Annotated in this window: 46 protein-coding genes and 1 tRNA gene; 17 read left to right on the forward strand and 30 right to left on the reverse strand. The window is 61.2% G+C overall.

The window, feature by feature from the left end:
• Window positions 1–40 precede the first annotated feature (40 nt).
• The 8 genes from ACLEJR_RS18945 to ACLEJR_RS18980 form a co-directional block, all read right to left on the reverse strand.
• Window positions 41–670, reverse strand: coding sequence for a glutathione S-transferase (locus ACLEJR_RS18945; RefSeq protein WP_440815736.1), 630 nt, complete (start codon window positions 668–670; stop codon window positions 41–43).
• Between the two features lie 82 nt (window positions 671–752).
• Complete coding sequence (locus ACLEJR_RS18950; protein WP_440796322.1) at window positions 753–932, reverse strand: hypothetical protein; 180 nt, start codon at window positions 930–932, stop codon at window positions 753–755.
• The gene (locus ACLEJR_RS18955) at window positions 929–2,059 is read right to left on the reverse strand and encodes a PepSY-associated TM helix domain-containing protein (RefSeq protein ID WP_440815739.1); all 1,131 of its coding nucleotides are present in this window, start codon (window positions 2,057–2,059) and stop codon (window positions 929–931) included. The genes ACLEJR_RS18950 and ACLEJR_RS18955 overlap by 4 nt, the downstream gene beginning before the upstream one ends.
• A 208-nt stretch (window positions 2,060–2,267) precedes the next feature.
• Window positions 2,268–4,706, reverse strand: coding sequence for a TonB-dependent siderophore receptor (locus tag ACLEJR_RS18960; protein WP_440815741.1), 2,439 nt, complete (start codon window positions 4,704–4,706; stop codon window positions 2,268–2,270).
• Between the two features lie 258 nt (window positions 4,707–4,964).
• On the reverse strand, window positions 4,965–5,939 hold the full coding sequence (locus ACLEJR_RS18965; protein ID WP_440815744.1) for a FecR domain-containing protein: 975 nt from the start codon (window positions 5,937–5,939) through the stop codon (window positions 4,965–4,967).
• Window positions 5,936–6,454 (reverse strand): RNA polymerase sigma factor, encoded by a 519-nt coding sequence (locus ACLEJR_RS18970; protein ID WP_440815746.1) that lies wholly within the window; start codon window positions 6,452–6,454, stop codon window positions 5,936–5,938. Before ACLEJR_RS18970 ends, ACLEJR_RS18965 begins: the two co-directional genes overlap by 4 nt.
• Before the next feature lie 285 nt (window positions 6,455–6,739).
• Entirely contained in the window at window positions 6,740–7,447 is a 708-nt protein-coding gene (locus ACLEJR_RS18975; protein WP_440796332.1) for a 3'-5' exonuclease, read from the reverse strand.
• On the reverse strand, window positions 7,444–9,378 hold the full coding sequence (locus tag ACLEJR_RS18980; protein ID WP_440815748.1) for a putative nucleotidyltransferase substrate binding domain-containing protein: 1,935 nt from the start codon (window positions 9,376–9,378) through the stop codon (window positions 7,444–7,446). The genes ACLEJR_RS18975 and ACLEJR_RS18980 overlap by 4 nt, the downstream gene beginning before the upstream one ends.
• A gap of 258 nt (window positions 9,379–9,636) precedes the next feature.
• Between ACLEJR_RS18980 and ACLEJR_RS18985 the strand changes: the two genes are divergently transcribed.
• Entirely contained in the window at window positions 9,637–10,083 is a 447-nt protein-coding gene (locus ACLEJR_RS18985; protein WP_440796336.1) for a response regulator, read from the forward strand.
• Window positions 10,084–10,303: 220 nt separating this feature from the next.
• On the opposite strand, the gene ACLEJR_RS18990 is transcribed toward ACLEJR_RS18985, so the two are convergent.
• Entirely contained in the window at window positions 10,304–12,481 is a 2,178-nt protein-coding gene (locus ACLEJR_RS18990) for a malate synthase G (protein ID WP_440815750.1), read from the reverse strand.
• A 544-nt stretch (window positions 12,482–13,025) separates the two neighbouring features.
• Here ACLEJR_RS18990 and ACLEJR_RS18995 point away from each other — a divergent pair.
• Window positions 13,026–13,544 (forward strand): glycine cleavage system protein R, encoded by a 519-nt coding sequence (locus ACLEJR_RS18995; protein WP_440796340.1) that lies wholly within the window; start codon window positions 13,026–13,028, stop codon window positions 13,542–13,544.
• A gap of 219 nt (window positions 13,545–13,763) precedes the next feature.
• Here the strand turns inward: ACLEJR_RS18995 and rarD are convergent, their stop codons facing one another.
• The 5 genes from rarD to ACLEJR_RS19020 all read right to left on the reverse strand — a co-directional run bounded on the left by rarD (window position 13,764) and on the right by ACLEJR_RS19020 (window position 19,522).
• Complete coding sequence (gene rarD / locus ACLEJR_RS19000; RefSeq protein WP_440815753.1) at window positions 13,764–14,651, reverse strand: EamA family transporter RarD; 888 nt, start codon at window positions 14,649–14,651, stop codon at window positions 13,764–13,766.
• A 165-nt stretch (window positions 14,652–14,816) separates the two neighbouring features.
• Window positions 14,817–15,791: a serine/threonine protein kinase gene (locus ACLEJR_RS19005; RefSeq protein WP_440815755.1), complete on the reverse strand. Its 975-nt coding sequence runs from the start codon at window positions 15,789–15,791 to the stop codon at window positions 14,817–14,819.
• Window positions 15,792–15,989: 198 nt separating this feature from the next.
• Window positions 15,990–17,894 (reverse strand): PhoX family protein, encoded by a 1,905-nt coding sequence (locus ACLEJR_RS19010; protein WP_440796346.1) that lies wholly within the window; start codon window positions 17,892–17,894, stop codon window positions 15,990–15,992.
• Window positions 17,895–17,960: 66 nt separating this feature from the next.
• Entirely contained in the window at window positions 17,961–18,725 is a 765-nt protein-coding gene (locus tag ACLEJR_RS19015; RefSeq protein WP_440815758.1) for a TOBE domain-containing protein, read from the reverse strand.
• A gap of 56 nt (window positions 18,726–18,781) precedes the next feature.
• Window positions 18,782–19,522 carry a double zinc ribbon domain-containing protein gene (locus tag ACLEJR_RS19020; protein ID WP_440796350.1) on the reverse strand — a complete coding sequence of 247 codons (741 nt, stop codon included), beginning with the start codon at window positions 19,520–19,522 and terminating at the stop codon, window positions 18,782–18,784.
• A gap of 90 nt (window positions 19,523–19,612) precedes the next feature.
• Between ACLEJR_RS19020 and bioB the strand changes: the two genes are divergently transcribed.
• The 11 genes from bioB (at window position 19,613) to ACLEJR_RS19075 (ending at window position 32,765) form a co-directional block, all read left to right on the forward strand.
• The gene (bioB, locus tag ACLEJR_RS19025; RefSeq protein WP_440796352.1) at window positions 19,613–20,668 is read left to right on the forward strand and encodes a biotin synthase BioB; all 1,056 of its coding nucleotides are present in this window, start codon (window positions 19,613–19,615) and stop codon (window positions 20,666–20,668) included.
• A gap of 166 nt (window positions 20,669–20,834) precedes the next feature.
• Window positions 20,835–22,013: an 8-amino-7-oxononanoate synthase gene (gene bioF, locus ACLEJR_RS19030; protein ID WP_440815761.1), complete on the forward strand. Its 1,179-nt coding sequence runs from the start codon at window positions 20,835–20,837 to the stop codon at window positions 22,011–22,013.
• Entirely contained in the window at window positions 22,006–22,737 is a 732-nt protein-coding gene (locus ACLEJR_RS19035) for an alpha/beta fold hydrolase (RefSeq protein ID WP_440815764.1), read from the forward strand. The genes bioF and ACLEJR_RS19035 overlap by 8 nt, the downstream gene beginning before the upstream one ends.
• Window positions 22,730–23,542, forward strand: a complete 813-nt coding sequence (gene bioC, locus ACLEJR_RS19040; RefSeq protein ID WP_440815766.1) for a malonyl-ACP O-methyltransferase BioC — start codon at window positions 22,730–22,732, stop codon at window positions 23,540–23,542. Before ACLEJR_RS19035 ends, bioC begins: the two co-directional genes overlap by 8 nt.
• Window positions 23,539–24,219, forward strand: a complete 681-nt coding sequence (gene bioD, locus ACLEJR_RS19045; RefSeq protein ID WP_440815769.1) for a dethiobiotin synthase — start codon at window positions 23,539–23,541, stop codon at window positions 24,217–24,219. The genes bioC and bioD overlap by 4 nt, the downstream gene beginning before the upstream one ends.
• 108 nt (window positions 24,220–24,327) lie before the next feature.
• On the forward strand, window positions 24,328–24,624 hold the full coding sequence (locus ACLEJR_RS19050) for a pyrroloquinoline quinone biosynthesis protein PqqE (protein ID WP_440815772.1): 297 nt from the start codon (window positions 24,328–24,330) through the stop codon (window positions 24,622–24,624).
• Between the two features lie 276 nt (window positions 24,625–24,900).
• Window positions 24,901–26,706, forward strand: a complete 1,806-nt coding sequence (locus tag ACLEJR_RS19055; protein WP_440796362.1) for a phenylacyl-CoA dehydrogenase — start codon at window positions 24,901–24,903, stop codon at window positions 26,704–26,706.
• A 338-nt stretch (window positions 26,707–27,044) separates the two neighbouring features.
• Window positions 27,045–28,334: a GGDEF domain-containing protein gene (locus ACLEJR_RS19060; RefSeq protein ID WP_440796364.1), complete on the forward strand. Its 1,290-nt coding sequence runs from the start codon at window positions 27,045–27,047 to the stop codon at window positions 28,332–28,334.
• 91 nt (window positions 28,335–28,425) lie between these two features.
• Complete coding sequence (locus ACLEJR_RS19065; RefSeq protein ID WP_440815774.1) at window positions 28,426–30,222, forward strand: acyl-CoA dehydrogenase C-terminal domain-containing protein; 1,797 nt, start codon at window positions 28,426–28,428, stop codon at window positions 30,220–30,222.
• Window positions 30,223–30,498: 276 nt separating this feature from the next.
• Window positions 30,499–32,277 (forward strand): acyl-CoA dehydrogenase C-terminal domain-containing protein, encoded by a 1,779-nt coding sequence (locus ACLEJR_RS19070; protein ID WP_440796367.1) that lies wholly within the window; start codon window positions 30,499–30,501, stop codon window positions 32,275–32,277.
• Window positions 32,278–32,606: 329 nt separating this feature from the next.
• The gene (locus ACLEJR_RS19075; RefSeq protein WP_003177654.1) at window positions 32,607–32,765 is read left to right on the forward strand and encodes a YqaE/Pmp3 family membrane protein; all 159 of its coding nucleotides are present in this window, start codon (window positions 32,607–32,609) and stop codon (window positions 32,763–32,765) included.
• 130 nt (window positions 32,766–32,895) lie between these two features.
• On the opposite strand, the gene ACLEJR_RS19080 is transcribed toward ACLEJR_RS19075, so the two are convergent.
• The 9 genes from ACLEJR_RS19080 to ACLEJR_RS19120 form a co-directional block, all read right to left on the reverse strand.
• Window positions 32,896–34,725 (reverse strand): alpha/beta hydrolase family protein, encoded by a 1,830-nt coding sequence (locus ACLEJR_RS19080; RefSeq protein WP_440815777.1) that lies wholly within the window; start codon window positions 34,723–34,725, stop codon window positions 32,896–32,898.
• Window positions 34,691–35,833, reverse strand: a complete 1,143-nt coding sequence (pqqE, locus tag ACLEJR_RS19085) for a pyrroloquinoline quinone biosynthesis protein PqqE (RefSeq protein ID WP_440815863.1) — start codon at window positions 35,831–35,833, stop codon at window positions 34,691–34,693. The genes ACLEJR_RS19080 and pqqE overlap by 35 nt, the downstream gene beginning before the upstream one ends.
• Window positions 35,814–36,089, reverse strand: a complete 276-nt coding sequence (gene pqqD / locus ACLEJR_RS19090) for a pyrroloquinoline quinone biosynthesis peptide chaperone PqqD (RefSeq protein ID WP_053125968.1) — start codon at window positions 36,087–36,089, stop codon at window positions 35,814–35,816. The genes pqqE and pqqD overlap by 20 nt, the downstream gene beginning before the upstream one ends.
• Window positions 36,086–36,838 carry a pyrroloquinoline-quinone synthase PqqC gene (gene pqqC, locus ACLEJR_RS19095; protein WP_440815779.1) on the reverse strand — a complete coding sequence of 251 codons (753 nt, stop codon included), beginning with the start codon at window positions 36,836–36,838 and terminating at the stop codon, window positions 36,086–36,088. Before pqqC ends, pqqD begins: the two co-directional genes overlap by 4 nt.
• A 233-nt stretch (window positions 36,839–37,071) precedes the next feature.
• A complete protein-coding gene (gene pqqB / locus ACLEJR_RS19100; RefSeq protein ID WP_440796373.1) occupies window positions 37,072–37,983 on the reverse strand; it encodes a pyrroloquinoline quinone biosynthesis protein PqqB in 912 nt (303 codons plus the stop codon).
• An 80-nt stretch (window positions 37,984–38,063) separates the two neighbouring features.
• Window positions 38,064–38,138: a pyrroloquinoline quinone precursor peptide PqqA gene (gene pqqA / locus ACLEJR_RS19105; protein ID WP_003177660.1), complete on the reverse strand. Its 75-nt coding sequence runs from the start codon at window positions 38,136–38,138 to the stop codon at window positions 38,064–38,066.
• A 156-nt stretch (window positions 38,139–38,294) separates the two neighbouring features.
• Window positions 38,295–40,733 (reverse strand): pyrroloquinoline quinone biosynthesis protein PqqF, encoded by a 2,439-nt coding sequence (pqqF, locus tag ACLEJR_RS19110; protein WP_440815782.1) that lies wholly within the window; start codon window positions 40,731–40,733, stop codon window positions 38,295–38,297.
• 43 nt (window positions 40,734–40,776) lie between these two features.
• Entirely contained in the window at window positions 40,777–41,571 is a 795-nt protein-coding gene (locus ACLEJR_RS19115; protein ID WP_440815785.1) for a carbon-nitrogen hydrolase family protein, read from the reverse strand.
• Between the two features lie 12 nt (window positions 41,572–41,583).
• Window positions 41,584–43,266, reverse strand: a complete 1,683-nt coding sequence (locus ACLEJR_RS19120) for a flavin monoamine oxidase family protein (protein ID WP_440815788.1) — start codon at window positions 43,264–43,266, stop codon at window positions 41,584–41,586.
• Between the two features lie 356 nt (window positions 43,267–43,622).
• Between ACLEJR_RS19120 and ACLEJR_RS19125 the strand changes: the two genes are divergently transcribed.
• Both ACLEJR_RS19125 and ACLEJR_RS19130 read left to right on the forward strand, forming a co-directional pair.
• Entirely contained in the window at window positions 43,623–43,988 is a 366-nt protein-coding gene (locus ACLEJR_RS19125; RefSeq protein WP_440815791.1) for a type II toxin-antitoxin system RelE/ParE family toxin, read from the forward strand.
• The gene (locus tag ACLEJR_RS19130) at window positions 43,981–44,292 is read left to right on the forward strand and encodes an XRE family transcriptional regulator (protein WP_440815794.1); all 312 of its coding nucleotides are present in this window, start codon (window positions 43,981–43,983) and stop codon (window positions 44,290–44,292) included. The genes ACLEJR_RS19125 and ACLEJR_RS19130 overlap by 8 nt, the downstream gene beginning before the upstream one ends.
• A 49-nt stretch (window positions 44,293–44,341) precedes the next feature.
• On the opposite strand, the gene ACLEJR_RS19135 is transcribed toward ACLEJR_RS19130, so the two are convergent.
• Together ACLEJR_RS19135 and ACLEJR_RS19140 are read right to left on the reverse strand one after the other, a co-directional pair.
• Window positions 44,342–44,803, reverse strand: a complete 462-nt coding sequence (locus ACLEJR_RS19135; protein ID WP_440796385.1) for an Lrp/AsnC family transcriptional regulator — start codon at window positions 44,801–44,803, stop codon at window positions 44,342–44,344.
• A 35-nt stretch (window positions 44,804–44,838) separates the two neighbouring features.
• Entirely contained in the window at window positions 44,839–47,199 is a 2,361-nt protein-coding gene (locus ACLEJR_RS19140; protein ID WP_440815797.1) for a hypothetical protein, read from the reverse strand.
• Between the two features lie 288 nt (window positions 47,200–47,487).
• On the opposite strand from ACLEJR_RS19140, the gene ACLEJR_RS19145 reads away from it, so the two are divergent.
• Together ACLEJR_RS19145 and ACLEJR_RS19150 are read left to right on the forward strand one after the other, a co-directional pair.
• Window positions 47,488–47,739 (forward strand): helix-turn-helix transcriptional regulator, encoded by a 252-nt coding sequence (locus ACLEJR_RS19145; protein WP_440796389.1) that lies wholly within the window; start codon window positions 47,488–47,490, stop codon window positions 47,737–47,739.
• Window positions 47,739–48,935 (forward strand): type II toxin-antitoxin system HipA family toxin, encoded by a 1,197-nt coding sequence (locus ACLEJR_RS19150; protein ID WP_440815799.1) that lies wholly within the window; start codon window positions 47,739–47,741, stop codon window positions 48,933–48,935. The genes ACLEJR_RS19145 and ACLEJR_RS19150 overlap by 1 nt, the downstream gene beginning before the upstream one ends.
• Window positions 48,936–48,992: 57 nt before the next feature.
• Here ACLEJR_RS19150 and ACLEJR_RS19155 read toward each other — a convergent pair.
• From ACLEJR_RS19155 to rpsU, 5 genes are all read right to left on the reverse strand, one after another.
• Window positions 48,993–49,069 (reverse strand) — tRNA-Ile (locus ACLEJR_RS19155).
• A gap of 15 nt (window positions 49,070–49,084) precedes the next feature.
• The gene (locus tag ACLEJR_RS19160) at window positions 49,085–52,828 is read right to left on the reverse strand and encodes a bifunctional diguanylate cyclase/phosphodiesterase (RefSeq protein ID WP_440796391.1); all 3,744 of its coding nucleotides are present in this window, start codon (window positions 52,826–52,828) and stop codon (window positions 49,085–49,087) included.
• A 125-nt stretch (window positions 52,829–52,953) separates the two neighbouring features.
• Window positions 52,954–54,801: an RNA polymerase sigma factor RpoD gene (gene rpoD, locus ACLEJR_RS19165; protein ID WP_440796392.1), complete on the reverse strand. Its 1,848-nt coding sequence runs from the start codon at window positions 54,799–54,801 to the stop codon at window positions 52,954–52,956.
• A 67-nt stretch (window positions 54,802–54,868) separates the two neighbouring features.
• Window positions 54,869–56,827, reverse strand: coding sequence for a DNA primase (gene dnaG / locus ACLEJR_RS19170; RefSeq protein ID WP_440815802.1), 1,959 nt, complete (start codon window positions 56,825–56,827; stop codon window positions 54,869–54,871).
• Between the two features lie 477 nt (window positions 56,828–57,304).
• The gene (gene rpsU, locus ACLEJR_RS19175) at window positions 57,305–57,520 is read right to left on the reverse strand and encodes a 30S ribosomal protein S21 (protein ID WP_002551877.1); all 216 of its coding nucleotides are present in this window, start codon (window positions 57,518–57,520) and stop codon (window positions 57,305–57,307) included.
• Window positions 57,521–57,671 lie beyond the last annotated feature (151 nt).

Below are 57,671 nucleotides of genomic sequence, written 5' to 3' on the forward strand. Positions count from 1 at the left end.
CGAGCCTGCTCGCGATGAGGTCATCGCATTCAGCGAAAAACTAAACCCTGGGCACCGTCTCCACCATCGAAGGCCGCTCACTCACCTCGGCAAACCACGTTGCCAGTTGCAGACTGTTCTTGCGCCATTCCAGGTCCGGGTGGCGCAAGTCCAGATAGCCGAGGGCGCAGGCGACACTGATGGACGCCACGTCGAAATGACTGGCCAGCTCGGCGACGGCCTCGGTTTCAAGCACGCCCAGGGCGCGACGGATCTTGTCCCGTTGCGCATCGAGCCATTCGTCCCAGTGTTTTTCGGCCGGACGCAGGGCAGTTTCGTAGCGGATCATCACGGCTGCATCCATCATCCCGTCAGCCAGGGAGGCCAGCGTCAGGCGCCGCCAGCGGGCTGCTCCGTCCCGGGGAATCAGCGGATTGCCGACGTGCTGGTGGTCCAGATAGTCGAGGATGACCCGGCTGTCATGCAGCACATTGCCGTTGGCCAGGCGCAGGGCCGGGATCTTGCTCAGCGGATTGTCATCGATCAGCACCTGGTCCGGTTTGACCGGCGTAAGTTGGCTGAGCTGCAACGCCACGCGATCCTGCTGGCCGGTTTCATGCAGCAGCACCAGGACCTTGCGAACGAAGGGGGAGGCGGGGTTGTAGAACAGCGTCATGCTGGGTGTGGACATGCGGGTATCCTCGAAAAACGACCAGGGCTTAGCCTAGACAGTTCCGGGGCGGGTGGCGAGCTCCGGTGTGGGGACCGGATGCTTATCCGCGTTTGATCAATCCCCAAGTCCCCAGCAACGTTGGCACTCCTAAGCCCACCCAGCTCACGGCATCCCAGGCCCCGTCCCCCAGGAGTGCCGAAAACAGCCCGGCAGCACTGAGGGTGCCAATCAGTACGGGAATACCAAACACTTTCCAGAAACTCGATTGCCGAGGCCTCATGAGGTGGCCTGCGCGCCAATGGCTGCACGCTTGGCTGCTTTGCGCCGCACCACCCACAGGTAGACACCGCTGCCGAGGACGATGATGGTCAACACGTCGAGCGCCGCCCAGAAGATCTGCATCGGCCGGCCGCCGTAGTCGCCGAAATGCAGGGGCAGCGACAGGCTCATGACGTCCATGTACCACGGGCGTTCGGCCACGGCGGTGACGTCCAGGGTGCTGGCGTCGATCAGCACCGGGGTTAGCAGGTGCGAGGTCAGGTGCGTGCTGCCCTTCATGAACACGCCGTAGTGGTGTGCGCTGGAGAACAGCGTGCCGGGGAAGGCAATGAAGCTCGGCTCCATCCCAGGTGCGACCTCTCTGGCGATGTCCAGCAGGCGAGTGGCCGGCGCCAGGTGTGTCAGCGGCGGAGCATCGCGGTAGGGTTCGATCATGGTGCTGAGGCTGTCGTTGCGCCAGGCGGCGATGATCAACTCGGCGCACGCGGCGATCACCCCGGTAACGCCTACGGTCAGCGCCCAGACAAGGGTCACCACGCCGATCAGGTTGTGCAGGTCGAGCCAGCGCAGGCGGGTGGATTTGTCCTGGCGCACGGTGGCGAACTTCAAGCGCCGCATGAACGGCAGGTACAGCACCACGCCCGAGACGATGGCAATCACGAACAGCAGGCCCATGAACGCCAGGAACAACTTGCCCGGCAAGCCCGCGAACATGTCCACGTGCAGGCGCAGCATGACCATCATGAAGCCGCCATTGGCCGAGGGCATTTCCAGGGCTTCACCCGTGCGTCCATCGAGCATGAAGGTGTGGGACGAATTGGGCTCGGTGTCCGGCGTCGGCGCCATGATGGTGATGACGCCGTTGGGGTCGTCTTCGTCCCAGCCAAAATACTGCACCACCTCATCCGGGCGATGGGCCTTGGCTTTTTCCACCAACTGTTGCAGATCCAACTGTGGGGTGTCGGCAGGCATTTGCCGGAGCTCGGGGGCGTCGCCCAGCAAGTGCTCGATTTCATGGTGGAAGATCAGCGGCAGCCCGGTGATCGCCAGCATCAGCAGGAACACTGTGCAGATCAGGCTGGTCCAGGTGTGGACGAAGGACCAGCGGCGGATGGTTTTGCTTTTCATGGTCTATCCGGTTGCAAGAGGCCGTGTCATCCGAGATGGGTCGGACGAGCCGCAGAAACTGTGGGAGCGGGCTTGCTCGCGAAAGCGCCGTGTCAGGCAACCATAATATCGCCTGTTACGCCGTCTTCGCGAGCAAGCCCGCTCCCACAAGGGTTTCATTCAGCCGACAGGCCTCAGATGGCTCTCAAAAAATTCACTCTGCTAATCCTTACCACTTGTAATTCACGCTGGCGACGACGCTGCGCTGGTCGCCGTAGTAGCAATAGAATCCGTCGCAGGTGGACAGGTAGTCCTTGTTGAAGATGTTTTTCGCATCCACCGCCACCGATACACCCTTGAGCGAATTGCTCAGGCGTCCCAGCTCGTAATGAGCCGAGGCATCGTAGACGGTATAGGAACTGACATGCCCCCAATCGGTGTTGGTGGTATTGCCGTAGGTGTCGCCGACATAACGCACGCCTGCACCCACGCCGAAGCCGTCGAGCGGGCCGTTGTGCCAGGTGTAGTCAGCCCAGGCGGTGGCCTGGTTGCGCGGTACCTGGGCCATGCGCTTGCCTTTCTCCGCCGCGGTGCCCTTGGTGATTTCGCTGTCGTTGTAGGTGTAGGAGCCGATGAGTTTCAGGTTGTCAGTGACTTCGCCCGAGGCTTCCAGCTCGAGGCCACGCACCTGCACTTCGCCCACCTGGCGGGTGATGTTGTTTTCACTGACCGCGTTGTTTTTCTGCGTCAGGTCGAACACCGCAGCCGTGAGCAAAGTCTTGGTGCCGGGCGGCTGGTACTTGATGCCGGCTTCGTACTGTTCGCCTTCGGTTGGCTTGAACGCGTCGGTGCTGTTAACGGTTGAGCCCGCCGCCGCCTGGAACGACTGGGCGAAGGAAATGTAGGGCGTCACGCCGTTATCGAACACATAGCTCAGCGCCGCGTTGCCGCTGAATTTCTTGTCGCGTTGGGTGTTGGTCGCATCGTTCTGGTTGTGGAACACGGTGCCGGTGTGAATCCAGTCTTCACGTCCACCAAGGGTCAGGCGCCAGTTGTCCAGGGCGATCTGGTCCTGGACGTACAGGCCGGTCTGGTTGGTCTTCTGGTTGTAGTCGTACATGGTGAAGTACTGGACGTTGGAGAAATCCTGCCCATAGGTCGGGTTGTTGACGTTGCTGGTCGGCACACCGCCAGAGCCCCACTTCCAGCGGGCATTGCTGTTGGAGCGCTGGTGATCCAGGCCCAGCAACAACGTGTGGCTCAAGACCCCGGTCTGGAAGTCGGCCTGGAAGTTGTTGTCCACGGCGAATTGGCTGATGTCTTCGTCTACGATACTGGCGCTGCGTTTGACGGTGCCGTCGGCGCTCACTGCCTCCTCAGGCCCCGCCGGCCAGAATTGCCCGCCGGCGGAGATGCCCTGGAATTCCAGATCGCTCTTGGTGTAGCGCAGGTTCTGGCGGAACTGCCAGGTGTCGTTGAAGCGGTGCTCGAACGCATAGCCCAGCGCGTAGTAGGTGCGGTCGTAGAATTCCCAGTCCGGGTCACCGAGGTTCTTGTGATGGGAGATCTTGCCCGCCGCCGACGCCAGCTTGGTGCCTTGCAACGGTAGGAATTGCCCGGTAATCCCAGTGTCGTCGCGGGTGTACTGGGACAGGAATGTCAGCCGGGTGTCGTCGTTGATGTTCCAGGTCAGGCTCGGCGCGAGGTTGTAGCGCTTGTCCGGAATGTGATCGACCTGGGCGTTGCTGTCGCGCACGGTGCCGCTGAGTCTATAGAGGAACTGGCCTTCGTCGTCGACCTTGCCGGTGCTGTCGAAGTTGATCTGCTTGTGTTCATAGCTGCCGGCCTGCAACTCGACTTCATTGCTGCTTTCGGCCTGGGGACGACGGCTGACCATGTCCAGCATGCCGCCCGGTGGCGTCTGGCCGTAGACCGAAGAGGCCGGGCCACGCAGCACGGCGATGCGCTCAAGGTTCCAGGTCTCGATCTTGGGCGTGACGTAGTTGCCCTTGGGCAGTGGCAAGCCATCGAGGAACTGGGTCGGCACGAAGCCGCGCACCAGCAGCCAGTCGTTGCGCGAGTCCGAGCCGTAGCCGCTGCTCTGCACGCCGGCGGTGTAGCGCAGGGCATCGTTGAGGTTGAGGACGGAGCGTTCTTCCATCTGCTGGCGCGTCACCACCGAGACCGAGCGTGGCAGCTCGACCACCGGCGTGTCGGTCTTGGTGCCGGCGGCGGTGCGGGTGGCGACATAACTGTCGGTCGGGCCCCAGGCGCTTTCGCTGACACCTGCGCCAATCACGCTGGTTTCCGGCAGGGCCATGACGCCCTCGGGCACGGCCACCAGGCTGTAGGTGCCGGCGCTGCTTTGCTGCAGTTGTAGACCGGTGCCGCGCAAGGCTTCACGCAACGCGCCGGTGGCATCGAACTGACCCTGGACCGGGGCCGAGGTCTTGCCTGAAGCCAGGGACGGTTCCAGGCTCAGGGCGAGGCCGGCCTGGCTGGCGATCTGGTTCAGGGTGCTGGCCAGTGGCGCGGCGGGCAGGTTGTAGGCGCGCACGTTCGAGGCCTGTTCGGCCGCCAGCAGCGGACCGCTGCTCAACGGCATGGCAAAGGCAATGGCGAGGGCCAACAGGCTGGGGCGCAACAGGGTGTCTAGCGGGCGGGACATACGGCGGCTCCTGAATGGAAATATTTCTCAATTGCCTGGGTGCCGGACGAAAATTGAAAAGTGATAGGGGTGGATGAAAATAATTTCGATTCAAATCGGTGGCGGGTGATTGATCCGGGTTTTAGGGTGAGGCAGATGGTTTCATCGCGAGCAGGCTCGCTCCCACAATGACCGCGTTGTGCACCATATTGTGCTCAACGCAAAACGCCTGTGGGAGCGAGCCCGCTCGCGATAGCTACCTGTCAGGCACCTGATATCTCAGGGCTTGGCCTCAGTCCTTGGCCCCACCACCACCCACCATCTTGTGTGATGCTCGACCTGCACTGGCAAGGTCGGCAGCAGCGCCGTCAAGGCCAGGTCGGTGTCGTGCAGCGGGAAACTCCCGGTGATGCGCAGGTCCGCGACCTTGGGCTCGACGCCCAGGTAACCACGACGGTAGCGCCCGAGCTCATGCACCAGGTCTTCGAGGCGGGCGTTGTCCACCACCAGCATGCCGCGGGTCCAGGCATCGGCGCCGGGATTCAGGGCCAGCGTCGGGCCCAGGCCATCGCGGCGCATCAGTACCTGTTGGCCTTCGCGCAGGATCTGTTCGGTGTCCGTCGCCTGGGGATGGGCCGCCACGGCAGATTGCAGCACGCTCAGCCGGGTGCCTTCGTCCTCGCGTTTGACCAGGAACCGCGTGCCCAGGGCACGCATGCGGCCTTCGCGGGTTTCGACGATGAACGGACGTGGATCGTTGTGGCCGGTCTGCACCAGGATCTCGCCTTCCTGCAGGACGATTCGCCGCTGCTTGTCATCGAAACGCACGTCCAGGGCGCTGTGGGTGTTGAGATTGATCAACGTGCCGTCGGCCAGGCGTAGCGTGCGCTGTTCGCCCGTGGCGGTGCGCTGGTCGGCGAGCCAATAATCCAGCGGCAGGTAACGCTCCCCGGCGAACAGCGCCAGGCCGATGACCGCAACCACGCTCGCCAGGCCGCTGCCGACCTTGCGCAGCCGGCGGCGAATGCCGGCCCGCGTTTGCAGCAACGCGGCGCGCGCCGGGCCATTGGCCACGCTGAAGCGTTGGTCAAGCATGCGCAATTGCCGCCAGGCGCGAGCGTGTTCTTCATCGGCGGCGTGCCATTGGGCGAAGGCCTCACGCTCCTGAGGGCTGCCCGTGTCCAGCGACAACTGCCAGGCAATCGCTGCCTCCAGCACGCGAGCCGAGACCGGTTTGGAAGGGGACGGACTCATGTCGGCTCACCGTACAGTGCGATGTAGCACTGGCGAATACCCTGGGCCAGATACTGCCGTACCCGCGGCACCGACACCCCCAGGCGCTGGGCGATTTCGGCGTGGCCGAGGCCATCGAGGCGGTTATAGAGGAAGGCTGCACGGGCCTTGCTCGACAATTTGCCCAATAGCCGATCAATGTTCTTGAGATCTTCAAGGATCATTTGCTGGTCTTCCACCGAAGGCTGCTCGGCTTCGGGAATCAGCATCAATTCGGTGAGGTAAGCCTGTTCCAGCGCGGCCCGGCGGAAGTGGTCGAACAGCAAACCCTTGGCGATCGCCACCAGGAAGGCCCGCGGCTCGCGAGGCGCCTGGAGTTCGTCGCGGCCCAGCAGGCGCACGAAAGTGTCCTGGCTCAAGTCCTCGGCCTTCTGCGCACAGGCCACGTTACGTCGCAGCCATGCCAACAGCCACGCACGATGGTCGCGGTACAACGCACCAACCAGGTCACTGTGGGGGCTTGGGATTGACGACACGGAGCATCACCGACGTTTTAAGTAACGAGAATTGTTCGCGATTGTGTCAGAGAGCAGGGAAGGAAAGCAATTGGCGCTGGTCGGGCGATTAAAAGGGGCGTATGTAACGCCGGTTATTTCAGGCGGGCCGGGTCACTGTGGCGAGGGAGCTTGCTCCCGCTCGACCGGCTGGCGATCCAGTGCGCAGCGCTCGCAAAAATGGGTCTGCTTCGCAGCCCAGCGGGAGCAAGCTCCCTCGCCACAGGTTCAGTGGTTTCCTTCAAGGCGTTGCGCAAGAGGGTCGCACTAGATAGAAGGCGCCTGCTGCCGGCGCTTCCACTGGCCCAGGCGCTGTTGCAGCTCAAGCGGGCTGTGGATCTGTTGCTGGCGGGCGCGGCTGAACAGGATGAGTGCCAGTTCTGCGGTAGCCAGGGCATCGGCGCTGGCGTTGTGGCGTTCCTGCACTTCAAGCTTGAACCATCCGATCCACTCGTCCAGCCCTGCTTTGCGCAGGTGCGCCTGGGGGCAGAGCATCGGCGCAAGGTCCGCCACGTCCATAAACGGATGTTGCAAGCGATAGCCCAGGTAATCCTTGAGCGCGCGTCCAAGCATGTGGGCGTCGAAAGGGGCGTGGAATGCCAGCAGCGGGCTGTCGCCGACGAACTCCATGAACGCCACCAGCGCCTCGGCCGGATGACTGCCGGCGGCGATGGCACTGGGTGCCAGGCCGTGGATCAACACGCTCGGTCCGAGCTTCTGCTTGTCGCATTGCAACGTCCGTTCGAATTGCTGGCTGAAGTCGATGGCGCCGTCCTCGATGACCACCGCGCCGATGGACAACACTTCATCCTTGTTCAGGTTCAGCCCGGTGGTTTCCAGGTCCAGCACCACCCAGCGCTGTTCCCGCAGGCTGCATTCACACAGCGGCGAAGGCACCGGCAGCCGTTCCAGACGTTTTTGCAACGCATCGGGCAATGTCGGTTGGGCTGGGCGCAACCAGGAGAACAGCTTCATAACTGATACCTCAGCGTCAGGCTGCTCTGCAGGCGCTGAGCCTGGCGCAGGGATTCGCGCAGGATGCGCCGGTCAAGATGATTCAGGCTGTCGGGGTCGACCCGGTTGGAATAGGGCAGGTTTTCACGGGTCTGCAATTGATGCTGCTGCATGCGGGTCTGCTGGATGAAGTGATAGGCCTCTTCATAGGCAGCCCCGTCCAACGGCTCGATCACGTCCTTGACCACCAGTTGCCGCAAGCGCTCCAGGGTATTGTTGGCTTCGATGCCGTTGGCCAGTGCCAGCAAGCGGGCGCCGTCGACGAAAGGCGTCAGGCCTTGGACTTTCAGGTCGAGGGTGGCTTTCTCGCCGTTTTTGCGGCTCAGCACGAATTCCCTGAAGCGCCCCACCGGTGGTCGGTGGCGCAGTGCATTGTCGGCCATCATCCGTTGGAACAGCCGGTTATCGCCCACCTGCTGGAGAATCTGCTGGCGCAATTGCTCGCACCCTTGTTCGTCACCCCAGACCACCCGCAAGTCGAAATAGATACTCGAACCGAGCAGGTTCTCCGGCGTCGCCTCGCGGATAAATGCTGCAAAGCGTCGAGCCCATTCCGCGCGGGACAGGCAAAGTTCGGGGTTGCCGGCCATGATGTTGCCCTTGCACAACGCGAAGCCGCACAGCGCCAGGCTCTGGTTGATCTGCTGAGCAATGGGTAACAGCAAGCCGCGAATCTGCGCCGCATGGGCAGCGTCCCGGGCTTCGAAGAGGATGCCGTTGTCCTGGTCGGTGTGCAGGGTCTGCTCGCGCCGGCCTTCACTGCCGAAACACAGCCAACTGAATGGCACGCCCGGGTCGCCCTTGTCGGCCAGGGTCAACTCGATGACCCGGCACACGGTGTGGTCGTTGAGCAGGGTGATGATGTGGGTGATCTGCGTCGATGACGCGCCGTGGGCCAGCATGCGCTCCACCAGTTGGCCGATCTCACCGCGCAGGGCCACCAGGTTTTCCACCCGCGGCGCGCTGCGAATGGTTCGGGCCAGGTGCACCAGGTCGACCCGCTGCAGGGAAAACAGGTCGCGCTCGGACACTACGCCACACAAGCGCTGATCCTTGACCAGGCAGACATGGGCGATGTGGCGCTCGGTCATGGCAATGGCGGCGTCAAAGGCGCTGTGGTCCGGTGTCAGATGGAACGGCGCCTGGGTCATGTGCTCGGCGATGGCTTGGGAAAAATCCCCGGTGCCGTCGGCCACGACCTGTCGCAAGTCGCGCAGAGTGAAAATGCCGACTGGCGATTTTCTATCGTTCACCACCACGATGCTCCCGACCTGTTGCTCGTGCATCAGCTTCACGGCTTCGCGCAGCGGCGTGGCCGGATGGCAACTCACCGGATGACGCATCGCCAGCTCACCCAGCCGGGTATTGAGGGAATATTGCGTGCCCAGCGCCTGGGCCGACTTCTGCTGGACCTGCTGGTTGACCTGGTCGAGCAGGCTGCTGACCCCGCGCAGGGCGAAATCACGAAACGGCCCGGACAGGGCGAACAGCTTGATGAAGGCCTGTTTGTTCAATTGCAGGCAGAACGTGTCTTCGCCGGCCAGATGCTCCGTGCGGGTGGCGCGCTCGCCGAGCAGGGCAGCGAGGGGAAAGCATTCGCCGGAGGTGATTTCGAAGGTGGTTTCGGTGCCGCCCTTGGCTGTGTGCGGACGCTCACCCACCACCCGGCCCTGCTTGACGATGTAGAAGTGCTCCACCGGACCGTCGGCCGGCTTGATGATGCTTTCGCCCGAGGCATAGAAGCGCAGCAGGCATTGCTCCACCAGATAGGCCAGGTGGGCATTTTCCATTTGGTTGAACGGGGGGAAGCGTTGGAGGAATTGCAGCGTCCCCTGGATGTTTTGCAACACCGCGGTTTTCCCTGCCTGAATGAAGGCGTCCGCTTTTTTCATGACTTTACGCAATCTTTTTCGAATTGTTGTGGTCGGATCAGTTCCCCCATGGTCGACCCCTGAGCACGGAGTGCCCATTGGACGTAAGTCTAGGTCGCAGCAATCGCACCGCGATGAGGAAAAAGACTTACGCCCGGTGTCTGCAAAATCGTCATTGAATGCTCTTGGAAAAAAATCCGACGAAGTGCACATTGAAGCGCCGCGAGACGATGTCTGACCACTGTGCCAGGGGATCGATTTAAGAACGTAGAGAGCATCATGTCCGACCACGATATTTTGAGTGACGCCGAGCGCGAGGCGCTGAGTGCCGTCATGCTGGAGCCTGACCTGCCGCCGCAACGGGTGTTGATCGTCGATGACGACAAAGACGCCCGCGAGCTGCTGTCGGAAATTCTGGCGCTGGACGGTATTCATTGCATGACCGCCGCCAGCGGTGAAACGGCGCTCAAGATGCTGGAGACCAAGCCCTCCATCGGTCTGGTGATTACCGACTTGCGCATGGGTAACGTCGATGGCCTGGAACTGGTGCGCCTGGTGCGCGAGTCGGAACGGGCCGCGCTACCGATCATCATCGTGTCCGGCGATGCCGACGTGAAGGATGCGATCGAAGCCATGCACCTGAGTGTGGTGGATTTTTTGCTCAAGCCCATCGATACCGAAAAATTGCTGGGGCTGGTCAAGCATGAGCTGGGGATGGATCTCTAGCTTTTTTGCCGAAGCTGTTTTGCCAAAGTGCTCTTGTGGTGAGGGAGCTTGCTCCCCCTGGGCTGCGCAGCAGCCCCCTATTTCTGACATCGAAATCGCATTGGCTGATTTGCGACTGCCGCGCAGTGGAGCGGGAGCAAGCTCCCTCGCCACAGACGCTGTGCAAACAAAAAGGGCCCTGATCGCAAGATCAGGGCCCTTTTTCAACGCTACCGCTCAATCACAACCCATTGGCCGCCTTGAACTCACGACGACGACGGTGCAGCACCGGCTCGGTATAACCGTTGGGCTGTTTGGTCCCCTCGATCACCAGTTCGACCGCCGCCTGGAAGGCGATGTTGCTGTCGAAGTCCGGCGCCAGCGGGCGGTACAGCGGGTCGTTGGCGTTCTGACGGTCCACCACCGGCGCCATGCGCTTGAGGCTTTCCATTACCTGGTCCTGAGTGACGACGCCATGGCGCAGCCAGTTGGCGATGTGCTGGCTGGAGATACGCAGCGTCGCACGGTCTTCCATCAGGCCGATGTCATTGATGTCCGGCACCTTGGAGCAACCCACGCCCTGGTCGATCCAGCGCACGACATAACCCAGGATGCCCTGGGCGTTGTTGTCCAGTTCGTGCTTGATCTGTTCCGGCGTCCAGTTCGGGTTGACGGCCAGCGGGATGGTCAGGATGTCGTCAACCGAAGCACGGGCGCGCTTGGCCAGCTCGGCCTGCCGGGCGAACACGTCGACCTTGTGGTAATGCAGCGCGTGCAGGGCAGCGGCGGTCGGCGACGGTACCCAGGCGGTGTTGGCACCAGCCATTGGGTGGGCGATCTTCTGTTCGAGCATGGCGGCCATCAGGTCCGGCATGGCCCACATGCCTTTGCCGATCTGTGCGCGACCTTGCAAGCCAGTGCTCAGGCCGATGTCGACGTTCCAGTTTTCGTACGCGGCGATCCACTTCTCGGCTTTCATGTCGGCCTTTCGCACCATCGGGCCGGCTTCCATGGAGGTGTGGATTTCGTCGCCGGTGCGGTCCAGGAAACCGGTGTTGATGAACACCACGCGTTCACTGGCCGCCTTGATGCAGGCCTTGAGGTTGACCGTGGTACGGCGCTCCTCGTCCATGATCCCGACCTTGAGGGTATTGCGCGGCAGCTCCAGCACGTCTTCAATGCGGCCGAAAAGCTCGTTGGTGAACGCCGCTTCTTCCGGGCCATGCATCTTCGGCTTGACGATGTACACCGAGCCGGTACGACTGTTGCGTCGCGTGGTGTTGCCGTTGAGGCTGTGGATCGCCGCCAGGCTGGTCACCAGTCCGTCGAGGATGCCTTCCGGCACTTCGTTGCCGTCCTTGTCCAGGATCGCGTCGATCGTCATCAAGTGGCCGACGTTGCGTACGAACAGCAGCGAGCGGCCGTGCAGCGTCAGGCTCGAACCGTCGACGGCCGTGTAGGCCCGGTCGGGGTTCATGGTGCGGGTGAATGTCTGGCCGCCCTTGGCGACTTCTTCCGCCAGGTCGCCCTTCATCAGGCCGAGCCAGTTGCGGTAGATGACCACTTTGTCGTCGGCATCCACGGCGGCGACCGAGTCTTCGCAGTCCATGATGGTGGTCAGCGCGGCTTCCATCAGGATGTCTTTGACGCCGGCGGCGTCGGTCTGGCCGACCGGGGTGCCGGCATCGATCTGGATTTCGAAGTGCAGGCCGTTGTGCTTCAGCAAGACGGCGGCCGGTGCCGAAGCGTCGCCCTGGAAGCCCACCAGTTGTGCATCGTCACGCAAGCCGCTGTTACTGCCACCCTTGAGCGCGACCACCAGTTTGCCGTCAACGATCTTGTAAGCGGTGGAGTCGACATGGGAGCCGGCCGCCAGCGGGGCGGCTTCGTCGAGGAAGGCGCGGGCAAAGGCGATGACCTTGTCGCCGCGAATCTTGTTGTAGCCTTTGCCTTTTTCCGCGCCATCGGCTTCGCTGATGGCGTCGGTGCCGTACAGCGCGTCGTATAGCGAACCCCAGCGGGCGTTCGAGGCGTTGAGGGCGAAACGGGCATTCATCACCGGCACCACCAACTGCGGGCCGGCCATGCGGGCGATTTCGTCATCCACGTTTTGGGTCGTGGCCTGGAAATCCGCCGCTTCTGGCAGCAGGTATCCAATGTCTTGCAGGAAGGCTTTGTAAGCCACGGCGTCATGGGGCTGGCCGGCACGGGTCTGGTGCCAGGCATCGATCCGCGCCTGGAAATCGTCGCGTTTGGCGAGTAGGGCTTTGTTTTTCGGCGCCAGGTCGTGGATGACCTTGTCGGCGCCGGCCCAGAACGCATCGGCCGTGAGACCGGTTCCGGGAATGGCTTCGTTATTCACGAAGTCGAACAGGACTTTGGCGACCTGCAGGCCACCGACTTGAACGTGTTCAGTCATTGCTTGCCTCACTCTGCTCAGCTATTTCGCTTTTCAGCTCTTCGATTTTGACAATGAAGCCTCGGGACATTTAAACCACAAACCCGGTTACCAGTACATGCCATCGCTGGCGGCTGGGTGGGACCTGCCACGGGCGTTTAAGCCTTGCTGACGGGGCTTTCTCAGGGATGCGACTGCGCCTTGGCAGACATCGGTCCAGCGTTATGTAGTGCGCGCTGCGGCATACTACATGATCAGTTGCGGTTGTGAAAATCAGACTAAATGCGTCGTTCTGCGACCGACTAAAGCAGTACGGTCACGACGAAGCATTGGATGTTCTCAAAAAATTGATGGATTGTTCCAGATAAATCTACGTTGTGTACACATTCTGTGGCGAGGGAGCTTGCTCCCGCTGGGCAACGCAGTAGCCCAAGAAGTCGAGTCGCGCGTTTCCCATAGCGCCGGTCCGGTTCAGCGGGAGCAAGCTCCCTCGCCACAAAAGCCCGGCCGTCGTGATGCGGTGGCTTGCCTATACTCTGGCTTCTCACAACAAGAGGGCTGCGCCATGGACCACTTGGTCATTACTGTTTTCGCCCCGGACAAGCCCGGGCAGGTCGAGCGCATTGCCGATTGCATCGCCGAGCACGGCGGCAACTGGCTGGAAAGCCGCATGTCGCACCTGGCCGGTCAATTTGCCGGAATCCTGCGCCTCAGCGCCCCCGCCGAAGCCCATGAAGAACTGATCGAAGCCTTGCAGGGGCTGACGACTCATGGCATTCGCGTGTTGATCGCTGAAAGTGCAATGGAACAATCCTGTACCTGGAAACCCATCGCCATGGAACTGGTGGGTAATGACCGTCCCGGCATCGTGCGCGACATCACCCGTTTGCTCAGCGAGCAGGGCGTCAATGTCGAGCGATTGGTCACCGATGTGCGACCGGCGCCGATGAGCGGCGAGTTGCTGTTTCACGCCGAAGCGATCCTGGGAGTGCCGCTGGGTCTTTCCCTGGATACCTTGCAAGAGCGGCTGGAAACCCTGGCCGATGAATTGATGGTGGAGCTCAAGCTTAGCGACGAAGCATGACCGCGGTTTTATCCAAGGAAACCCTGCGCCTGCCTGTGGATAACCTGTAGAGACCCGGCGCTGGCCCAAGCCTGCCGGGCCTTAGCGAGCAGTGATCAAAAAATCACCAATTTTCAAGGGCTTGTGCACAAACGGCGGGGATCACGCTGTGGATAACCTTGGGAAGGATCAGTGCAGGCCACGCCCGGCGTGACCTGTGGAGGTCTGTGCGTTTTTTGATCAGCTGCGCCGGCGCATGCTGACTACGGCATCGACGCTGTACACCGCGAGCCCGGCCCAGATGAACAGGAACGCCACCAGGGTGCTGGACGACAAGTGTTCACCGAACAACAGCACCGCGAGCATCAGCACCAGGGTCGGTGCGATGTACTGCAAGAAACCCAGGGTGGTGTAGGGCAGATGCCGTGCGGCGGCGTTGAAACACACCAGCGGGACCAGTGTCACCGGGCCGGCGGCGACCAGCCACCAGGCATCGGAGGTGCTCCAGAAGGCCGCTTGGGCGCTGGTGGCGGTCGGGTTGAACAGCAACCAGGCGAGGGCGATCGGCACCAGCATCCAGGTTTCCACTACGAGCCCCGGCAAGGCCTTGACCGGCGCCTGCTTGCGGATCAGCCCGTAGAAGCCGAAGGTCAACGCCAATGCCAGCGAAACCCAGGGCAAGCTGCCCACTTGCCAGACCTGCTGCGCCACGCCGACCGCCGCCAACCCCACCGCCAGCCACTGCATGCGCCGTAGCCGCTCGCCCAGGATCAGCATCCCCAGCAGTACGTTCACCAACGGATTGATGTAATACCCCAGGCTCGCTTCGAGCATACGTCCGTTGTTCACCGCCCAGACATAGATCAGCCAGTTGGCCGCGATCAACGTGCCGCTTAGGGCCAGGATCGCGAAGCGACGCGGATTGTCCCGCAGCTCACGCCACCAGCCGGGGTGTTTCCAGACCATCAGCAATGCGGCGCCAAACAGCGCTGACCACAGCGCCCGGTGGATGATGATTTCCACCGCCGGTACGCTGGCGATGGCTTTGAAATAGATTGGGAACAGACCCCAGATAATGTAGGCACTCAGGCCCAGGATGTACCCGCGACGCGGGTTGGCGGCTTGCATGCAGAATCCTTGCTTAGGCAGCTAACAAAGGAGTGATTGTAAGGAGATTTGTCAGGTTGTGGGGTGAGGGATTTTGATGCGCTTGCTGAAAAAAACTGTGGCGGCCTGACAGCCGACCTGTCTCTGGCGGTCGTACCCAATCCCATTGTGGGAGCGCATTGGTCATCAGAACAGTTTCAACGGCTCTTCATCCAGCGCCGCCAGTTGTTCGCGCAATGCCAGTATGTGGTCGCCCCAGTACCGTTCGTTGCCGAACCACGGGAAGCTGCGAGGGAACGCGGGATCATCCCAGCGCCGGGCCAGCCAGGCGCTGTAATGCATCAGGCGCAAGGCGCGCAGGGGTTCGATCAGTGCCAGTTCGCGGGGGTTGAAGTCGTGGAACTCGCTGTAGCCATCCATCAGTTCCGACAACTGCCCGAGACATTCCTGGCGGTCGCCGGCGAGCATCATCCACAGATCCTGCACCGCCGGGCCCATGCGGCAGTCGTCCAGGTCGACGATGTGGAACACCTCGTCGCGGCACATCATGTTGCCGGGATGGCAGTCGCCGTGCATGCGGATGGTCTGGTGGGGCGTGGCGGCGTAGACCTCTTCGACGCGTGTGAGCAGATCCCGGGCGACCGACTCGTAGGCCGGTAACAGGCCGCTGGGCACGAAGCCGCTTTGCAACACGGTCGCCAGCGAATCGTGGCCGAAGTTCTTCACGCCCAGGGCTTCGCGATGCTCGAACGGACGGCTGGCGCCCACCGCGTGCAGACGCCCGAGCAATTGCCCGAGGCGATAGAGCTGGTCCAGGTTACCCGGCTCCGGCGCCCGCCCGCCGCGCCGGGGAAACAGCGTGAAGCGGAACCCCGCGTGCTCATGCAGGCTTGTGTCGTGATGCATCAGTGGCGCCACCACCGGAACTTCGCAATCGGCCAGCTCGAAGGTGAAGCGGTGCTCTTCCAGGATCGCTTCGTCCGTCCAGCGCTGCGGGCGATAAAACTTGGCGATCAGCGGCTCGCCATCTTCGATGCCGACCTGGTAGACACGGTTTTCATAACTGTTGAGGGCCAGCACACGGGCGTCGCTGAGCAAGCCAAGGCTCTCAACGGCATCGAGCACCAGGTCGGGGGTGAGGGTATCGAACGGATGGGACATGCTGACTCCTGCGCAGCGGCAGGGCTGCCGCGTCCGGCCCAGCATGGTAGCGCAAAGCAGTCTGGATTGATTGATCAGACTTGTACCGGGCCCTGTGGCGAGGGAGCTTGCTCCCGCTCGACCGCGCAGCGGTCGCATGCTTGATGATGACCGCTGCGCGCTCAAGCGGGAGCAAGCTCCCTCGCCACAAAGAATGACTCAGGCGCCGATCACCCCGCCATCTTCACGGGTAATCACCATCACCGACGAGCGCGGCTTGCCGTTGGGCAGGTGCTCGGGGAAGGTCGAGCCGCCGTTTTCTCCCGGATGCTGGATCCCGACGAACAGAGCCTTCTGGTCCGGCGCGAAGCTGATCCCGGTCACCTCGCAGCCCACCGGTCCGACCATGAACCGGCGGATTTCACCGCTGTCGGGGTCGGCACAGAGCATCTGGTTATTGCCCATGCCGGCGAAATCCCCGGCATTGCTGGAGTCGCCGTCGGTGAGGATCCACAGCCGGCCGGCCTTGTCGAAGCCCAGCCCATCGGGGCTGTTGAACATGTTTTGCGCATTGATGTTGGACGAACCGGCTTTCGGCGTGCCGGCGTGCACCGTCGGGTTGCCGGCGACCACGAACAGGTCCCAGGAGAAGGTCTTGGACGCGTGGTCGTCGCGGTCGGTGCGCCAGCGCAGGATCTGGCCGTAGACGTTCTTGGCCCGTGGGTTCGGTCCGTCCACCGGTTGGCCGTCTTCGCCGCGCTTGGAGTTGTTGGTCAGGGTGCAATAGACCTGGCCGTCCTTCGGACTGACCACGATCCACTCCGGACGGTCCATGCGCGTGGCCCCGACGGCGCTGGCAGCCAGGCGTGCGTGGATCAGGATTTGCGCCTGGTCGGCGAAACCGCTGCTGGCATCGAGACCGTTTTTGCCGTGGGTCAGCTCGATCCACTGACCCTTGCCTTTGGGATGGTCCGGGTTGCCGTCGCCGGCATCGAAGCGCGCCACGTACAAGGTGCCATGGTCCAGCAGGTTGCGGTTGGCCTTGGCATTACGAGGGTTGATGCGCTCGCGGCTGACGAACTTGTAGATGAACTCGCCACGCTCGTCGTCGCCCATGTACACCACGGCGCGACCGTCACGGGTCTGCGCCAGGGCGGCGTTCTCATGTTTGAAGCGGCCCAGGGCGGTGCGTTTCACGGGCGTGGAATCAGGATCGAACGGATCGATCTCCACCACCCATCCGTGGCGATTGAGTTCGTTGGGGTTCTTCGCCAGATCGAAGCGTGGATCGTACAGATGCCAGTTGATTTCGCGGCTGGCGACAGTGGCGCCGTAGCGTTTTTGCGCTTCGTCGAACTGCAAGTCGGACTTGCTGCTGCCGAAGCAGTCGGTGAAGTTTTCTTCGCAGGTCAGGTAAGTGCCCCAAGGCGTCATGCCGTTGGCGCAGTTCTGGAATGTCCCCAGCACCTTCTTGCCGCTCTTGTCGGCGCTGGTTTTCAGCAGGTCGTGACCGGCAGCCGGGCCGCGCAGGCGGATCGGCGTATTGCCGTGGATCCGGCGGTTGTAGCGCGAATCCTGGACGAACTGCCACTGGCCGCCGCGACGACGTTGGACCTCGATCACCGACACGCCCTCACTGGCCTGGGCCTTGTGTACGTCTTCAGCCGACTGCGGTTGGCCGCCGTGGGGGAAGAGGTAGCGGTAGTTGGTGTATTCGTTGTTGATCGCCATCAACGCCCGATTGTTGTCACCGGGGAAGGGGAACAGGCTCATGCCGTCGTTGTTGTCGCCGAATTGCACTTCCTGGGCGCGGGCGGTGCCATTGCCGCTGGGGTCGAAGGCCGGCGCGTTTTTCTTCAGCGGCTGGCCCCAGCTGATCAGTACCGAGGATTTGTAGCCCGGCGGCAGGGTGATGGTGTCGGTCGTGGCGGCAGCGATGCTCTTGAAGCCCAACAGCCGGCTGTTGCCTTCGCTCACGGCGGCGGCCAGGACGCTGCGGCTCAGCAGGTTGCCGCCCAAAAACATCGCCGCGCCGCACAGGGCGCCGGCGCTGATGAAGCTACGACGGCTCAGGCCGACGATTTTTTCCAGGTCGGTGGATTGGTTTTCTTCTAATAGGCTCATCTCAGGCTCCCTGCTGGTTTTGGCAGTCACCTTAAAGGGGGTCGATGAAACTATTGTTGCAACTCGCTACAACGGTGTACCGAGCAACACATTTGTCGGGGAAAACCGCACTTGTACCGCCGAACCGGGCGCCAGGTTCCGGTTGCGCAATTGGAGCGGGTCGGCCAGGGCGCACAATGTCTGGCCATTGGGCAGGCCGATGCGTACTTCGCTGGGGCCATCCTCGGCCGCGGCAACGTGCTCGATCACGCCGTGCAGGACGTTGTTCGCGGAGGTGTCCGGCTCATCGGGCGCGCGTAATTCCAGCCAGCCGGCCTTGATCAGTGCGACCACCTGGGTGCCGGCCGCAAGTTCCAGGCGCACGGTGCTGTCGTGGGTGATCCGCGCTTCGATGACCAGGCCACGGGCCAATTCCAGCCGTACCCGGTCGTTGTGGCCCTGGGATTCGATGTCCAGGACCGTGCCGTGCAGTTGATTGCGCGCACTGGTGCGCAGCATCAGACGACCCAGTAGGCCCAGGTCGTCGGCGTCTTCGCTGGCTTCGAGCAACTGCGCCTGCAAGGTCTGCAAGCGCTGGTAGAGGCGCAGCACCCGTTGTCCCTCGTCCGACAGCCTGGCGCCGCCACCGCCCTTGCCGCCGATGCTGCGTTCCACCAAAGGCTGGTCCGCCAGATTGTTCAACTCATCGATGGCGTCCCAGGCGGCTTTGTAGCTCAGGCCCGCGCTCTTGGCTGCGCGGGTGATCGAACCCTGTTCGGCGATATGCTGCAGCAGCGCGATACGTTGGGGCCGCCGGACGATGTGTTGGGTCAGGAGCGTGGGCAAGGACATGACGAAACTACACGCGAAGATTGATCAGCGGACGTTGGCGCCTTGGGCGCGGCGCGTCAAGCCGGTTCGCCGGGTTTTGGCGTGCGGGCCAGGCAGTAGACATCGACGCGTGCCGCACCGGCGTCGAGTAGCAATCCCGCGAGCGCCTCGGCGGTGGCGCCGGTGGTGAGTACGTCGTCCACCAACGCCAGGTGACGTTTGCGCAAGTCGACACCGGGCGCCAAGGCAAAGGCCTGGCGCAGGTTTCGACGGCGCGCCCGGGCATCGAGTGCCTGTTGCGCCGGGGTGTCCTGGACCCGCCGCAGGAGGTTTTCTTCGCAGGGAATTTCCAGCGTTTCGCAGAGCCAGCGGGCAATCAGTGCCGCTTGATTGAAGCCCCGTTGGCGCAAGCGTCGGGCAGCCAGTGGCACCGGTAACAGCGCATCAGGCCGTTCCAGCCCTTCATCGAATTGGTGTTGCAATGCCTGCGCCAGCAGTTCGCCCATCAGCCGACCCAGCGGCCATTTCGCTTGATGCTTGAAGCGGGTGATCAGACTGTCCACCGGAAAATCATAAGCCCAGGGCGCCAGGACCCGCTCGAAGGACGGTGGTCGCGTGGCGCATTGCCCGCAACGCAGTCCGGCTGTAGGCAGCGGCAGGGCGCAGACGCTGCATTGATTGCCGAGCCAAGGCAGCTCGCTTTCACAGGGGGTGCAGATCGGCTGTAGCGTATCGGTAGACTCACCGCACAACAGACAGAATTGTTTATTTTTTAACCAGATGTAAACCTGTCCTTCGTATCGTGGTTGACAGCGCATGGCTCTTCCTTAAATATGCCGAACATCCGTGTCGCGCCTGTGGGTATTGGATATCCCGGACGCCAGCCAAGCATAATCAAGGAAATACCGATGAGCGCCAGCACCACTGCCAACCTGCGTCATGACTGGTCTTTGGCCGAAGTCAAAGCACTCTTCGTGCAGCCGTTCAATGACCTGCTGTTCCAGGCGCAGACCGTGCACCGCGCGCATTTCGACGCCAACCGCGTCCAGGTTTCGACGCTGTTGTCGATCAAGACCGGCGCCTGCCCGGAAGATTGCAAATATTGTCCGCAGTCCGGTCACTACAACACCGGGCTGGATAAAGAGAAGCTGCTGGAAGTGCAGAAGGTCCTGGAAGAGGCCGCACGGGCCAAGGCCATCGGTTCCACCCGCTTCTGCATGGGCGCGGCCTGGAAACACCCATCGGCCAAGGACATGCCCTACGTGCTGGAAATGGTCAAGGGCGTGAAGGCCATGGGCCTGGAAACCTGCATGACCCTGGGCCGTCTCGACCAGGAACAGACCGAAGCCCTCGCCCAGGCCGGGTTGGACTATTACAACCACAACCTCGACACCTCGCCGGAGTTCTACGGCAGCATCATCACCACCCGCACCTACAGCGAGCGTCTGCAAACCCTGGCCTACGTGCGTGATTCGGGGATGAAAATCTGCTCCGGCGGCATCCTCGGCATGGGCGAATCCCTGGACGATCGCGCCAACCTGCTGATCCAACTGGCAAACCTGCCGGAGCATCCGGAATCGGTGCCGATCAACATGCTGGTAAAAGTTGCCGGCACGCCGCTGGAGAATGCCGAGGACGTCGATCCGTTCGATTTCATCCGCATGCTCGCGGTAGCGCGGATCCTCATGCCCAAGTCCCATGTACGCCTGTCGGCCGGTCGTGAAGCGATGAACGAGCAGATGCAAGCCCTGGCATTCCTGGCCGGCGCGAACTCGATTTTCTACGGGGACAAACTGCTGACCACCGCCAACCCGCAGGCCGACAAGGACATGCAGTTGTTCGCCCGTCTCGGAATTCAGCCTGAAGCTCGCGAAGAACATGCCGACGAAGTGCACCAGGCGGCGATCGAGCAGGCGCTGGTGGAGCACAAGAGTAGCGAGCAGTTCTATAACGCGGCTGTTTGATCAACCCGACTTCTTATTTGGAATGCGGGCCCCTGTGGGAGCGAGCCTGCTCGCGATAGCGATGAAACATTCGACATCTACTTGAATGACACACCGCCATCGCGAGCAGGCTCGCTCCCACAGGGGGCCCATTCGGTCTTTAAATGGCGTTTCCCCCGAGGCCTGCATGCCCTTCGATCTCGCCGCACGCCTGGCTGCCCGTCGTGCCGAAAACCTCTACCGCCAACGCCCACTACTCGAAAGCCCGCAGGGGCCGCAAGTCGTGGTGGACGGTCAGCCATTGCTGGCGTTCTGCAACAACGATTACCTGGGCCTGGCCAATAACCCGCAGGTGATCGAGGCCTGGCGCGCCGGGGCGGCCCGCTGGGGTGTCGGTGGTGGCGCTTCGCATCTGGTGATCGGCCATAGCGGTCCTCATCACGCCCTGGAGGAGGCCCTGGCCGAGCTGACCGGTCGTCCGCGCGCCCTGCTGTTCTCCACCGGCTACATGGCCAACCTCGGCGCCGTCACTGCGTTGGTCGGGCAGGGCGATACGGTGCTGGAAGATCGGCTCAATCACGCCTCATTGCTCGACGCCGGGCTGCTGTCCGGAGCGCGTTTCAACCGCTACCTGCACAACGACGCCCAGAGCCTGGCCAGCCGCCTGGAAAAAGCCACCGGCAATACCCTGGTGGTCACCGATGGTGTATTCAGCATGGACGGCGACATCGCCGACCTGCCGGCACTGGCCCGTGAAGCCAAGGCTAAGGGCGCCTGGCTAATGGTCGACGATGCCCACGGTTTCGGCCCGTTGGGGGCAAACGGTGGTGGGATCGTCGAGCATTTCGGCTTGAGCCAGGATGACGTGCCGGTCCTGGTGGGTACCCTGGGCAAGGCGTTCGGCACTGCCGGGGCTTTCGTTGCGGGCAGCGAGGAACTGATCGAGAGCCTGGTCCAGTTCGCCCGCCCCTACATCTACACCACCAGCCAGCCACCCGCCCTGGCCTGCGCAACCCTCAAGAGCCTCGAACTGCTGCGCAGCGAGCATTGGCGGCGCGAGCACTTGCAGGTACTGATCCGCCAGTTCCGCCAGGGCGCCGAGCAGATCGGCCTGCAATTGATGGACAGCTTTACGCCGATCCAACCGATCCTGATCGGCGATGCGGGGCGGGCGATGCGCTTGTCGCAGATGCTCCGCGAGCGCGGACTGATGGTCACCGCGATTCGTCCACCCACGGTGCCGGCCGGCAGTGCGCGTTTGCGCGTGACCCTGACCGCCGCCCATAGCGAAGCTCAAGTGCAACTATTGTTGAATGCACTGGCCGAATGTTTCGCACAGTTGGGACTGGAGCCAAGCCATGCGTGATCGACTGATACTTCTGCCCGGTTGGGGCTTGGGCGTTTCACCGCTGGAGCCGCTGGCCGCCGCGCTGCATGGGCTGGACGAGCACTTGCGGGTGGAAATCGAGCCGTTGCCGGCGCTGGCGTCCATTGACCCCGAAGAATGGCTCGACGAACTGGACGCTTGCGTGCCGCAGGACGCCTGGCTGGGCGGCTGGTCCCTGGGCGGCATGCTGGCCGCGGAGCTGGCGGCGCGCCGGGGCGAGCGCTGCTGCGGATTGCTGACGCTGGCGAGCAATGCGTCGTTCGTCGCGCATGAACAGTGGCCGAGCGCGATGGCCAGCGAGACCTACGACGGGTTCCTCGCCGGGTGCGCCGCTGATCCACGGCAAACCCTAAAGCGTTTCAGCCTGTTGTGCGCCCAGGGCTGCAGCGATCCGCGGGGCTTGTCGCGGTTGCTGCTGGCCGGTGCGCCGGGCAGTTCGCCTGAAGTATTGATGGCCGGCCTGCAAGTGCTGGCGCAACTGGATACTCGCGCGGCATTACAGGGTTATCGCGGTCCGCAACTGCATTTGTTCGCCGGGCTGGATGCTCTGGTGCCGGCGGAGGCAGCAAGTGATTTGCTGGCGTTGCTGCCGGATGTCGAAATCGGCCTGATCGAACAGGCCGGCCACGGATTCCTTCTGGACGACCCCCACGGTGTGGCGGCGGCGATCCAGGCTTTTCTGCATGAGTCCGGTGATGACTGATTTATCGATTCCCCCATTACCTGGCGCCTTACCCGACAAACGCCAGGTTGCCGCTTCGTTTTCCCGGGCGGCGACCAGCTATGACAACGTCGCTGAATTGCAGCGCGACGTTGGCCAGCAATTGCTGGCGCGGTTACCTGCCGGGTTTGTGCCGGGGCGTTGGATGGACCTGGGCTGCGGCACCGGTTATTTCACCCGAGCCCTGGGCGCGCGCTTCGGCGCAGCGAATGGTCTGGCGCTGGATATCGCCGAAGGCATGCTCAATCATGCCCGCCCTCAGGGTGGGGCCGCGCATTTTGTCGCCGGCGACGCCGAGCGCCTGCCGGTGCAGGCGTCGAGCTGCGACCTGGTGTTCTCCAGCCTGGCGGTGCAGTGGTGCGCGGAGTTTGCTTCGGTACTGAGCGAGGCCTATCGCGTATTGAAACCTGGTGGAGTGCTGGCCTTCACCAGCCTTTGCGTGGGCACGCTGTACGAATTGCGCGACAGTTGGCGTCAGGTGGATGGCCTGGTGCACGTCAACCGTTTCCGAGCGTTCGAGACCTATCAACAGCTGTGCGCGGCCAGCGGACTGAATCTCATCAGCTTGGAAAATCGTCCTCATGTGCTGCACTACCCCGACGTGCGCAGCCTGACCCACGAGTTGAAAGCGCTGGGCGCGCACAATCTGAATCCCGGTCGCCCCGGCGGATTGACGGGCAGGGCGCGGATCAAGGCGCTGGTCGAGGCCTATGAACAGTTTCGTCAGGCACAAGGACTGCCGGCGACCTACCAGGTGGTCTACGCCATTTTGGAGAAACCGCTATGAGTCAGGCCTATTTCATTACCGGCACCGACACCGATGTCGGCAAGACCACCGTCGCGGCCGGCCTGCTGCACGCCGCGCGCCTGGCCAGCCTGAGCACCGCCGCCGGCAAGCCGGTGGCTTCCGGTTGCGAGGTCACCCCCAAGGGCCTGCGTAACGCCGATGCGTTGGCGCTGTTGGCCGAGTGCTCGGTGCCGCTCGATTATGCCCAGGTCAACCCGGTGGCGTTCGAGCCGGCGATTGCGCCGCACCTGGCAGCCCGGGAAGCCGGTGTTGCGCTGACCGTGCAATCATTGCTCGGGCCGATGCGCGAGATACTGGCCTTGCAAGCTGATTTCACATTGATCGAAGGCGCCGGCGGCTGGCGCGTGCCTCTGGCCGATCAGGACAATCTTTCGGATCTGGCCAAGGCATTGAGCCTGCCGGTGATCCTGGTGGTGGGCGTGCGCCTGGGGTGCATCAGCCATGCGCTGCTGACCGCCGAAGCCATCGCCCGAGACGGCTTGCAGCTGGCCGGTTGGGTGGCGAATATCATCGACCCCAAGACCTCGCGCCTGGAAGAAAACCTCGCCACCCTGGCCGAACGTCTTCCCGCGCCATGCCTGGGCAGAGTGCCGAAAATCAAAGGTGTCACTGCTGAAGCCGTGGCCGGTCATCTGCATCTGGAGCTGCTGGATTAAGGTTTTCGCTATGGTAAGGCAGTGTGCCATTAGTGTTTTTGTCGGGCCTTTCCGAAGGCCTTCTGCTTCAATAGCCACTGTCGACCCTTCAAGAAGACGAGCTCTGCCATGCAAATCTCAGGAAACACCGCGTTCTATGCCGGTCTGAGCACTGTCCAGACGGGGCAGAACCGTGTCGATCAGGCGGCCAGCCAGATCGCCAGCACTACCATCGAGCGTTCGGTCACCAGCCAGTCCTCTGAGGTCCAGGTCGATCGCCTGCGTTCGGTGGATCGTAGTCAGCAGTCAGACGTAGCCAGCAACATGGTGGAAATGTCCCAGGGCAAGTTCCAGGTTGACTTGGGCGTGAAGGTCGCCAAGGCATCCGACGAAATGCTCGGTACGTTGATCGATACCTTCGCCTGATCGCTCTACTTCAAGTTTGCAAAAGCGCCGCGATCGTTCGCGGCGTTTTTGTCTCTAACCTCTTCTTGCTCAACTAATCTTTTCTCCACGTGTATCGCGGGCCTTGGCTGTGAGGGATCGCGCCTGCCTGGGATTTTCCCGATTCGATGACGAATGGCAAAAGATCGACGCTTGACAAGATTTGGGCGTAAACGTATGTTTCAAACAACTGTTTGACCGCCATAACAAATCCATGCGGTCGTTCATTCCCGGTTACATCAGCAGAGGTTTATCGCTATGCCTGACTACAAGGCCCCCTTGCGTGATATTCGCTTCGTTCGTGACGAACTGCTCGGCTACGAAGCGCATTATCAGAGCCTTCCGGCTTGCCAGGACGCAACTCCGGACATGGTTGACGCCATTCTCGAAGAAGGCGCCAAGTTTTGTGAGCAGGTGCTGGCTCCGCTGAACCGCGTGGGTGACATCGAAGGTTGCACCTGGAGCGAGTCCGGCGTGAAAACCCCGACCGGTTTCAAGGAGGCCTACAAGCAATTCGTCGAAGGCGGCTGGCCAAGCCTGGCCCATGACGTGGCGCATGGTGGTCAAGGTCTGCCGGAGTCCCTGGGCCTGGCGGTCAGTGAGATGGTCGGCGAAGCCAACTGGTCGTGGGGCATGTACCCAGGCCTGTCCCATGGCGCGATGAACACGATTTCCGAGCACGGTACGCCCGAGCAGCAAGAGGCTTACCTGACCAAGCTGGTTTCCGGTGAATGGACCGGCACCATGTGCCTGACCGAACCTCATTGCGGTACCGACCTGGGCATGTTGCGCACCAAGGCCGAACCGCAGGCCGATGGTTCCTACAAGGTCACCGGCACCAAGATCTTCATTTCCGCTGGCGAACACGACATGGCCGACAACATCGTCCATATCGTCCTGGCACGTCTGCCGGATGCACCGGCCGGCACCAAGGGCATCTCGCTGTTCATCGTTCCCAAGTTCCTGCCAAATGCTGACGGCACCGTCGGCCAGCGCAACGCGGTGAGCTGTGGTTCCCTGGAACACAAGATGGGCATCCACGGCAATGCCACCTGCGTGATGAACTTCGACGCGGCCACCGGCTTCCTGATCGGCCCGGCGAACAAAGGCCTGAACTGCATGTTCACCTTCATGAACACTGCACGCCTGGGGACCGCGCTGCAAGGCCTGGCCCATGCCGAGATCGGCTTCCAGGGTGGCCTGAAATATGCCCGCGACCGCCTGCAAATGCGCTCCCTGACGGGCCCGAAAGCGCCGGACAAAGCCGCTGACCCGATCATCGTTCACCCTGACGTACGTCGCATGCTGTTGACCATGAAGGCCTTCGCCGAAGGTAACCGGGCGATGGTGTACTTCACCGCCAAGCAGGTCGATATCGTCAAGTACGGTGTGGATGAAGAAGAGAAGAAAAAGGCCGATGCGCTGTTGGCGTTCATGACGCCGATTGCCAAGGCGTTCATGACTGAAGTCGGTTTCGAATCGGCCAACCACGGCGTGCAGATTTATGGCGGCCATGGCTTCATCGCCGAGTGGGGCATGGAGCAGAATGTTCGCGACAGCCGCATCTCGATGCTGTACGAAGGCACCACCGGCATCCAGGCGCTCGACCTGCTGGGCCGCAAAGTGCTGATGACCCAAGGCGAAGCACTCAAGGGCTTCACCAAGATCGTCCACAAGTTCTGCCAGGGCAACGAAGGCAACGAAGCGGTAAAAGAGTTCGTAGGACCTTTGGCTGCGCTGAACAAGGAATGGGGCGAGCTGACGATGAAAGTTGGCATGGCGGCCATGAAGGATCGCGAAGAAGTAGGCGCAGCCTCCGTGGACTACCTGATGTACTCCGGTTATGCCTGCCTGGCCTACTTCTGGGCCGACATGGCGCGTCTGGCAGCGGAAAAACTCGCAGCCGGCACCACTGAAGAGGCCTTCTACACTGCCAAGCTGCAGACCGCGCGCTTCTACTTCCAGCGTATCCTGCCGCGTACCCGCACTCACGTGGCGGCCATGCTGTCGGGTGCCAACAACCTGATGGACATGAAAGAAGAAGACTTCGCGCTGGGCTACTAAGCCTTACGCGGGACTTCCCCCAAAGCCGCTGCTTCCCTCGGGATGCAGCGGCTTTTTCATGTCCGCCACAAATATCCCTGTGGGAGCGAACTTGCTCGCGATAGCGGCGTGTCAGCCCATGGAGGTGCTGGCTGAACAAACGCCATCGCGAGCAAGCTCGCTCCCACAGAGGATCAGAGGCGATCCTGAAACAATATTCATCCAGCCAGCCCCTAAGCAAACCTTCTTCCCTGCCGTTACAACGATGGCAGTGTGACATCTGTCACATCTTCCGTGCCTTATTGCACTGTTAGCAGGCACAATGCCATCTTTGATCAGCCGGGTTGGAGCTTTTACCCTTGCCGCGTTCTTCCGCTGTACGTTTCAGCCATTTCCTACCGTCGATGTTGCTATTGCTGTCGGGGCTTGCGGCTGCCTACGTCAAGGATCTCAACGTTTTCTTCACCTCGTTGTTCAATGTCCTGCCCACCCTGGTATTGCTATTGGGCGGGGCGTATTGCGCGGTCTACCGACGCCAGCGTGAGCTGTTTCTGATGGTCACGGTGTACATCGCCTACTTCTTGCTGGACACCCAGACTGACTTTTACCGCGATAACGGCAAGGTGCGCGAAGACGCCGCCGTGGTGTTCCACCTCGTCTGCCTGCTGCTGCCATTGCTGTTCGGATTGTTTGCCGCGTGGCAAGAGCGCACGCATCTGTTCCAGGACATGGTGGCTCGGTTCGCGGTGTTGCTGGTGTTCGGCAGTGTCGCACTGGCCCTGGAGCAGAGTTTTCCCCAAGCGTTGCTGTTATGGCTTTCGGAGATCCGTTGGCCTGCGTTGCACGGCGCCTGGATGAGCCTGATCCAGTTGTCCTACCCGATGTTCGCCGCCGCCTTCCTGCTGCTGGCCTGGCAATACTGGCGCAACCCGCGGCCCCTGCACGCGGCGCAGCTAGTGGGGCTGCTTGGATTGTTCTGGATGCTGCCGAAAACCTTCATCCTTCCGTTCACCCTGAACATCATGTGCAGTCAGGTGATGCTGATGATCGCCGCGGCGGTTGCCCACGAGGCCTATCAGATGGCATTTCGTGATGAACTCACTGGCCTGCCGGGACGTCGGGCGCTGAATGAACGCATGCAGCGCCTGGGGCGCAATTACGTGTTGGCGATGAGCGACGTGGACCATTTCAAGAAATTCAACGACACCCACGGCCACGACGTGGGCGACCAGGTGCTGCGCCTGGTGGCGAGCAAATTGTCCAAAATCGGCGGTGGCGGTAGGGCGTATCGCTATGGCGGTGAAGAATTTGCCTTGGTATTTGCCGGCAAGACCATTGATGAATGCATGCCTCATCTGGAGGTCATCCGACAGTCCATCGAAACCTACGCCATTCAGTTGCGCAATCCCGACAGTCGTCCCCAGGATGATCAACAAGGCCGCCAGCGTCGTTCCGGGGCCGGTGCCTCCAGCGTATCGGTGACAGTCAGCATCGGCGTGGCCGAACGCCTGGAGCAACGCACCCCCGAAGAAGTGCTCAAGTCCGCCGACCAGGCCCTCTATAACGCCAAGGGCGCAGGGCGCAACTGTGTGGTTGCCTTTGGACAGACCCGACGCGGCGCGGTGCGCATGGAGGCCGCAGCGGGTTGAGTGATGATGGCGCATTCAGCGACTCGACAGTGATTGTGAGCGTCGAGGGCCGGCAGTAGGTTGCAACGATCTGCTACCGGAGAAAACCACCATGCCCGAGTACAAAGCCCCGCTGCGCGACATGCGCTTTCTGATCGATCATGTCTTCGATTTCCATGGCCGTTATGCCGAGCTGGGCGCCGGCGATGCCAGCCCGGACATGGTCAGCGCGATTCTCGAGGAAGGCGCACGATTCTGCGAGAACGTGCTGGCGCCGCTCAATCGTTCCGGTGACGAGCAGGGCTGTCATTTCGACAACGGCGTGGTGACCACACCTACAGGTTTCAAGCAGGCTTTCGCACAATACGTGGAAGGCGGCTGGCACGGGCTGGCGGCGGATCCCAGGTATGGCGGCCAGGGCCTGCCCAGCTCGCTGGGACTGGTCATCAGCGAAATGATCGGCTCCAGCAACACCTCATGGGGCATGTACCCTGGCCTGACCCACGGCGCAATGTCGGCCATTCATGCCCACGGCACCGAAGAACAGAAACAGACCTATCTGAGCAAGCTCACCGCCGGCCAATGGACGGGCACCATGTGCCTGACCGAAGCCCATTGCGGCACTGACCTGGGGATCATCAAGACCCGCGCGGTGCCTCAGGCCGACGGCACTTACGCGATCAGCGGCAGCAAGATTTTCATCTCCGCCGGTGAGCACGACCTGAGCGAGAACATCATCCATCTGGTACTTGCCAAACTGCCGGACGCGCCCGCCGGGACCAAGGGTATTTCGTTGTTCATCGTGCCCAAGTTCCTGCCCGACACCCGCGGTGAAGCTGGAGCGCGCAATGGGGTGAGCTGCGGCTCGATCGAACACAAGATGGGCATCAAGGCGTCGGCTACCTGCGTGCTGAACTTCGACGGTGCCAAGGGCTTCCTGATCGGCGAGCCGAACAAAGGCCTCAACTGCATGTTCACCATGATGAACCACGCCCGGCTCGGCACCGGCATGCAGGGACTGTGTCTTGGAGAAGCGAGCTTCCAGGGAGCCATTCGATACGCCAACGATCGCTTGCAGATGCGCTCGCTGACCGGGCCCAAGGCGCCGGAAAAAGTCGCCGACCCGATCATCGTCCATCCCGACGTGCGCAGGATGTTGCTGACCATGAAGGCCTTCAACGAAGGCAACCGGGCGCTGACCTATTTCACCGCGCAGTTGCTGGATACCGCGCACCTGAGCACGGATGAGAGTGCCCGCCAGGAAGCCGAGGACCTGTTGGCCTTCCTGACGCCAATTTGCAAAGCCTTCATGACCGACACCGGGCTTGAGGTGACCAACCACGGCATGCAGGTGTTTGGCGGGCACGGTTTCATTCGCGAATGGGGCATGGAGCAGTTGGTACGAGACTGTCGCATCGCGCCGATCTATGAAGGGACTAATGGCATCCAGGCCCTGGATCTGCTGGGGCGCAAAGTCCTGGGCAGCCAGGGCAAGTTGCTGCGTGGCTTCACCAGGATTGTCCACAAGTTCTGCGCCGCCAACGCCGGGCATCCGCAGCTCAAGGAATACCTCGCGCAGTTGGATGAGCTCAACCAGCAATGGGGCGAACTGACCACCCGGGTGGGCATGGCCGCCATGAAGAACCCGGACGAAGTGGGCGCCGCCTCGGTGGATTACCTGATGTACAGCGGTTACATCATCCTCGCGTACCTGTGGCTGCGCATGGCATTGGTGGCACAGGCGCAACTCGACGGCGGCAACGGTGACGAGGATTTCTGTCGTGGCAAGCTGGCGACCTGCGAGTTTTACTTCAAGCGTCTGCTGCCGCGTACTGCCGCCCATCGTGCCGCTGTCGAGGCGGGGAGTGATTGCCTGATGAAGCTGCCGGCGGAGTTGTTCGCCCTATAATTAGCGGTTGAAACACAAAATCTGTGGCGAGGAAGCTTGCTCCCGCTGGGACGGTCCGACGCTTCGGGCGAAGCGGCCCCATGTTTTGCGATTCTGCGCAATCGAACGGGAACAAAGCTCCCTCGCCACAGTGTTCGTGTGGGCTTCCTGTGTGACTAAAAATAACAAAAAGGTCACGGGTTGACCCTATGTGTCGTAAAAGTTGTTGAGGTACACTTCAGGCATTGCTAGAACCATTTCCTACGAACCAATTGTTTAGATCCTGCGAGGTTTGCCATGGCTGACTACAAAGCGCCCCTGCGCGATATGCGCTTCGTCCTCAATGAAGTATTCGAGGTCGCGAAACTATGGGCCGAACTGCCGGCGCTGGCTGAATCCGTAGACGCTGAAACCGTTGAAGCGATCCTTGAAGAAGCCGGCAAGGTCACCAGCAAGAGTATCGCGCCCCTCAGCCGTGCCGCTGATGAAGAAGGTTGCCACTGGGCCGACGGCGCCGTCACCACGCCGGCAGGTTTCCCACAGGCCTACAAGACTTACGCTGAAGGCGGTTGGGTCGGTGTCGGCGGCGACCCAGCCTATGGCGGCATGGGCATGCCCAAGGCTGTTTCCGCCCAGGTCGAGGAAATGGTCAACTCCGCCAGCCTGTCCTTCGGCCTGTATCCGATGCTGACCGCCGGGGCTTGCCTGTCGATCAATGCCCACGCCAGCGAAGAGCTGAAGGCTGCGTACTTGCCGAACATGTACGCCGGTGTCTGGGCAGGCTCCATGTGCCTGACCGAACCGCATGCCGGGACCGACCTGGGGATCATTCGCACCAAGGCCGAACCCCAGGCCGACGGTTCCTACAAGGTCAGCGGTACCAAGATTTTCATCACCGGCGGCGAACACGACCTCACCGAGAACATCATTCACCTGGTGCTGGCGAAGCTGCCGGATGCGCCGGCCGGTCCGAAAGGTATCTCACTGTTCCTGGTGCCCAAGTTCCTGGTCAATGCCGACGGTAGCCTGGGCGCACGTAACGCGGCCAACTGCGGCTCGATCGAACACAAGATGGGCATCCAGGCGTCCGCCACCTGCGTAATGAATTTTGACGAAGCCGTAGGTTATCTGGTCGGTGAGCCGAACAAGGGTCTGGCGGCCATGTTCACCATGATGAACTATGAGCGTCTGGGTGTCGGCATCCAGGGCCTGGCCACCGGCGAGCGTTCCTACCAGAACGCCATCGAATACGCTCGTGATCGCCTGCAGAGCCGTTCGCCGACCGGTGCGCAGAACAAGGACAAGGTCGCCGACCCGATCATTGTCCACCCAGACGTGCGCCGGATGCTGCTGACCATGAAAGCCTCGAACGAGGGCGGTCGGGCATTTTCCACCTACGTGGCAATGCAACTGGACACCGCCAAGTTCAGTGAGGACGCGGCCACGCGCAAGCGCGCCGAAGATCTGGTGGCGTTGCTGACGCCGGTGGCGAAGGCGTTCCTGACCGACCTGGGCCTGGAAACCACCGTCCATGGCCAGCAGATTTTCGGCGGCCATGGCTACATCCGTGAATGGGGCCAGGAGCAACTGGTGCGTGACGTACGCATCACCCAGATCTACGAAGGCACCAACGGCATCCAGGCGCTGGACCTGGTGGGGCGCAAGATCGTCGGCAGCGGCGGGGCGTTCTATAAATTGTTCGCCGATGAGATTCGCCATTTCACCGGCACCGCGAGCAGCGACCTGGCGGAATTTACCCAGCCATTGAACCAGGCCGTCGGTACGCTGGATGAGCTGACCGAATGGCTGTTGGACCGGGCGAAGACCAACCCGAACGAAATCGGCGCGGCCTCGGTGGAATATCTCCAGGTGTTCGGCTACACCGCTTATGCCTACATGTGGGCCCTGATGGCCAAAGCTGCCTTGGGCAAGGAAAGCCAGGATGACTTCTACGCAAGCAAGCTGGGAACCGCACGTTTCTACTTTGCTCGCCTGCTGCCACGCATCCATTCCTTGAGCGCTTCGGTGAAGGCGGGCAGCGAGTCGCTGTTCCTGCTGGACGCCGCTCAGTTTTGATACATGGCGTCATGTAAGCATTTGCTTACATGACGTGCTGGCGTTTTCCCTCTACCGACAGATTGGATCCACGGCTAATCTACTGCACATGGACGTCGCGCAGGATGCGCATAAGCAACAACACGGACACGTAGGATTCTGCCAGGAAGGCGGAGTGAAATGGATGTCAGGGAAACAGTCTGCAAAGCCCCGCTTCGGCGGGGTTTTCTTTTGTCTGCGTTTTTTCAACCCAGGTCTGTTTCTTCTACTGATGGCCGTTGAACCCTGACGAGCGGTCACGGGTCAATGAGCTATATGGCAATGCAGCCATCGCCCATCAGGAGCCCACCATGGATTTCATTCGTATCATCATCGCCATTCTGCTACCGCCGCTGGGTGTATTTCTGCAGGTCGGTTTCGGCGGGGCCTTCTGGCTGAACATTCTATTGACGCTGTTGGGCTACATCCCGGGCATCGTGCATGCGGTGTACATCATCGCCAAGCGCTGAAAATTCGCAAATATGTAGAAATCCTTGTGGGAGCGAGCTTGCTCGCGATTGCGGAGTATCAGTCTATAAATAGGCTGCTTAGACCCGACGCTATCGCGAGCAAGCTCGCTCCAACAGGTTCTTCATTGCCCTACAGCGGGCTGTCCATCACCCTGCGATAGAACAACCACTCCTGCTCCAGCGCATGAGCCTGGTTCGCCGCCTTGCGAAAGCCATGGCGTTCGTCCGGGTAGTAATGCGCCTGCACCGCAACGCCGTTGTCCTCCAACGCCCTCACCATGTCGCGGGTCTGCTGCGGCACGACCACGGCATCCAACTCTCCCTGGAAGAAAATCACCGGCACGCGGATTTGATCGGCGTGCAGCAGCGGGGTGCGGGCGCGATAGCGTTCGGAATCACGCTGAGGGTCGCCGATCAGCCAGTCCAGGTAATCGCCCTCGAACTTGTGCGTCGCGCGGGCCAGGGCCACAGGGTCGCTGACGCCGTAGAGGCTGGCACCGGCGCGGAAGACATCGTGGAACGCCAGGGCGCATAGCGTCGTGTATCCACCGGCACTGCCACCGCGGATGAATGCACTGCGGCCATCGATCAAACCTTGCCCATCGAGGTAGGCGACCACCGCACAGGCATCCTCGACATCCACCACCCCCCAATTCAAATGCAACGCCTGCCGGTACGCCCGGCCATAGCCGCTGCTGCCTCGGTAGTTGAGGTCGGCCACGGCGAAGCCGCGATGGGTCCAGTACTGGATACGCGGATCGAACACCGGATAACAGGCCGAGGTCGGACCGCCGTGGATGAACACCACCAGGGGCGGTTTCGCATCAGCATTCATGGCCGGATAAAAAAATCCATGGGCCTCTTCGGATGCCGAGGGGTAGCGCAGGGTTCGAGGACGGCTGATCTGCTCGATGGGCAGCGGTGCGAGGCCACCGGCCAGTACCGTGATTGCATGGCTTTGGCGCTCGATGGCAATGACGGCCGACGGGTGGGTCGGCGAGGCGGCGATTGCATAAATGCACCGCTCATCCAGCGCCAGGCTGCGAAAACGGCTGTAGGCACCAGTGAAGTCCTCGCCAGCGGTGTCGCTGCGACACAGGCCCAACCGTCCAAAACCCGCTTCGGTCCAACTCGCCAAGTAGGATTGCTCGCCCAACGGCAGCCAGGTGCAGCCACCCAGTTGCCACGGCGCGGGTGCATGATCGGCCTCGGCGGCGGGCAGCGGTTCCAGGCCGCTGGTCGACGCCACCCAAGGCTGCCAGTATCCTGCGCGATCCGTCAGGCAAGACAGACGATTGGCCGCATCGAAACGCGGCTGCTGGATGGATTCGCCATCGCCTTTGCCCGCCACACAGCGCGGCTCACTCCAGCCCGAGGCATTGCGCTCGGCCAACATCAAGCGCGTTGCCGTCCACGGTTGATGCGGACGGCTCCACTCGACCCAGGCCAACCGCTGCCCATCCGGGCTCAGGATAGGCGAGGCGTAGAAATCCGCGCCTTCAGCCAGCACATGCCGTTGGTGATCCACCAGCCCGATCGACACCAGACGATGCCGGTTGGCCTGCTCCTCTACCGCCAGCACCTGCCCGAAGGCGAAACTGAGGTCACCGTAGCGGCAATCGCCAGTGGTCAGCGCCACGGGTAGCGGGTCGGCCAGCGATTGGTGATACAGCTGCTGGTCGGCCTCATTGACGAACAGCACGCCGTCGTCGCTCAGGCAGAACGATCCGCCGCCGTATTCATAGACCCGGCTGCGGGCGCTGAAACCGTCCGGTGTCAGGCAGCGGGCCTGGTGGTTTTGCCAGTGCCAGATCCGGCAAGCGCCGTCTTCGGGCCGGTATTCGTTCCAGAACAGGCCCAGGGGCCCAAGCTGCAGTTCGGCGAAGTCGGTGCCGGCGGCAACGGCCTGGGCGGCGCTGAACGGATCAGCCTTTGGCGATGAGGTGTGAGTTTCGTTCATTGCGGAAGGCCAGTTGTTCGATGGTTTGCGTGGCGTGCTCGGCGTCTTCGCGAGCCTGGAGAATCACGCCGTGATGTTCGGATTTGCTGCACACCGGGTCGGCGTTGCTGGCGTCGCCGGTGAGCATGAACGCCTGGCAGCGACAGCCACCGAAGTCCTTTTCCTTTTCATCGCAGGAGCGGCACGGTTCGGGCATCCAGTCATAGCCACGAAAGCGATTGAAGCCGAACGAGTCGTACCAGATGTGCTGCATGCTGTGGTCGCGCACGTTGGGAAACTGCACCGGCATCTGTCGGGCGCCATGACAGGGCAGCGCGGTGCCGTCCGGCGTGACCGTCAGAAAAATACTGCCCCAGCCGTTCATGCAGGCCTTGGGGCGTTCTTCGTAATAGTCGGGGGTGACGAAGATCAACTTGCACGGATGCCCTTGGGCCTCCAGCCGGGCACGATATTCGTTGGTGATCCGCTCGGCGCGTACCAATTGTTCGCGGGTGGGCAGCAGCCCGACGCGGTTGAGCTGGGCCCAGCCGTAGAACTGGCAAGTGGCGAGCTCGACGAAGTCGGCTTCAAGGGCGATGCACAGCTCGATGATGCGGTCGATCCTGTCGATGTTGTGCCGATGGGTCACGAAGTTCAGCACCATCGGGTAGCCATGGGCTTTCACTGCCCGGGCCATTTCAAGTTTTTGCGCGAAGGCTTTTTTCGAGCCGGCCAGCAGGTTGTTCACCTGCTCGTCGCTGGCCTGGAAACTGATCTGGATATGATCCAGGCCGGCTTTCTTGAAGTCGCTGATTTTCTGTTCGGTCAAGCCGATGCCGGAGGTGATCAGGTTGGTGTAGAAGCCTAGCCTGCGGGCCTCGCCGATCAGTTCGGCGAGATCCTGGCGCACCAGCGGCTCGCCACCGGAAAAGCCCAGTTGCGCGGCGCCCATTTCCCGGGCCTCGCGAAACACCTTGAACCACTGTTCGGTGCTCAGCTCCTTGCCCTGCTCGGCAAAGTCCAGCGGGTTCGAACAGTAAGGGCACTGCAACGGACAGCGATAGGTCAGCTCCGCCAACAACCACAGCGGCAGGCCGACCGCAGGCTTGTCAGGCGAGGGTGATCCAATGCTCTGCACGGGCGACCTCCATGAATTGCTCGATGTCGTCACCGAGTTCCGGCACGTCGGGAAACTGCTTGGCCAGTTCGCCGATGATGGCCGCGACATCCCGTTCGCCATCGATCAAACCGCCGATCAGCGCAGCGCTGTCGTTGAGCTTGATCATGCCTTCGGGATAGAGCAGCACGTGGCCCTTTTGGGCCGGTTCGTACTGGAAGCGATAGCCGGGACGCCAGCGAGGGGTTTGGCTGCGGTCGAAACTCATAAGTTGATTCCTTTGTGCCATACCCGTTCTGCGGTCACGCTGTGATAGGGCGGGCGGTTCAATTCGTAGGCCATGCTCATGGCATCGAGCATGCTCCAGAGGATGTCCAGCTTGAACTGGAGGATTTCCAGCATGCGCTCTTGCCCCTGGCGGGTGGTGTAGTGCTGCAAGGTAATCGCCAGCCCGTGCTCGACATCACGCCGGGCCTGGCCCAGGCGGGTACGGAAGTATTCATAGCCGGCCGGGTCGATCCACGGGTAATGCTGCGGCCAACTGTCCAGCCGCGACTGGTGGATCTGCGGCGCGAAGAGTTCGGTCAGCGAGCTGCTGGCGGCCTCCTGCCAACTGGCCCGGCGGGCAAAGTTGACGTAGGCATCCACCGCGAAACGCACACCCGGCAGTACCAGTTCCTGGGAACGCAGTTGGTCGGGGTCCAGGCCCACTGCCTGGCCGAGGCGCAACCAGGCTTCAATGCCGCCGTCTTCGTCGGGCGCGCCGTCGTGGTCCAGCAGGCGCTGGATCCACTCGCGACGGATTTCCCGGTCCGGGCAATTGGCGAGGATCGCGGCGTCCTTGAGCGGGATGTTCACTTGATAGTAAAAGCGGTTCGCGACCCAGCCCTGGATCTGCTCGCGAGTGGCGCGGCCCTCATACATCGCCACGTGGTACGGGTGATGGATGTGGTAATACGCACCTTTGGCGCGCAAGGCCGCTTCGAACTCGGCGGGGGACAGAGGGGTGTCAGTCATTGCGGTTCTCCGGGCAATTCCCGTGGGGTTCTGTGGTGTCAGGGGCGGCCCTATCGCGAGCAGGCTCGCTCCCACATGGGGTTGGTGCTGCATGAAATATCCAATGCCACTCGGACTGCTGTGGAACAAGCATCCGGTACGACCCGGATCACTGTGGGAGCGAGCCTGCTCGCGATGAGGCCAGCCCTGCCAGCATCAATTCTGACTGACACCCCACAATCATCCCGCCCTCCCTACAACTCAATACTCATTCCGTCGTAGGCCACTTCAATCTTTCGACGTACAAGTTCCGCCCGCTCGGGCGAGTCTTCATCCAGGATCGGGTTGGTGTTGTTGATATGAATAAGGACCTTGCGCGGCTCGGGCAGTTGCTCCAGGACCTCAAGCATCCCGCCGGGGCCGTTCTGCGCCAGGTGCCCCATTTCCCGACCGGTGCGGGTGCCGACACCACGGCGCTGCATCTCGTCGTCATCCCACATCGTGCCGTCTACCAACAGGCAATCGCTGGCGGCCATGATCTCTAGCAGTGGCCCGTCGACCTTGCCCAGGCCCGGAGCATAGAACAGCTTGCCACCGGTGCGCAGGTCTTCGACGATCAGCCCGATGTTGTCGCCCGGGTGCGGATCGAAGCGGTGCGGTGAATAGGGCGGCGCGGCGCTGCGCAGCGGCAACGGGGTGAAGCGCAGGTTCGGGCAGGCCGGGATGGCGAAGCTCTGGTCGAGTTCGATGCGGTTCCAGCTCAAGCCGCCGTTCCAGTGGGTTAGCATGTTGAACAGCGGGAAACCGGTGCTCAGGTCTTCATGAACCATGTCGGTGCACCAGACCTGATGCGGGCAACCTTCGCGCAGGCTGAGCAGGCCGGTGGTGTGGTCGATCTGGCTGTCCATCAGGATGATGGCACCAATCCCGGTGTCCCGCAGGGCCCGACCGGGTTGCATCGGGGCGAAACCCTGGAGTTGGGCGCGGATGTCCGGAGAAGCGTTGCACAGCACCCAGTTCACACCATCATCGGAAAGCGCAATCGATGATTGGGTACGCGCCTGGGCCCGCAGGCTGCCGTTGCGAAAGCCTGCGCAATTGGCGCAGTTGCAATTCCACTGGGGAAAGCCTCCGCCGGCGGCGGAACCTAGAATCTGGACGAACATGGCCGCTCCATCTGCAAACCGAAATAAAAACGCCCCGGCTGACCGAGGCGTTGTGCTGCGTGCTTAACTGCCTGCAACCATCAACGGCTGGCGAAGTACATGGTGACTTCGAAGCCGATACGCAGGTCGATATATGCGGGTTTGGACCAGGACATGGAAATACTCCTTTGGTTGGGGTTGGACGTGTGGGACCTATACATATAGTCCACCTCCGTTCGGAGATGTTCAGATGCGCAGACGACTATGTTACTAAATTAAACAAATTCGTTGGCCGTGATCTCTGAGAAAGCTCGTTACAGAGCCTGCAACGATCATTTCGGCGTTTGCCATGGGGCTCCGGGACACGCCTCGCTGGCCAGGCAGCACCATCCGCCTTGGGCGTTAATCAGGTCACGCGCCGCGTTTAATAGTAGTTCGCGATCCAATTGTTCGATAGCACCGGGCAAATGCTGCAGATAGTCATCCGGCCGCCCGGCCAGTTTGGCGTGCCAAAGCAGCTCGGCCGCCTGGGCCAGGGGCAGGGTGTCGCTTGAAAATTGGCTGGCGAGGGCGTGTCGGGCGTGGAACAGATTCGAATCGTCCATGTGCAGCCGTTCTGGTAGCTCGGCCAGGAACTGCTCGATATGGCCGATCAACCGCGTCGCCGAAGCGTTGGGGGATTGGACACCGAACAGCAAGCCGGTCTGGCCACTGATCTGCTTTAACCCGCTGAACACGCCATAGCCCAGTTGCAACTCGACCCGCAGGCGCTGGTAGAACGGCGTCTGGCACAGCTGCGCCAGCAGCCGCCAGGCCGCTTCGTCGGACAGTTCCTGAGTTGGTGTAGGGCAGAACAGCAACACCGCCTGTTCATCGCCCTGGGTTTCAAGCGTATGCCAGACACGTTGAGCACATGCTGTTAGCGGCTCGGCCTCCTGGCCGGGAATACCGGGCACCCGGGCCAGTACCGGGCCCATCGCCGCCTGGGTCGCTGCCGACAGGCCCAGGGCGAGCCCGTCCCACCGGGCCGTTGCCCAGATGTCGTCAGGCAGCACGGTTGCCGAAGGTTGCACGTTTCGCTGACAGAGATTCGGCAATGCCTTCGACAGCTGTCGAATCGGCATTGGCTGCGCCTCGTCATCGGGGCGAGCCACTGGCAGCGGCTGGCCCAGCTTCATCAGGATATGCTCCAGCACCCGCGGCATGGGTGCCTGCAATCCAACCAGTTTGAGCAGGTGCTGGGTGCCGGATGGCTCGAAGGTGACGTCCACCCCGGCCTGGCGAGCATCTTCAAACAGGTCCTGTAGGTGTTGCGCGAGCCTGGCCTGGAAATCCAGCGGAGCCGGGGCTGCCCACTGCCAGCGAAGATACATCGCGCCTTCCCCGGTATTGTTCCCGGAATTGTTCGCCAAGGTCTGGCTGAACTGCATCGCCGAGCGTTCCCGTCGGCCCCGGGTGCGATCCTGGGCAAAGGTGCGCAAGCCACGGTGGGCGCTGGTCTGGCCGCGTATCAGGCCGGCACGGGTTGGTTCATCCGGCGTTTGCAGGAACGGATTAGGCGCAGGCAGTCGCCATTGTTCGCCGAAAGAATCGGCGGGGTGCAACTGCTTGAGGATTTCCCGAAGCCGTACCAGATCGTTTGCCGACAGTGCACTGGCACGACCTTCACTGTCCCGGCGAGCCAGTTGTAATGCCGATCCGGTTTCCAGACGACGTTGCAACACTGCGGTGAACTCCTCGCGCAACAGCGCCCAGTCGTCCTGGGCGGCGAAAAAGCCCAGCCAATCCTGGAGCAGCGGCAGGATTTCCTGTGCCCCCTGGGGATTGTCGAGCCTGAGCCCAAGGTGCAGCAGCGCCTGCCCGGCGAACTCGTACAGTGGTGTGGCGGTGAGGCTGCCCGCCAAGGCGCGCTCACGCAGCGTGGCGAGCAGCCCGCCCGGCTTGCTGGCGTTCAACTGCGCGCAGAGAAATTCCAACGCCAGTGGCGAGGCGGCGGGAAGTTGCTCGAAGGCAAACAGCAGGTCCAGTCCGCCTTCTCGTGTTTGTTGGTAGCTCGCCGTGGGCGACGCCATCAGCCTTGGGGGTGATTGCTGAACCAATGCTTCGCCCACGGGTAGGTGGTTGCTGAACTGTTTGGCCAGCGCTTTCAAGGTCTCGACACTTTGCGGGCCGGCCAGGCTCAAGGTCATCTGGCCGCTCTGGTAAAAACGCCGATAGAAATCGCCCAGGGCCGCCTGGAATTCCGGTTGTTCGATGGCGAGGCTGTCGCGATTGCCTGCATGAAAACCGCGCAGCGGGTGAATTGCCGACAGTCCGTCGTGCAGGGCGATCTGTCGCTGGGCTGCCGCATCCTGGGACCAGGCAATGAATTCAGCGTGCAACACTTCCCGCTCGCGCAACTGCTCGGCTTCGTCCAGGCGCGGATGGATGAGCATGTCCTGCAATCGCTCCAGCCCACCGGCGAACGCAGCAGGTGGTAATTCGAAAAAGAAATCCGTGGTCCGCTCGCTGGTGCGGGCGTTGACCTGCCCGCCGTGCCGCTGCACGTAGGCCATCAGGTTTTCCCCTGCAGGAAACCGCTCGGTGCCGAGGAAGAAAAGGTGTTCGAGAAAGTGCGCTAACCCGGGCCAGGCCAGGGGCACGTCATGGCTGCCGGCCGCCACCCGCAGTACCGCAGCGCTGCGTTTCAGGCCAGGAGCATGACGCAGGGTTATCCGCAGGCCATTGGGCAGGGTTTCAGAGTGGGGGCGCAGAGAATCGGGAGCCGGCATGAGCACATCCAGAACAGAGATGCGCCCATGCTAGCGGATTCACTCAATGCTTGTGCAGGTCCCCATAGAGGGCAGGGCGACGGTCGTGCAGATAGTTGTAGGCGGCGCGGGAGTTTTCAAGCATCTGGCGGTCCAGTTCACCCACGATCAACGCCTCATCCAACCCGGCGAGGGCGGGGCGGCTACCATCCGGTGCGGCGATGCTGCTCTGGCCGCAATACAACAGTTCACCTTCATGGCCGCAGTAATTGGCATAGGCGACGAAGCATTGGTTCTCGATGGCCCGGGCGCGCACGGTCACATCGGCAATGAACTCGTAGGGCTGCATGTTGGCGGTCGGTACCAGGATCAGCTCGGCGCCGGCCAGGGCCAGGCGTCGGGCATTTTCCGGGAACTCCAGGTCGTAACAGATCAGAAAACCGAGCTTCCAGCCGTTGAGCTCGACGATGGGCAGCGCCGAATCGCCAGCGCTGAACATCGCGTGATCGAGGTCACCGAACAGGTGACTCTTGCGGTAATTGGCGAGGCGTTCGCCCTGGGCGTCGATCAATTGCACCGAGTTGAAGACCTGCCCGTCTTCGCTGCGCTCAGGGTAGCCGTAAACGATCGCCAGTCCTGCCGCCTTGGCGATGCGGCCGATCTGCTGGGACCATTCGCCGTTGTAGACCTCGGCCAATACATTCACCGCATCGACACCGATGTTGTAGCCGGTCAGGAACATCTCCGGCAGCACCAGCACATCGGCGCCCCTGGCCTCCAACGCGACCCGGTGCAGGCGTTGCAGGTTGGCGGCCGGATCCAGTGGCAGCGGTGGGCATTGGTAAAGGGCTACGCGCATCGACAACTCCTTTTATTCGGGCAAGGCGATCGGACCGATCTCATGGAATACATCACCTGGACCCGGGTTCTCGGCGTGAGTTTCACCGCCGAAGTGCTTCATGATTCCCCACACGGCGTTGAGTGAGGTCTGTACCGCGCCCTCGACCCAGGCGGGTGTCCATGAGACGTCATCGCCGGCGATAAAGATCCCGCGCTGTTCGGCGGGCATGTCGTCCTGCATGAAATGGGCGTACATGCGCTGGTTGTAACGGTAGTGGCCAGGCAGGGCGCCCTTGAAGGCCCCGAGGAAATGCGGGTCGGCTTCCCATGACACGGTGATCGGATCGCCGATGATCCGCGCGGCTATGTCCACTTTCGGATAGATTTTCTTCAGGGCATCGAGGGCCAGCTTCACGCGTTTTTCCACCGGGTGCGGTAGCATTTTCAGCGCATCGCTCATCCAGGAGTACGACAGGCAGATCACACCTGGCTTGTCATCGCCGTTGTCGAACAAGTAAGTGCCACGGGTCAGTCGGTCGGTGAGGGTCATGCTCATCAGGTCGCGCCCGGTTTCCGGATCCTTGTCTTTCCAGAAAGGACGGTCGACCATCACGAAGGTCTTCGATGCTTGCATGTAGCGGGTTCGGTCCAGGGCCATCCACATTTTCTGTGAGAACAATGCCTCTTCGCATTCGATCTGGGTGGTCAACAGCCAACTCTGGCAAGTGACCAGCACCGCTGCATAATCGCGGGTGTTGTCCCACACATCCGTCACGCTGAACCGGCCATCGGTGGCGCGTGCGATACGCTTCACGCCGCTGCGCGGTGCGCCCTGGTGCAACGAATTCAGACTGGTGCCCTCCGGCCAGTGCGCGCAGCGTTCCGGCACGTGTCGCCAGATGCCGTGGGGCACCTGCTCGACGCCGCCGACCACCAGGTGCTGGTGATCGTCACAGTTGGTCATCACCACGCGGAAGATTTCCAGCATCGAATTGGGGAAGTCCGAATCCCAGCCGCCGGTGCCGAAACCGACCTGGCCGAATATTTCGCGGTGCTGGAACGACAGCTTGGCAAACGCCTTGGAGGTGGCGACGAAGTCGTAGAACGTGCGGTCGTCCCACAGCGGCACCAGGGTATTCCACAACGCTTTGAGGCGAGGCACGTCGCGGTCGCGGATCGCTTGCTGGATCTCGCTGAAACTGGAGCGATCCTCCAGCGCATCGGCCCAGGCTTCGGCCACTTCCTGGAACAGCGCCGGCAGGTCGGTCATTTTCTCTGCGTAATAGGTCTGGCCTTCCAGGTCGATGACGGTGCTGCCCGAAGCCGAAGTCAGCGGGTTGGGAAATGGTTTGGTCTCCAGGCCCAGTTTGTCGACATAGTGATAGAACGCCGTGGACGACACTGGAAAACGCATGCCGCCCAGTTCGGCGATCACCCCTTCGGCGCCATTGAACGCCTGCGAGCGCAGGCGCCCACCCATTTTCGACGCTTCGTAGACCACCGGCTTCAAGCCCAGCTTCATCAACTCATAAGCGGCCACCAGGCCGGCGATCCCAGCACCGACTATCGCCACCTCCGCGCCATGGTTATGCGCCGGGATGCTGCCCAGCCCGGCCGGATGTTCGATCCAGTCATCAAAAGCGAATGGAAAGTCCGGCCCGAAAATGGTGATGGGCTTCTTGCCGTCTGCAGGGTGGCGGTTGTGCTTGTTCATGGCTGACCTTGATGAGCGACTCGACGCGGCGTTCGCGTCTGAGTATAGGAAAGATGTCGGCCATTCTAGGGAGTGTGGAATACGTTAATAAGACACAATATGTCGTCGTTTTGGTGTGCTTTAAGTCGATTTGTCGTACTGGTAATTCCTAATGACGAAAAGCGGACCCTGTGGGAGCGAGCCTGCTCGCGATAGCGGTATAGCAGTCATTGGCGACCAGAACTGATTCTGGCTGCATTACATCGAACCCTCGCGGAAACCCCCTTTAACAATTGCCCGCGCGATCAGGGACTGAATAACGAGCGGAGCGTCTAAGGTTATTCCCTTGAGGTTATATATCTTGGGTGGCATATTGGATGAAATGGGACGTTGAATACACGGATGAATTTGAGATGTGGTGGAACCGCCTCGACGAGTTCGAACAAGATTCCGTACAGGTCTCAGTGATGCTGCTTGGCGATTTCGGCCCGCATCTGGGGTTTCCTCACTCCAGCGGTATCAAGGGCTCGAATCATGGCAACCTTCGGGAGCTACGGGTGCAGCACGCAGGTCGGCCTTACCGAGTGCTCTATGCGTTTAATCCTCGCCGTTGCGCCATTCTGCTGATCGGTGGTGACAAAACCGGCCAGGCCCGCTGGTATCAGGACAATGTACCTCTTGCCGAGCGGCTCTATGACGAGCATCTGGCAATATTGAAGAAAGAGGGTTTTGACAATGGCTAAGAAATTTGCCGACCTGGTGGCGCATCGTTCGCCTAAATCCCAGGCCCGCGTGCAGGCGGTGTATCAGAAGCTGCGGGCAGAGATGCCGTTGCACGAGTTGCGTCAGGCGCAGGCGTTGAGTCAGGACGCGTTAGCGAAGACGCTGCAAATCAATCAGGCGGCCGTTTCGAAAATGGAGCGTCGTACTGACATGTATATCAGCACTTTGCGCAACTATATTCGCGCAATGGGCGGAGAGTTGGAAATTATTGCCACTTTTCCGGAGGGGCAGGTCAGGATCGAGAACTTCTCCCGCCAAGCGTAGTGATCCTGTGGGAGCAAGCCCGCTCCCACAGTTGTGGTCCGCTTGGGCTCTAGACCGGTTGCCCCCGATCGATCTTGCTGCTGAGGATGATCGAGGTGGTGGTCTTTTCCACGCCGTCCACGCTGCCGATCTGGTCGAGCAGCTGGTCCAGTTGTTCCGGCGAGTCGGTGCGCAGCCAGGCCACGTAATCGAACTCGCCGCTGACTGCGCACAGCTGCTGGACCTGGGCCATGGCACTCAAGCGGCGCAGTACGTCCTTGCCAGAGCGCGGTTGGACGGTGATGCCGACGTAGGCTTGCAGGCCGCCATCGATCACCCGTTGCCCCAGGCGCACGCCGTAGCCGGTGATGACCTTGGTTTTTTCTAGCCGCGCCAGGCGCGAGGTCACGGTGGTGCGGGCGATGCCCAGTTGTCGGGCCAGCATGGCGACGCTTTCCCGGGCGTTGATTTGCAGGGCTGCGATCAACTGGCGATCGATTTCGTCGAGGACGGGAGGGCGGGGATCAGGCACGGTGGGCTCCGGCGTGGGCTTGGGTGGCGGCCATGTTACAGGCTCCTGCGCTTGAAACAGCTAACGGAAGGTAAAGTCAGAGCCTGCCAGGCTAGCGCCAGATGCAGTTGTGCAGGAACGAACCAGAGACCGTCCCGGTAGACGAGTTGTTCTGCGGGTAACTGTAGAAGCAGGTCCAGGGAAAACGACTGGACTGAGCCTTTGTCATCGTCGTCCTCAGCCTCCCAATCGCGCTCAAAACAACGCACTCTCAGTTGTTCGGCGGCGAAGCTCTCATACTGCGGACGATTGCCCAGCCATTGCGCAGGGACTCGCAACGTATGCTCGCGAACGTCGAGCAGCAACAGTTGCCAGCCTCGATAGCTTCCACACAGTTGCGTCGCATCGATCACCATACGGGTCAGGGCCAGGTAACGGCCATCCGCCGACCAGATCATCGACGGCGCCAAGTCGTTCAAGGCACAGCCGGACGCGGTCAGTAGATAGCCGCCGAGCCGTGGGCTGCTCGCCCGCACCCAGCTGTCGGCATATTCCGTCTTGCTGCCGAACAACCAGGCGGCGTCCTGATCGCCCGGCGCAGGCTGGATGAAATCACCTTCGGCGATGGCCGCTTGCGGGCGATCCACCAGGCGCCAAGGGGGGACGACGTGCAGTTGTGAGTCGGTGACCTGTAACTCCACAGTGTCATAGAACAGCCGGTATTGTTCGCTGGGATCAAAGAATGAAGGATCACTGGCGGTCGGCGCTGCGACATTGAAGCGTTGCAGCGCGGTGCTTTCCAGTGCCTGATCGAGACGGCCCGCAACCACCGCAAGACTCAGCCGGCCAGCACGAAAATCCAGGATCCGCGCTACCCACATCGCTGGCCCTTCCAGCAAGCGCCGTTGCTGTACATCGGCGATAACGGCGTGGGAGGCGACGATCATTGAGTCGGCGTAAGGCAGTAGCGCCAGATATCGCCCGCAATCGGAAACCCGATGGTCCAACAGCCAGCATCCCGGCAGTTGCCAGTCCCCGATCTGGCAGCGATAAGCGCCAAGGCCTCCAGCGTTGTCGGTCAGCCAGGATAGGTGAGCCGGCACGCCGCCGATTAGCGGTTGCGTCTCGATATGCGAGTCGCCACGCAGGCCCTCGCTATCCAGCGGCATCACGATTGCCATCCGGGTCAGTTGAAACTCGCCAACCTGCACGCGCCCCTGGGCGTCATGCCCGACCTGGGTTTCGGTATCGCTGTGGATACTGTCCAGCCGGTAACCGTAGCGGCCGCTGCTCGGGCGCGGGTAGTCGAGGTACGCGCCGAAATGCACATGGCCGGCGTCGAAGCGCAACAGTTCATGCCAATAGAACGACGGTTCGGCGTCACGCTTCACCCAGGGCGAGGGCAGCATGCGCCAGCCTTTGTCGAGTTGCCACAGCCAGTACAGGTCGCCGCCTTCGTCGCTGTCCTGCTCTCGGGCCAGGCACACCAGCGCACATTGATTGGTACTCCACACCAGCGGCGCATCCGCGGCCATCAACAGGCCGGACGGCTGCCCGTTGATGCTGACGGTATAGCGCGGCGACAGCAGCGGAGCCAATGGCTGGGCCAGGTCTCTGAAGGTCGAGGGCAGTGAAATGTCGCCCACCAGGCGCTGTTGGCCGTCGGCGGAGCGCCGTTCAAAGGTGTGCTGGACAGGGTCGGAACGCCAATCAGGTTCTAGCCACAGGTCGGCGACAGGTACCAAGTCAACGGCACTGGCGGATCGCAGCAGTTCATCGAGGCGGATCTGGCGGACACTGTCATCCACCAATGGACTGTGGCGCCCGTTCAAACCGTTGAGATCGAATGCATCCAACTCCCACAATTCGCTATCGATGCAGCGGTACAGCCGACGCTGCTCACGATCGAGAACCACCAGACCCCAGCTCTGCCGGGACGGCACCGTCGCGGCAAAGTAACGACCATCCTCGGAAAACAATGCCGAGGAGCCGAGCCCTTGCAGGAGCACACCGTCAGGAAACAGGTAGTCGCAATAAGTCGGACCGCCCATGGCGATCTCGCTGTGATTGAACACCCGGATCGGCTCGCCTTCCGGGGTGAATTGCGGCTCGCTTCCGCCCCAGGCACTGGCGCCCTTGACGGAAAGGGGCGCCAGACCCAGACGCCGCTCCCAGGCACTGACGCAGGCGAGCCCGCCAAAGATGGCGACGATGGCCGCGATGATACCCCACCAATCCGGCAACGCCCGACCCAGGCTGAACCCCAGGCCAAACACCGCACCGACCATCAGCCGGGCCAACCCTCGGCCTGTGGATAAGAAGCCAAAGCGGGCCGCCAGGCCCATCAGCACTGCCAAGAGCAGGACTGTCAGCAGCGCCAGCGCGGGCGGCATTACCGTGACGAGAAAAGTCGGCACGAGCAGGATGCCGAGTTGCCAGAACAGATCGAGAAACAGGCGGGGCAGGCTGGGGCTGGCGATGATGGGAGTCTCGTAATGGGTTGTTGAATCAGCGATAGCTGAAAACGGTCACTGTACCGTCTTTTATATTGCGCCACCTCCGGTGCCGTTACGCTTTGCTCATCCAATTCTTAATAAATTCATCGAACAGCGGTGTGGCCGTGGCTGAAAAACTTGAAAAGGCTCTTGATTATTTTGATGTTAGGTATACGTTACATTTCAACAGCATAGTTGCGTATACGAGACATGGACTATTCATTAATTACAACCCGTCTGGGTGAGCAAATTCGCCAGCGGCGCCTGAACCGTGGCCTGACGCAGGCACGTCTCGCTGCTTTGGCTGGAATTACTCGACAGAAGGTGATCGCCATTGAACAAGGGGCTCTGTCAGTAGGAATGACAGCCTATGCACGGGTTCTGGGAGCTTTGGACTGTGAATTGGTGGTGGTGCCCGCTGCGATGCCGACGCTGGACGAAATCCAGGGAGTCTTCGACTGATGACAACAGTGCTGCAGGTTCTAACACCCGAAGGAAGCGCCGGGAAGATCCTCCGTAGTTCCGCAGATTATCGGTTCCGCTATAACGAGGAGGCTAACGCACAGGCAGCGGTCAGCCTGCTCATGCCTGTTCGCCTGGATGAATACCGGCATCGGGAGCTGCACCCGATCTTTCAGATGAACCTGCCGGAAGGTTATGTGCTGGAGCAATTGCGCAACCGTTTGGCTAAATTGGCGAACGTGGACCCTATGTTTTTACTTGCATTGTCTGGCAGCAGTTCACCTATCGGGCGAGTAGCTGTTAGCTCGCCGGAGGTCGATGCGCTGTTGCTGCGTCAACAGTTTCCCGGAGAAACGCTGGAAGAAATCCTGGCTTGGGACGGCGCACAGGATATTTTTGCCGACTTGGTGGATCGCTATATTTTGCGTGCAGGGATATCGGGCGTGCAGCCCAAGGTCCTTGTGCCGGAGCATCAGGCATCCGCGCCGCAGAGGTTTACCTCGAAAACCTCCGACCTGATTATCAAGAGCGGAAGAGACGAGTTTCCAGGCCTGGCGATCAACGAGTTCATTTGCATGTCAATCGCCCGGGAAGCCGGGATTGCTGTGCCTGAGTTCTATCTTTCCGACAATCTCAAACTGTTCGTTATGCGTCGCTTTGATAGGGATGAGCAGCTCAACCCCCTCGGTTTCGAAGACATGGCTGCATTGATGGGACTTTCAGCGGATCAAAAATACAGCAAGAGCTATTCAGCCATCGCGAAGGCGATCCGTCTGTTTTGTGCGACTGAACACGTGCCGGATTCGCTGGCCCAGCTATTTGCCACCGTGACCCTGAGCTGCATTGTCGGGAACGGCGACGCCCACTTGAAGAACTTTGGGCTACTGTATTCCGACCCTACTCAACGCGATGCGCGGCTGGCGCCTGCCTACGACATCGTCAATACAACAGCTTACATCCCGAAAGATGTACTGGCGCTTGACCTTATTGGTAACAAGTCATTTTTCGCCTCGCGACAAGGGCTGCTGGATTTCGCTTCGGTATGCGATATTGCCCGGCCAGAAGAGGTCATCCGTTTGCAGTTAAACGCAATGGAGCAAGTGTTGGCTCGCTCGACTGAGCAGTGTGAGCATGCGCCACATGTGGTATCGGCAATAAGACGCTGCGCCGAGCCATTTTTGAAAACCTTTGGCTAGCGCACATATTTTCGCCACTCGTAAACACAAAAGCCGCGCAGTGCGCGGCTTTGAGTATGGTGGGCCCACACGGACTCGAACCGTGGACCAAAGGATTATGAGTCCTCTGCTCTAACCAACTGAGCTATAGGCCCTCAGTAGGTCGCGGATTATAGCGACGGTTTCTCGGCTGTGCTATCCGAATAATCCGATACGGTCACACGCAGAAACGTTGCGGCGAATTCGTCTGCGCACAGGGGCAGGCTGACGATGTAGCCCTGGATCTGTTCGCAACCTTCTTCGGCGAGGAATTGCTGCTGGGCCAGGGTCTCGACGCCTTCGGCAATGATGCTGAATTGCATGCTGCGGCCCAAGGCAATGATGGCGCGTACGATGGCCGCGTCGTGTGGGTCGTCGGGCAGGCCGCGGACGAAGGACTGGTCGATCTTGAGGATGTCCAGCGGCAGCCGCTTGAGGTAACTCAGCGAGGAGTAGCCGGTGCCGAAATCATCGATGGCCAGTTGCACGCCCAGTTTTTTCAACTGATGCAGCACTATCAGCGCTTCTTCGGCCTGGCTCATGATGAAGTTTTCGGTAATCTCCAGTTGCAATAGGCCGGGCTGAAGGTGGTATTCCCGCAACAGTTGCTCGATCCGCCCGAGCAGGTTTGGCTGGCGCAGCTGGGCGCCGGCCAGGTTGACCGAGAGCGGGCCGAGGCTATCGTAGGTGCGGTTCCATTCGCACAGTTGCCGACAGGCGCGCTCCAGTACCCAGTCGCCGATCTGCAGAATCATGCCGTTCTCTTCCGCCAGGGGGATGAAGTGTTCCGGCGGTACGTCACCGAATGTCGGGTGGTACCAGCGAATCAGTGCTTCGGCACCCACCAGGCGATTGTCGACGAGGCTGATTTTCGGTTGGAAAGACAGCGACAGCTCGTTGCGCTCGATCGCCCGCCGCAGTTCATGCTCCAGGGCCACGCGTTCGCTGGCCTGGGCGGTCAGGTCACGGGTGTAGCTCTCCACCCGATTGCGCCCTTTGGCCTTGGAGCGGTACATCGCCGCGTCCGCATTCTTGACCAGCGTGGCAACGTCGTTGCCATCCTGTGGATACAGGCTCGTGCCAATGCTGGCACTGATGAAGAACTCATGTTCACCGGCCTGGAATGGCGCGCTAAAGCAGTTCAGCAGCTTCTGGGCAATGTGCTCGGCGTCGCTGGGTTGTTGCAGGCCCGGTAAGAGGATGATGAATTCATCGCCGCCCAGGCGCGCCACGGTGTCGATATCACGCAGTTGCTCGCGCAGGCGCACGGCGATGCCTTTGAGCAGCAGGTCGCCGACCGGGTGCCCGAGGCTGTCGTTGATATGTTTGAAGCGGTCCAGGTCGAGGAACAGCACCGCACCCTGGCCGCCGTTTTCCTGTTGGCTGTTGAGAGCGGCCAGCAACCGGCTTTCAAACAGCGTGCGATTTGGCAGTCCGGTAAGCGGGTCGTGGTGCGCCTGGTAGTCGAGTCGGGCCTGGGCGTGCTTGAGGCTGGAAATATCGGCAAAGACCGCGACGAAATGGGTGATCTGCTGGTGGCGATTGCGCACCGCGCTGATGGTCAGCCAACTGGGGTACAGCTCGCCGTTTTTGCGCCGGTTGGAAATCTCGCCTTGCCAGTGTCCTTCGGCCGTCAACTGGTGCCACATCGCCGCGTAAAAGGCGCTGTCATGCAGGCCGGACGCCAATAAACGAGGCGTATGGCCCAGGGCTTCGGTTTCGCTATAGCCCGTGATCTCGGTGAAGGCACGATTCACGGCGCTGATGTGCTGTTGCGTATCGGTGATCAGGACGCCCTCGGCGGTGCTTTCGAATACGGTGGCGGCCTGTTGCAGCTTTTCCTGCATGAGGTGGCGTTCGGTGATGTCCCGGGCGATGGTCAGCATGCAGTTTTCATTGCCGATGGGCAGAGGTCGGCTGGAGACTTCGCAAAGCCGGATCTGCCCGTCGTTGCGGCGGATATGACAACTGAAATCCTTCACGAAGCCATCGCGCTGCAACAGGTCAAGCATTTGTTTGCGTTCGTTGAGATTGACCCAGATCCCCAGGTCCAGGGTCGACCGATCTACCGACAACGCGCTGTTGAAGCCGGTAATGCGGCTGAAGCCCTCGTTGACTTCAATCAGCAAGCCGTCGCTTTGCCGCGACAGCAACAGGCCGTCGGGCGAGGCGTGAAACGCCTTGGCGAACTTCTCTTCGGAGGTTTGCAGTTGCTGCTGGGTTTCCTTGAGCTGGCTGATGTCACGTACCACCACGACCAGGGCCGGTGTTGTATCGAGGTCAAAGGGCTCGGCGGAGATCAAACCGGTGAAGGCCTGGCCGTTGCTGCGGCGAAAAGGCATTTCCAGATTACGAATGCTGCCGGCCTGTAAGCGTTGCAGCAGGCTCGGGCCGACGCCAGGGATGCCCCAGATGTTCAGTTCGGTCGCGGTCTTGCCCACTACTTCGTCGGCGCTCAGGCCGATCTGTTCTTCAAAGGCGGTGTTGACCTCCAGCAGACAGCCGTCTACCAGGCGCGCAATGACCAGGATGTCCGGGCACTGGCGAAACACCGAGGCGAACTTCTGCTCCGACAGGCGCAGCGCTTCTTCGGTGCGCTTGGCTTCGCTGATGTCGATCATCAACCCGCGCATCACCGGTTCGTGGCCGTGTTCGATCAGGCTGACGATGTCGCGCACCCACAAGCAGCGGCCATCGGCGGTGATGACGCGATAATCGATACAGTGGTCGCGACCGGCCAGCACCTCGGCGTCGCAATAGGTCTGGGCACGGATCAGGTCGGCGGGATGGATGATGTTGCGCCAGAACCCCGGGATCAGCCAGTGGGCGAGGGGATAGCCGAGCAATTCCTCGGCATGGGGCGAAACGTAGCTGTAGGTGAAATCGCTGACTTTCGCTTCCCAGGCAATGGCCGAGAGGCTCTCCACCAGACCGCGGTAATGGTATTCACTGCTGCGCAGCTCCTGTTCCAGGTCGACGCGTCGGGCGATTTCGGAGCTCAGCCGGCGGTTGATGCGAATGACCACGGCGAGGATGCCGACCAACAGGAGCAGGGTGGGCAGGCCATAAATCAACAGGTCCGACCAAAACTGACGGTAGTCGCGCACATTGCCGACCCATTTTTCCTGGATCTCACTGACCTCGGCCGGGGTCATGTCTGCCAGGACCTTATCGAGAATGCCTACAAGAATCTTGTTGTCCCGGGGCACGCCCATCGCCAGTTGGTAGCGATAGGGTGTTTCCCCGCTGACATACAGACCGTCCAGCTTGAGTTGGCGCAGGCTCCAGACGCTGGAGGCCAGGTCGCCGACGACCGCGTCGACTTCATCGGTCGCCAGCGCTTGCAAGGCCGAGCTGACGTTAGGGAGCGCCACCAGATTCAGGTCCGGATGATGATTGCGCAACAGTTCGTGGGGCGCGTAATTGTCCACCACGGCAATTTTCAACCCGTAGAGATCTTGCAGGTTGTGAGGCTGGGCGCCGCCCTGGTGGGCCAGGATGACGATCGGAAAATCCAGGTAAGGACGGGTAAAGGCCAGGTAGTTCTGGCGTTCGGGGGTGGACATGATGCCTGGCAGCAGATCGATTTTGCCCTGCGCCACCTGCTCCAGCACGGCGGTCCAGCTGACCGGTTCGATGGGCGTAAGGGTGACAGCCAGGCGCTCGCGGATGATTTCGACGTAATCGGCGGCCAGGCCTTGGTAGCGCCCCTGATCGTCGCGGAATTCAAATGGCGGCCAAGAGGCATCGACACCCAGGCGCAGGTCGGGGTGGTCCTTGAGCCAGCGGAGCTCCTCGTCGGTGAGCGTCAGCGCGCCAGCGGTTGCGGTCCATGTCATCAATGACAGCAAAAGCGCGGCCGTCAGTCTGGGCATCACTGTCTCGCCATGGCTTGGGAAAGGATGTTTCGAGTGTAGACGGGCTATAGGGCAGGGAGGGCGTAACGGGGGATTTTATCTGCACATGACAAAACCCCCGGCAAGGCCGGGGGTTCTGGGTATTACTCGTCGAGGAAGGAGCGCAGGTGCTCGCTTCGTGTCGGGTGGCGCAATTTACGCAACGCCTTGGCTTCGATCTGACGAATCCGCTCGCGGGTTACATCGAATTGCTTACCGACTTCCTCGAGGGTGTGGTCGGTATTCATGTCGATGCCGAAACGCATGCGCAGTACCTTGGCTTCACGGGCAGTGAGGCCGGAGAGCACTTCGCGCGTCGCTTCCTTGAGGCTCTCAACGGTGGCGACATCGATCGGCGACTGCATGGTGGAGTCTTCGATGAAGTCACCCAGATGGGAGTCTTCGTCATCACCGATCGGGGTTTCCATGGAGATCGGCTCTTTGGCGATCTTCAGTACCTTGCGGATCTTGTCCTCAGGCATTTCCATGCGTTCGCCCAGCTCTTCCGGTGTCGGTTCGCGACCCATTTCCTGCAGCATCTGCCGCGAAATACGGTTGAGCTTGTTGATCGTCTCGATCATGTGCACCGGAATACGAATGGTGCGTGCCTGGTCGGCGATCGAGCGAGTGATCGCCTGACGGATCCACCAGGTGGCATAGGTCGAGAACTTGTAGCCGCGACGGTATTCGAACTTATCTACCGCCTTCATCAGGCCGATGTTGCCTTCCTGGATCAGGTCGAGGAATTGCAGGCCGCGGTTGGTGTACTTCTTGGCGATGGAGATCACCAGACGCAAGTTGGCTTCGACCATCTCTTTCTTCGCGCGACGGGCCTTGGCCTCGCCGATCGACATGCGACGGTTGATGTCCTTGATCTCGGCGATGCTCAGGCCGGTCTCGGTTTCCAGCGCACTCAGCTTCTGCTGGCAACGGATGATGTCCGGTTGCAGGCGGGCAATGGCTTCGGCGTACTTGCTCTTGCCCTTGGCCAGTGCGTCGGTCCAGCTTTCGTCCACTTCGTTGCCGGGGAACTGACGCAGGAAGTCGGCACGCGGCATGCGGGCGTCACGTACGCAGAGCTGCATGATCGCACGCTCTTGCTGACGCAGGCGATCCAGGGCGCTACGGACACGCTCGACCAGACCTTCGAATTGCTTGGGCACCAGCTTGATCGGCATGAACAGCTCGGCCAGGGCCAACAGCTCGGCCATGGCCTGCTTGTTATCGCGACCGTGCTTTTTCAGCGCCTTGCGGGTGATTTCCATCTGGTCGGCCACAGCGCCGAAACGCTGTGCAGCGATGACCGGATCCGGACCGCTTTCGGCTTCTTCTTCGTCATCGCTGGCTTCGGCATCTTCGTCATCGCTGTCGTCGTCGGCCTTGACGGCTTTAGAGTCAAGCGGCGGCGGCACTTCGGCGGCCGGCGGCGCGATGCCGTCGTCCGGGTCGATGTAGCCGCTCAGGACGTCGGACAGACGGCCACCTTCGGTGGTGACGCGGGTGTACTCGGAGAGAATGTGCTCGACCGTGCCAGGGAAGTGCGCGATTGCGCCCATCACTTCGCGGATGCCTTCCTCGATACGCTTGGCGATTTCGATTTCGCCTTCACGCGTGAGGAGCTCTACCGTACCCATTTCACGCATGTACATGCGCACGGGGTCCGTGGTACGACCGATGTCGGTCTCCACCGCCGCCAACGCTGCGGCCGCTTCTTCAGCGGCCGCCTCGTCGGTATCGGCGTCGGCCAGCATCAGGGCGTCCTTATCAGGAGCAACCTCGAATACGTTGATCCCCATGTCGTTGATCATGCGGATGATGTCTTCCACCTGTTCCGGATCTGAAATATCCTCCGGCAGGTGGTCGTTGACCTCCGCGTAAGTCAGGTAGCCCTGCTCACGACCCAATAGGATCAACTCTTTGATACGAGACTGCTGTTGCGCTTTTCCGGACATAACACCCTATCCACTGAAGGTCTTGGCGGGCAAAAAACAAGCCGAGGATTATACCTGAGCTGTGACCTCACGCGCCAGTTGAGGTCGGGTTTGATGCGTTGACATTGCGGCTGAGTAAGTCGCGCAATTGGTTTTTCTCTTCGCTGGTCAGCTCGCTTTGGCGAGCTTTTCGTAGAAGTTGTTCCAGATTTCGCTCACGTTGGCGGGCGGACAAGCTAGTAATGGTGTCGAAAAACTGTTGTTCAAGGTTATCTCCTTCAATCAGCCATTCCTTCTCCGCCAGGGCCTTCAACAAGCGTCCCTGTTCGGTGCCATGCCACCGTGCGATCAATTGGAAGGAGTTTAGCCTGGGGTTTTTCTGCACCGCTTCCAGGAGTGCCACCAGCAATTGCGTGTTGCTGTGGTCCTCGGCGGCGAAATGCCCTGCGTCCTCGACCTTGCCGGCCAGTTGTGGGTGATGCAGCAAGGTGCGCAGGGCCGCCAGTGTTGGGGGTTCGACGGCGGCCGGCACCCGCGGGGCACGTGGCTGGTCGTGATCGCCACGCTTGGCGTTCTTGTCCCACGGCCTTTTGTCCCATTTCTTGCCGCCGCTGCCCGGTTTTTTCGGTGCCCATTGCTGCTGCGGCGCATAGTCTTGCTGAGGTTGATGATAGTCCGCGAAATCCGGCATCGCGTCGTAGTCGATGCCCGGATCGTAGGCCGGCGGCGCTTCCGGCGGGGCGCTATGAGCCAGCTGATTGACCGCTTCGCTGTTGAGCCCGGTGATCTCGGTCAGGCGCTGGCGCATGAGTGCGCGCAGGTTGGCACCTGGCACTTTGTCGATCAGCGGCGCTGCGAGGGTGACCATGTGAGCCTTGCCTTCGAGGGAGCGCGGATCGGCCTCTTCGGTCAATTGCTGGAAAAAATAATCGGCCAACGGTTGCGCATGCTGGTTGATCCGCGCGCGGAACGCGTCGGTGCCTTCGGAGCGCACCAGTGTGTCCGGGTCCTCGCCCTCGGGCAGGAACAGAAAGCGTGCCCGCCGCCCGTCCTGCAGGCATGGCAGTGTCGCTTCCAGTGCACGCCAGGCGGCGTTACGGCCGGCCTGGTCGCCGTCAAAGCAGAACAACACGCTGGGCACCACCCGAAACAGGCGCTTCATGTGCTCTTCGCTGGTGGCCGTGCCGAGGGTCGCGACGGCATTGCGCAGGCCTTGCTGGGCCAGGGCAATTACGTCCATGTAGCCTTCGACGACGATGATTTCATCGAGGTTGCGATTGTTCTTGCGCGCCTCGTACAGCCCATAGAGCTCCTGGCCCTTATGGAACACCGGGGTTTCCGGGGAGTTCAGGTATTTGGGCTTGTCGTCGCCCAGTACCCGACCGCCGAAGGCAATGATCCGTCCGCGTGTGTCGCGGATCGGAAACATCACCCGGTCACGAAAGCGATCGTAGCGCTTGCCGGTCTCGGCATTTTCGATCAGTAGGCCGGCGTCGATCATGGCGCGCTGTTGCAGCGTGTCGCTGCTCAGGTGCTTGTACAGGTTGTCCCAGCCGGGCGGGGCGAAGCCCAGGCCAAAGTCCCGGGCAATTTCACCGGTCAGGCCACGGCCCTTGAGGTAGTCCACTGCAGCCTTGCGTGCCGGATGGCTCTTGAGGGCCTGGCGATAAAAATCGGCGGCCGCTGTCAGCAGTGGATAAAGCGGCGAGTCGGTCGGTTGACGCGGTTTGTGCTGGCGACCGCTTTCCTCGCGGGGGATCTCCATGCCGGCGGCTTTGGCCAGTTCTTCGACAGCCTGGGGAAAGTCCAGGTTGTCGTGGTCCATGATGAAGCCGAGGGCATTGCCGCCAGCGCCGCAGCCGAAGCAATAGTAGAACTGCTTGTCGGGGCTGACGCTGAACGACGGGGTTTTCTCTTTGTGAAACGGGCAGCAGGCCGTGTAGTTCTTGCCCGCTTTTTTCATTTGCAGGCGAGAGCTGACCACGTCGACGATGTCGGTGCGGTTCAGGAGGTCGTCAATAAAGCTCTGGGGAATCAGCCCGGCCATGGCGTTCTCATCATCACTGCGCGAAATAAGGCCCGAAAGCAGCAGGGGGCATCGGTTCCAGGTCTTGAGGCACGCATGAGCGGTGGCTCAACCGGTCGTCTTCAGTATCGCTGTCGGGAAGTGTATCTGCCGATAATCCACTGACGTTAATGACGATCAGTAATCGGCTGTTCGAATGTGTTGCGCTGAGTCCGGTAACGGCCGGTCGGGCCTCGGATAGCTCATGAAGCGGGCACGCAGACAGGTGCCTTGGGCTGATCGTCGTTAGAGGAATCAGGGTGTGCTCGTCAGTAGCCTTGGAAGGCTCGTCAGGAAAGACGTGCACCGCTGGCAAGAAGCCAGGTCTGACGCGGTGAAGCAGGTTGTCTTGGTCGCGTCTGCGGCTTTGACGGTGAAGCATCAAGCGTTATTCCGCAAATGCCATAAGCCCGGCTTGAGGGCCGGGCTTGGCAGAAGCTTGCTACGAACGTCTGTGTATTAGTACAGGCGTACGGCGCGGCGCTGTTCGCGCTGAACTTTCTTGGCGTGACGCTTAACAGCGGCTGCTGCTTTGCGCTTACGCTCGGAAGTCGGCTTCTCGTAGAATTCGCGGCTACGAACTTCAGCCAGAACACCGGCTTTTTCGCAGGAGCGCTTGAAACGACGCAGAGCTACGTCGAAGGGTTCGTTCTCTTTTACTTTGACGGCTGGCATCCAGAGCTACCTTCATTCATTACCGGGGTCAACATCCTCGCGGCAAAAGATGCACTTGAAGACGTCGGTTTTTAAGGGTTGCGGATGTTAACCCCTCAACGCTCGGAATGCAAAGCCTCTGATCGAAAACCGCTGGTCGGGGCATCATGTG

Source organism: Pseudomonas sp. SMN5, from assembly GCF_052041925.1.
Taxonomy (GTDB): Bacteria; Pseudomonadota; Gammaproteobacteria; order Pseudomonadales; family Pseudomonadaceae; genus Aquipseudomonas.

Excerpts from the sequence above, each read along its gene's own strand:
- pqqB (WP_440796373.1), bottom strand. The coding sequence starts at position 37,983 with ATGTTCGTCCAGATTCTAGGTTCCGCCGCCGGCGGAGGCTTTCCCCAG.
- pqqD (WP_053125968.1), bottom strand. The coding sequence starts at position 36,089 with ATGAGTTTCGACCGCAGCCAAACCCCTCGCTGGCGTCCCGGCTATCGC.
- rpoD (WP_440796392.1), bottom strand. The coding sequence starts at position 54,801 with ATGTCCGGAAAAGCGCAACAGCAGTCTCGTATCAAAGAGTTGATCCTA.
- ACLEJR_RS19015 (WP_440815758.1), bottom strand. The coding sequence starts at position 18,725 with ATGTCCTTGCCCACGCTCCTGACCCAACACATCGTCCGGCGGCCCCAA.
- ACLEJR_RS19080 (WP_440815777.1), bottom strand. The coding sequence starts at position 34,725 with ATGAACGAAACTCACACCTCATCGCCAAAGGCTGATCCGTTCAGCGCC.
- bioF (WP_440815761.1), top strand. The coding sequence starts at position 20,835 with ATGCCCTTCGATCTCGCCGCACGCCTGGCTGCCCGTCGTGCCGAAAAC.
- ACLEJR_RS19120 (WP_440815788.1), bottom strand. The coding sequence starts at position 43,266 with ATGAACAAGCACAACCGCCACCCTGCAGACGGCAAGAAGCCCATCACC.
- ACLEJR_RS19020 (WP_440796350.1), bottom strand. The coding sequence starts at position 19,522 with ATGCGCTGTCAACCACGATACGAAGGACAGGTTTACATCTGGTTAAAA.
- ACLEJR_RS19150 (WP_440815799.1), top strand. The coding sequence starts at position 47,739 with ATGACAACAGTGCTGCAGGTTCTAACACCCGAAGGAAGCGCCGGGAAG.
- ACLEJR_RS19075 (WP_003177654.1), top strand. The coding sequence starts at position 32,607 with ATGGATTTCATTCGTATCATCATCGCCATTCTGCTACCGCCGCTGGGT.
- ACLEJR_RS19070 (WP_440796367.1), top strand. The coding sequence starts at position 30,499 with ATGGCTGACTACAAAGCGCCCCTGCGCGATATGCGCTTCGTCCTCAAT.
- ACLEJR_RS19035 (WP_440815764.1), top strand. The coding sequence starts at position 22,006 with ATGCGTGATCGACTGATACTTCTGCCCGGTTGGGGCTTGGGCGTTTCA.
- pqqF (WP_440815782.1), bottom strand. The coding sequence starts at position 40,733 with ATGCCGGCTCCCGATTCTCTGCGCCCCCACTCTGAAACCCTGCCCAAT.
- ACLEJR_RS19145 (WP_440796389.1), top strand. The coding sequence starts at position 47,488 with ATGGACTATTCATTAATTACAACCCGTCTGGGTGAGCAAATTCGCCAG.
- ACLEJR_RS19115 (WP_440815785.1), bottom strand. The coding sequence starts at position 41,571 with ATGCGCGTAGCCCTTTACCAATGCCCACCGCTGCCACTGGATCCGGCC.
- ACLEJR_RS18990 (WP_440815750.1), bottom strand. The coding sequence starts at position 12,481 with ATGACTGAACACGTTCAAGTCGGTGGCCTGCAGGTCGCCAAAGTCCTG.
- ACLEJR_RS18950 (WP_440796322.1), bottom strand. The coding sequence starts at position 932 with ATGAGGCCTCGGCAATCGAGTTTCTGGAAAGTGTTTGGTATTCCCGTA.
- bioD (WP_440815769.1), top strand. The coding sequence starts at position 23,539 with ATGAGTCAGGCCTATTTCATTACCGGCACCGACACCGATGTCGGCAAG.
- ACLEJR_RS18965 (WP_440815744.1), bottom strand. The coding sequence starts at position 5,939 with ATGAGTCCGTCCCCTTCCAAACCGGTCTCGGCTCGCGTGCTGGAGGCA.
- ACLEJR_RS18995 (WP_440796340.1), top strand. The coding sequence starts at position 13,026 with ATGGACCACTTGGTCATTACTGTTTTCGCCCCGGACAAGCCCGGGCAG.
- ACLEJR_RS18960 (WP_440815741.1), bottom strand. The coding sequence starts at position 4,706 with ATGTCCCGCCCGCTAGACACCCTGTTGCGCCCCAGCCTGTTGGCCCTC.
- bioC (WP_440815766.1), top strand. The coding sequence starts at position 22,730 with ATGACTGATTTATCGATTCCCCCATTACCTGGCGCCTTACCCGACAAA.
- ACLEJR_RS19125 (WP_440815791.1), top strand. The coding sequence starts at position 43,623 with ATGAAATGGGACGTTGAATACACGGATGAATTTGAGATGTGGTGGAAC.
- ACLEJR_RS18980 (WP_440815748.1), bottom strand. The coding sequence starts at position 9,378 with ATGAAAAAAGCGGACGCCTTCATTCAGGCAGGGAAAACCGCGGTGTTG.
- ACLEJR_RS19010 (WP_440796346.1), bottom strand. The coding sequence starts at position 17,894 with ATGAGCCTATTAGAAGAAAACCAATCCACCGACCTGGAAAAAATCGTC.
- ACLEJR_RS19050 (WP_440815772.1), top strand. The coding sequence starts at position 24,328 with ATGCAAATCTCAGGAAACACCGCGTTCTATGCCGGTCTGAGCACTGTC.
- rpsU (WP_002551877.1), bottom strand. The coding sequence starts at position 57,520 with ATGCCAGCCGTCAAAGTAAAAGAGAACGAACCCTTCGACGTAGCTCTG.
- ACLEJR_RS18945 (WP_440815736.1), bottom strand. The coding sequence starts at position 670 with ATGTCCACACCCAGCATGACGCTGTTCTACAACCCCGCCTCCCCCTTC.
- dnaG (WP_440815802.1), bottom strand. The coding sequence starts at position 56,827 with ATGGCCGGGCTGATTCCCCAGAGCTTTATTGACGACCTCCTGAACCGC.
- pqqC (WP_440815779.1), bottom strand. The coding sequence starts at position 36,838 with ATGACTGACACCCCTCTGTCCCCCGCCGAGTTCGAAGCGGCCTTGCGC.
- ACLEJR_RS19005 (WP_440815755.1), bottom strand. The coding sequence starts at position 15,791 with ATGTCCCATCCGTTCGATACCCTCACCCCCGACCTGGTGCTCGATGCC.
- ACLEJR_RS18985 (WP_440796336.1), top strand. The coding sequence starts at position 9,637 with ATGTCCGACCACGATATTTTGAGTGACGCCGAGCGCGAGGCGCTGAGT.
- ACLEJR_RS19130 (WP_440815794.1), top strand. The coding sequence starts at position 43,981 with ATGGCTAAGAAATTTGCCGACCTGGTGGCGCATCGTTCGCCTAAATCC.
- ACLEJR_RS19055 (WP_440796362.1), top strand. The coding sequence starts at position 24,901 with ATGCCTGACTACAAGGCCCCCTTGCGTGATATTCGCTTCGTTCGTGAC.
- ACLEJR_RS18955 (WP_440815739.1), bottom strand. The coding sequence starts at position 2,059 with ATGAAAAGCAAAACCATCCGCCGCTGGTCCTTCGTCCACACCTGGACC.
- rarD (WP_440815753.1), bottom strand. The coding sequence starts at position 14,651 with ATGCAAGCCGCCAACCCGCGTCGCGGGTACATCCTGGGCCTGAGTGCC.
- ACLEJR_RS19065 (WP_440815774.1), top strand. The coding sequence starts at position 28,426 with ATGCCCGAGTACAAAGCCCCGCTGCGCGACATGCGCTTTCTGATCGAT.
- bioB (WP_440796352.1), top strand. The coding sequence starts at position 19,613 with ATGAGCGCCAGCACCACTGCCAACCTGCGTCATGACTGGTCTTTGGCC.
- ACLEJR_RS18975 (WP_440796332.1), bottom strand. The coding sequence starts at position 7,447 with ATGAAGCTGTTCTCCTGGTTGCGCCCAGCCCAACCGACATTGCCCGAT.
- ACLEJR_RS19160 (WP_440796391.1), bottom strand. The coding sequence starts at position 52,828 with ATGCCCAGACTGACGGCCGCGCTTTTGCTGTCATTGATGACATGGACC.